Here is a 55,888-nt window from a genome sequence, read left to right on the forward strand (position 1 = left end):
CCCCCACACGACAACTACTCAATGACCACACTCGACCGCACCGCTCAAGATAGTTGACGCTGACCGCTCAGAATAGTTGACGCCAGGCACAGGACTGCTCTTCGAGTGAGCGGGCAATGGGGGCGTTCAGGGACATTGCATGTGTCGATACCGGCGAAGCCGAGGGGACGGTGTGCCTTGTCCCGGCTCCGGTGTGGAAACACGGGGTGAAGAGAGTGATCGCTGCGTTTGCCATACCCGACGAGCTTAGGCTCGGGAGATACACACGCTGACACGAGACAACTTGCGTTGGCCCAGGCAATATCGAACCAGGCGGCTCCGGTCAAGTTCGGCGGCGGCGAGCGGCCCAAGTCAAACGACGCGAGAGGCCAGGTCAGAGATGCAGGTGCTGAATCAACCTGCCTCCAGTTCGTCAATGGCAAGTTAGGGAGCCGAACAGCATCAAGGTTCTGAGCGTGAGGTTCAACGTGTCTTGCGCTTTGCCTGCCGGTGTCCGCCCGATGAACCAGAACCGGCCGGGTGGTTGCGATTCGAGCATCAGTTCGAGGAGACGCTTCACCACGTCGTCACTCCAGCCGAAGTAGGCAATGTGGCCTCGACCACGCCGGTCTCACTAGTTGAGGTTGGAGGATGGGCGGGCTGCACGTTCTTCACGGGCCGCACGCGGCTGTCGCCCGAGTCGAGCAGGCGCACATAAACGTAGTCCCTCGGCTTCAACCCGGCCGCCTGCGCCACCTCGCAGGGCAGGCGAAGGCCAATGGAGTGGCCCCAGCGCGTGATTTTTATCATTTCGGCTCCTTTCATGCAATGGCTAGCCATTGCGTAGCGCCGAAATTGGCAAACGTCTCGATGGTGATCGCGCACCTCGCACACTCGACCGGCGTCCCCGTGGTCTTCGCTAGGCCGGTCTTCGGCATGTTCAGGGCCACACACAGGTGCGGTCGCAAGTTCAGTGTTGGTATAACGCGCGTTGATCTCTCCGATTGATGCCTATGACAAGCAACCCGCCGGATCACGTCAACTTAACCGCATCCATGACCGTGGATGCAATGGTTCGGTCCATCGGGGTTACACCGAGGAGGGAAAGCGGGCCGCGCGGGCCGTGGCCATCGACCTGCTCGGGTCGCTGCACGCGGCCGTGGGTGATCTGAACAATGTCAGCGCATCGTCAAGGTCGTGAGTCTAGTGAACTCGGTGGGGACCTTCACCGAACAGCACCTCGTGACCAACGGCGCAAGCGAACTCTTCGCCGAAGTGTTCGGACCCGAAAAGGGTGCGCATGCGCGCAGCGCATTCGGCGTGGCGCAGATCCCTCTGGGCGCCTGCGTCGAGATTGAACTGATCGCGGAAGTCGCCTAAGTCGGTCGTGCGCGACTTAAGTCTCAATGGTGATGTACCGCAGCACGAAGCGTGTGCGACGTTCGAGCAAGAATCTTGAGATAGAGTCGCCGTTTGCCGGTCAATTGATCTGCCAGCTGTCTCTGCAAAGAACGGAAATACTGGCGAGCGGAAACTTCGGTTTGGTTTGGTGCCGTTCCAAATTATTTAGGATTTGGCTATCTGTCAGCATCGACTCTCCTTTTTTGCCGCTGGAACGCATGCGCGCCATCGACGTAACTCTGCACTGAGAACTCGCGCGCACGTTCAAGCCGTTCTAGGTTTTGCCGTGCTGTCGTCAGGGACGGTAGCCATAGAGCGACGCATGCGACTCGATGTACTTGCAATGCATCGCTGCACGGCCGTTGGCCGACTGCACGACGATCTGCATGTCGAATGCCTTCAGATCATGCTTCGGCATTTTGCCCAGGTCGGCGAACTCGGGCTCGGTGCCTTGCGCGATCTAGGTGATGGTGGCTCGATGTTCAACTCCAGAGTTGGAATGCAGAAATCGGGCCTCGCTCGGGAGAAGTCCAGGCTTGATTTGCTGTTGTTTCGGCACGGCGAAAAGGTTCACCTCCGAGAAGCTCGAATTGGACGTGGCCCGGAACTGTTCGATGAACGTGCCGCCGCGATCGGCAAAGCCACGCGCCGCGTCCTGCAGGACATCTATGTTGAAGATGCTCCCGACACTGCGAAAGTTGCACCGGTTCGCGTCCAACTTCGCTTCGGCGACGACACATCCGAGCCGCCTGAACGAATCGCTTTCTCGCGCGAGGATCGATTGGCGTTTAACAACTCCACGGTGGCCGTGGGTGAAAAAATCTCGATTGACGAGTCAAGAGTCATTCCCTGCGGAAAGAGCGGAGCCATGCCGTTCAGCTAACGCGGCCTCAGTCTCCAGCAAAAGTTCACCAGCTGAGCGGCCGAGCGCATGTGCGATGCGCAAAATCATAGCGAGGGTTGGCATGTGCTCACCGCGTTCAATCTTTCCCATGTGCGATCGTTCTACACCGGCAGTGTGAGCCAAGGCCTCTTGGCCAATCCCATCAGCGGTACGGAGTGATCGAACTACCGCCCCAAATGCAATGGCAGGCGCGAGCTCAAACGTTCTCGCTCCAAGCGGTCTGCCTCTCCGTGAAACTTGCTTCTGCATAGACAGAAGGCTCGAACCAAGGGACAATAAAAACCACGTTATATTTAACTCATTTCATCGCGGATCATTCGCAACATCGGAAAATTTGATGACCACGAAACTTGAAGTGACCCGCGGGCGAGTCGCATCGCCCTTGCCAGTAGCCCGTCCTCTTCGTTTGTCCATCTCCTCCACAAAGGGTGGGGCGCCGCGAGCTGAATTTGCAGCTCCCAGTTCGCGAGTGGCGCGTATAGGCGCACAGGTGAGGACGCTGCGTATGGCCGCAGGCACATCGGCGTACAGGTTGGCGAAGCTAGCGGGCATATCGCCGTCATTGCTCTCGCGCGTCGAGCGCGGCCTAGTCTCGCCGTCGGTGGATACCTTGGATCGAATCGCTGAAAGCTTGCATGTACCGGTTTCGCGTTTGCTTGGCGACGGACAAGGCCCTTCCAACTTTTGCCATGTGCAAGCAGGTCGAGGCTTAATTGTCGACCGGGGTGGAGCAGCGTCAGATCATCGGCATGAGTTGCTTGGTCACCTGCTCTACGGCAACCTGTTCGCGGAGCCCTACCTAGTCATGCTCTTGCCCGATGCGGAACCTTACGCCACCGTTCAGCACGCCGGGTTGAAGTTTCTGTACTTCCTGTCTGGTAAGGTGATGTACCGCTACGGTGACAAGACGGCTTCGGTCAGCGCAGGGGACTCGTTGCTGTTTGATGCCACTGCGCTGCATGGGATCGAGGCGATTGACAGCGGTCCGGTGTCGTATCTCTCTGTGGCGTTAGCGCTGCGCAACTGATACTTGGCGCCCCGCAACTTAGCCCCGAACGCCTAGCAGTTGCAAGCAGTCTCGCTGACCGACGAGCTTGGGGACGAGCGGTCAGTTGTTGGTATCTACATACTGATCCGTCCCATTGCTAAACAGAGCGCCGCGTCGATCAGGCGTGCGACCTCGGGGTCGTAAGGTCGGTGCGCCGATAGAAAGTCGGCAATGCCTACTCGGTGGTACCGAGCGAGGTTGCATGCCGTCACAGTGACTCCGGCGCGAACGACGCTCGCCAAATTCGGTTCCGAATCGGCTTCTTCGAAACAGAATGCTTCCGTGGCTGCGCAGTCTTCATACTGTGTTTAGAAGTTCGGCATGCCGAACTGGCCACATGCAAGCGACGGCCAGACCCCAAAAAGCCTTCTAACAACGGCGGAGGCGCCCTGGTGTTCGAGAATCGCTTGCAGACGATCCCCCTCACGTCCCTCTGCGCGCGCTCAGAGCCTTCTCAATCTTGCGATCCGTTTTGTACTGACTCAGCGCATACACCGCCCAGATCGCAGCCGGAAGCCAGCCGATCAGGGTGATCTGCAAGATCAAACAGATGATGCCAGCGATCGGGCGGCCGATCGTGAAGAAGGCGACGAAGGGGAGAAGAATGGCGAGGATGAGACGCAAGGTGTTTTCTCCGTGGTTGGTCTATCCAAGATCCTGCCAAAGGGCCGGCCGGCCGACCATAGCTTCTCCTCACAATCTCTCCGCCCAACGGGTTGCCAGCGGTCGGTATCTCCGGCGTGGATGGTGAGAGGGCACGGCTGGGATGCGGGGCCCGCAGGTTCAAGGCAGTCGCAAGCTGAAAAGCCGCATGAGGCGGGCCATAGCATCACACCAAAGTCGGACGCCAGCGTGGCTTGACTGCTTAGCGCTCATGTTCCCCGATGACCACCTAGATCGTCGATTCGACGATCCCACCCGTCCAAGCCTCTCGGACGAGCGAGCCTCATGCCGATTTCCGCCGCCGTTCACCTCAGCTCAGCGCGGTCCTCTGCTCAGCCGACAGCCAGTCAAGCCTGCTCCGAAAATCTGGCCTGACCGACCCTCGAAGGCTTTCTGCGGTTTGACTCAGCCCGAGCCGTGCATCACGCCTCCCTCGGTACTCAGACCCGCGAGGGCGCGGCGGGCATCCTGCCATCGACGTCCGTGAACCCGTACGCTTGTGCCAGTTCCGCAACCAGATGCAGCCGACCGCTCTTTTTCATCAGCGCTGGATCCGCCGCCAAGCCAACCACAGCCCGCCCCGCGAACTCGGAGGACTCCCCGCTTTCCATGATCCGCTTGGCGAGTGGTGCTGGGACCCGGTCCGGCTGAGCGAGGAACTTCTCGCTCTTGACAAAGCCTGGCCAGATCACGACCGCGGCCACGTTGAAGGGCTTGAGGTCGTGAGCCATGTCCTTGGCCATCTTGTCGACGCCGGCCTTCTGGACACCAAAGGGCACGTTGAAGGTGTAGCGCACAGCGCCGCCCGATGAGGTATTGACGATCAGTCCCTTGCGGCGGGCAACCATCTTCGGCGCCGCGTAGCGGCTGGCGATGTAGTGCGAGCGCAGCCCCATGCGCAGCAGGTCTTCCCAAAGACCGTCTTCGAGCTCCCAGAAGGGCACGTTGACCGGCATGTGGGACGGGGCCGCAAACACGTTGTTCACCAGGATGTCGATCGCTGCGTTCTGCTCATCGTGCACACGCTCGAAGACGCGCTGCACACTGGCGTCGTCGCCATGGTCGCAGACGACCGGGATGCATCGGCCGCCACGCTGGGCGATTTCATCGGCGGTTTCCTGAAGGGACCCCGGCCAGCTCGACGCGCCGGCCTCGAGCGTGCGCCCGGTCGCATAGGCCAACGCCCCGGGTTCGCCGAGCGCCAGCGCGACGCCCTTACCGACGCCTCGCGTTGCGCCCGTCACCACGGCCACCTGACCCTCAAGCGGCCTGTTGCGCCCAGCGAGATTTGGCTGGGTAAGAGAACTCCGGGAGTTTGGAGGCGAGTCCTGTTCCGCAACTCATATCCGATTCCATCCAGTTCGCGCGGTATGGTGGATCGCCGCAAGGTGAGCCAGACCCGATATCCAACTTGTCTATCATCGCGCCCGGTGGCGCAAGTCCTACGTTGCCACCGCCGCGGATTGCTATCTTGCGCCACTTCGCTCATGGCACGGCTCGCGGCTCGCGGCCCTCGACGCGCCGCGGCCGAACTGGTGCCGCTAGCCCGAAGAACCGCATGCGCCCGAGAAGATGCGCAAGAGCCATCTGAGCCACGTCCGGTTGCGGCCGCAACCCGTCGTCGCTTCGGGCTCCGCGTACGAGCGAATCTAGCGCTGTCCCCCGACGTTCGAAGCCGCGAGCGCTCCGTTCGAGGCAGGTATCGGATTTAGCAGTCGAGACTCGCCACGACTCCGCCGACTTTTTCCAAAGCCCGCTTCAGGTCGGCATGCGACACCGAGCCCAGCGCCAGCCGGATGGCGTGCGGCGGGGGAGAGCCCACGGCATACGGCGCGGCGGTGGAGACCAACACGTTGTCCTCTTTCAACCTCATGGCGACCGCATCCGACCGCACTCCGGCAGGCAAGGGCAGCCAGACGAAGTACGACGCCGGATGGCGAACCATCTCGAACCGCGGCAGCACCGTGGACACGATGCGCTGGCGCGCGACGGCATCGCGTCGCTTCTCCTGCTCGAGCCGCGCGACCGTGCCGTCCTGCAGCCAGCCGCAGCACAGGGAAGTCACCAGGGTCGGCGTGTTCCAGACCGTGGCGCGGATCGCACGATGGATCTTGGGAACGAGAGCGGCGGGCGAGCATGCAAAGCCGAAGCGCAGGCCGGCCGCCACGCTCTTCGAGAGGCTGGAGACGTAGACGGTGATGTCGGGCGCGAGCGCCGCCAGCGGCGCGGGCGCCCTCTTCTCGAGGAAGGCGTAGGTGCCATCCTCCAGCAGCAGCAGGCCACGGCGGCGCGCCACCGCGATCAGGGCCTCGCGCTGCGCCAGCGGCATCACCCAGCCGAGCGGGTTGTGCAGCGTGGGCATGCAGTAGACGGCACGGATCTTTCGCCGGCGGCACAGGGCGTCGAGGGCGTCCGGATCGAGCCCCGGGCCGGACGCCGGCAGCGCCACCAGTTCCAGCCCGCTGAGCTCGGCCACCACCTGGATGCCCGGATAGCTCAGTCCGTCAACGGCCACCGCATCGCCGGGCCGCAGCAAGGACATCGCTGAGCAAGCTAGCCCATGGATCGCGCCGCTGGTGATCAGCACTTCGTCGGTAGCAACCGACAGGCCCCGGCTCTTCAGGTGCGCCGCCACGATGGCTTTCTCGTGCGGACGGCCGCCATGCGGCTGGTAGCGCAGCACGGACTCGAGCTCGCCCGCCGAGGCCAGTTGCCGGAGAGCAGTGCGCAGCAGGTCCGTCTGCATCGGCAGCGCCGGATGGTTGAAGCTCAGGTCCAGCAGGTCGCCGCTGGCCACATGCATCTCCACGCCGTCGCCGAAGGGGATGGGCTCGCGCACGAAGGTGCCGCGGCCGACCTCGCCGGAGACCAGCCCCATGGCCTGCAGCTCCGCGTAGGTGCGCGTGGCCGTGGCCAGCGAGATGCCCTCGCGCGTGGCCAGCCGGCGATGCGTGGGTAGCGCCGTTCCGGGTTTCAGGCGGCCCTGGCGGATGTCCTCCGAGAGCCGGTCGACCAACTGTTTGTAGCGAGCCTGGGGCATTGCGCGATTGTATTCATGACAATAGTTTGATTGTCTTGCATCTGGGAACTACGATCCGGGCCTTCCACCGACCCACCCGCTTCCGCCGCATGGAACTGACGCTCACGACCATCCTCGTCACCTTCGCCGGTGTGTTCCTGATCTGCTTCATGAAGGGCGCCTTCGGCGGCGGCTTCGCGATCATCGGCATTCCGCTGCTGTCGCTGGTGATGGACCCGGTGACGGCCGGCGGCCTGCTCGCGCCGCTGTTCATCGCGATGGACCTGTTCAGCCTGCGCTACTGGAAGCCCTCTACGTGGTCCAGGCCCGACCTGCTACTGCTGGTGCCCGGGCTCGTGGTCGGCATCGGCGCGGGCTATGTGCTGTTCCGCGTGCTCGACCACCGTGCGATCGCCATCGTGATGGCGGCGATCACGCTGGTCTTCGTCGGGCTGTGGTTCGTGCGCGGTGGCGAGGTGGTGGTGCGGCCGCGCTCGTCGCCCAAGGCGATCGCCGCCGGCCTGACATCGGGCATCACCACGATGGTGGCGCACTCGGGCGGACCGCCGCTGGCCATGTACCTGCTGCCGCTCGGCCTCAGCAAGCAGGTCTACGCCGGAACCACGAGCATGTTCTTCACGGTCGGCAACATCCTCAAGGCCGTACCGTGGCTGGCCCTGGCCAGGCCTGAGGGCAGCGTGTGGACGCTGATGGCCATCTGTCTTTTCGCCATTCCCTCGGGCGTCTGGCTGGGCTGGCGCCTGCATGCCCGGCTCGACCAGCGGCAGATGTACCGGGTCTGCTATGGCCTGCTCGTGATCACGGCCATCAAGCTGCTATGGGACGGCGTGTCGGGCTACATGCACTGAATCACCGAAGCGCCGGCGAACGAAAGCCCGCGGCGGCGAACTGCACCAACTGCTCGATCAGCTTGTTGGAGTCCTGTGGCGTGGTGTTGCCATGGAATATTCACTTGAAGCTGCGTCCGTGCGGCCGCGTGGCGGTCAGGATCGCCCCCATTGGGAAGAAGAGCCGCCAAACCAGCTGCGGGACGCCAGTGAACCTTAGTGCCAAATACGCGGTGGCCATTCTCACCCCGGATGACAGGTTATGGCCGACGTATCCGGGCGCACAGCGGTCGCCAAAGCGTCCCAAGCAGTCACTCGTCGGCCGAGTACCCCACGACACGACCGTCCCGCAAGAGCGCCCAACCGTAAAAGCCCGAGGCCTCACCTTGGCCTCTTCTCTGTAGTCAAATTCCCAGAGTTCATCTCCTGGCAGCATACGGGTTCGCATGCCGTGAAGCAGATTTCGCGTACGCTTTCCAGAGCCAAGGAACGTCTTAGCCCCACTTTTCCATCGAACGCTGACCCGCTTCTGCGCACCGATGCGCAGAACCACAGGCGTGCGCGTTGGAATACAGGCGGTTCAAGCGTCAGCGAAAATGTGGGTCCACGCGTCGATGGCCGCACCGATGCCGCTAGATGCGCTGGTCACCAGTGCGCGCTTGCCGATGCGGGCGGTTGTGTATGAACTCAAGGTCGATCTCCTGGTCATGCAGAGCGGGTACAGAGCGCCAAGGCCACCGGAGGCGTGCGCGTCGGCCGTGCGATGGCCTGAGTCGGCGGGGCAAGGGCCTGACCAAAGACGCTAGCGCAGGCAGGCGGCAGCTACACCACTTGCACCACGACCTTGCCCTTGGCGCGCCCACTGTCGACGTAGGCCAGTGCTTTGTGTGTGTCCTGAAATGGGAACACTTTGTCGACGACCGGGCGGATGGCGCCTGACTCGATGAGGGCGGTGATCTCTCGCAACTGCGCCCCATCGGCCCGCATGAAGACGAAGGTGTAGTGGCCCCCGTTCTTCTTTGCCTTGTTCCTGATGCCGAAACTCAACAGGCGCAGCACTTGCCTGAGCGGCCAAGCCAGTCCTCGCGCGATGGCGAACGCCGGGGTGGGCGGCCCCGAGATGGAGATGAGATGCCCGCCCGGCTTGAGAACCTGGAGGGATTTGTTCAGCTCGCCGTTGCCGAGGCTGTTCAACACCACGTCGTAGTCGCGGAGCACCGTGGCGAAATCCTGCTGCTTGTAATCGATGACGACGTCCGCGCCCAAGGCCTTCACCCAGGCGACGTTGGCCGTGCTGGTGGTCGTGGCCACGAATGCCCCGAGATGCTTGGCAAGCTGGATGGCAATGGTGCCGACGCCGCCGGAGCCGGCATGGATCAGAACCTTCTGTCCTTTTTTCAGCTTGGCGGTTTCGACCAGCACCTGCCAGGCGGTCAGGGCCACCAGAGGAACGGATGCGGCCTCGACCATGCTGAGATTCTTGGGCTTCAGCGCCAACGACGATTCCTTGACGGCGATGAACTCGGCGAAGGTGCCGATGCGATCGTCGTCGGGGCGCGCATAGACCTCGTCGCCAGGTTTGAAGCTGCGAACGCGAGCGCCGACCCGCTTAACCGTACCGGCCAGGTCGTTGCCCATGATCAGGGGAAAGTGGTAGGGAAGAATCAATTTGAATTCGCCGTTCTTGATCTTCGAGTCCAGGGCATTGATGCTCGCCGCGTGGATCTGGATCAGGACGTCATCGTCCCGCACCTCGGGTTCGGGCGTTTCGCCGATGCGGCCAACCTCATTCTTTCCGTAACGATCAATGATGAACGCTTTCATGGGCGACTTTTTTCCAGAGTGTTTGGTTGAATTCGCTTCGGGCAGCCCCGCCCCACAGGGGGCGGTCGGGAAAGTCGGCCTGAAGCCGGTTGCAAAAGATGCCGTCGTTCAGTCATTGAGAAAGGCCAGCGCCTTGGGCACGAATTCGCCGTGGTACTGGAAAATCCCGCCATGCCCAGCGTCTTTGTAGATGACCAGTTGCGAGCCTGGGATGCGACGCGCCATGTCATGGCTGTTCACAGTGGGCACCATGATGTCGTTGTCGCCATTCGCAATCAGCACAGGGATGCGGATGCCGCCCAGATCCTGGGGCACCTGCCGGCCCCAGGCCTTGATGGCCTTCAGCTGTCGCAGGAAGGTAGGGGGCGTCGACCCCTTGTCCCGATCCGCCTTGCGCTCCTTCAGTCGCTCCAGGAAGGCTTTCGCGGCTCGACGACCGTTGGCCGTGGAGGTGAAGAACAGAAAGGTCTTCGGATCCCGCAGCGTCAGCAAGCCTTTGACTATCAGCGGCCAGGAGACCGCTCCGACCCGTTCGATGCCTGTGCCGCCTGCCGGCCCTGTGCCGGTCAGGATGAGTCGGCGCACCAGGCCGGGGGCTTTCAGCACGATGTCCTGCGCCACGAATCCTCCGAGGGAGAAGCCAAGCAGATCAATCTTCTCGAAGCCCAGTGCGTGGACCAGCGCGATCGCATCCCGCGCCATCGCATCGATGGTCACAGGCGCTGTTCCGCCTGAAGCGCCGATCCCTCGGTAGTCGAGGGCGATGATGCGATGCCTGCGGGCAAGTCCATCGACGATCCGCGGGTCGAAATTGTCGAGGACCGCGCCCCAGTGGTTGAGCAGGACCAGAGGCACGCCATCGCGCGGCCCCAGGTCGCGGTACGCGAATGCAGTCCCGTCGACATCGATCGAGAGGTTGGGAGCATCGATGTAGGGCATGCGCGATCCGGTCAGGCGTTCACATCCACGATGGTGCGCCCCTGGACCTTCCCTGCGAGTACCTGGCTGGCAACGTCAGGAACCTCTGCCAATCCGATCACCTTGGTGGTCCGTGCCAGCTTGTCCAGGTCCAGGTCGCTGGCCAGACGCGACCACGCCTGCAGCCGCGCAGGCTGCGGCGCATTGACCGAGTCGATACCGGCGAGGGTGATGTTGCGCAGGATGAAGGGCAGGACAGATGCCGGCAGGTCCGCGCCCTGTGCGAGCCCGAAGGCCGCGACCACGCCGCGATAGCGGGTCTGCGCCAGGACGTTTGCCAAGGTATGGCTGCCGACCGAATCGATGGCCCCGGCCCATCGCTCCTTGGCGATCGGTGCGCCCGCTTCGGACAGGGTGTGACGGTCGATGATGTCCGCCGCGCCCAGCGCACGCAGGTATTCGGATTCCTCGAGACGCCCGGTCGACGCGATCACGCGATAGCCCAGGCTCGACAGCAGCGCGATCGCCACGGAGCCGGCGCCGCCATTGGCGCCCGTCACCAGGATGTCGCCGTGCTCGGGCGTCAGGCCACCATGCTCGAGCGCGAGCACCGACAGCATGGCGGTGTACCCGGCGGTGCCGATGGCCATGGCATCCCGGGTCGAAAACACCTCGGGAACCTTGACCAGCCAATCACCACTCACCCGCGCCTTCTGCGCAAAGCCGCCGTGGTGCGTCTGGCTCAGTCCCCAGCCGTTGGCCAGCACACGGTCGCCTGCTGCGATGCCGGGATAAGTCGATGCCTCGACGACGCCGGCAAAGTCGATGCCCGGAATCAGCGGAAACTGGCGAATGACCGGTGACCGGCCACTGAGCGCCATCGCGTCCTTGTAGTTCACCGTCGAGTACTCGACCGCGACGGTGACGTCGCCCGGCATCAGGTCCTGTTCCTTGAAGTCGACCAGGCTGCTTGATATGGTGTCGCCGGTCTTGCTGGCGAGCAGTGCCTTGAATGTCATGTGATGTTCCTTCCGTGCTGGCGCTTCTTTCCGTATCAGGCGGCGTTTCGATAGCGCTCTGCCACATGCGCCTGCCGGATGTCCGCGACCAGGGCCTGACGTGCCGTGTTCAGCGTTTCCCAGCGCGCGGCATCGTGCAACGGCGGGATGGTCACGAGTTCACGGCGGTCGAATCCGGCCAGCGCGGCATCCACCAGCTCTTCTACTCCCATCAGGTCAGGCATCGCACGGCTATCGATGCCCGCGCGCTCCCAGATCTCGGTACGGGTTCCGGCCGGCAACACCGCCTGCACGTAGATACCCTGGGGCGCGAGCTCCAGGTTCAGCCCCTGGGACAGGAACAGAACGAAGGCCTTGGTCGCGCCGTAGACCGACATGCCGAACTCGGGCGCCAGGCCGACCACCGAGCCGATGTTGACGATCGCACCTTTGCCGGCCTGCACCAGGCGCGGGGCGATGGCACTGGCCAGCCTGACCAGCGCGGTGGTGTTGAGGCTGACCAGGCGAGCGATGTCGTCTGTCGGTTGATCGATGAATTGGCCGGACAGCGCGGCCCCGGCGTTGTTGATCAGGGTTTCGATCCTGGCGTCCTCGCGCAGGCGCGCCTCGATTGCGGCCAGATCGCCGGGTTGGGTCAGGTCGGCCGCAAGGATATCGACGGCAGCGCCGGTTTCCTCACGCAAGCGCGCCGCGAGCTCTTCCAGCCGCGCCTTGTCGCGCGCCACCAGCACGAGGTCGTGGCCGCGGCGTGCGAAGCGGTCGGCATAGATGGCGCCAATGCCGGTCGAGGCGCCCGTGATGAGAACAGTGGAATGAGAGGTCATGTGTTTTGCTGGTGATCGAAAGGGTGAGTCCATGCCGCGATATGCAGCGTGGAAAAACGACTACCGGACGCTGGAATCAGCGAGGGTCGGATAGTCGATGTAGCCTTTGGCGCCACCGCCATACAGCGTGGTGGGGTCCAGCGCGGCGAGGGGTGCGCCGATCTCCAGCCTTTCGACCAGATCGGGGTTGCTGATGAAGGGGCGGCCGAAGACGAACAGGTCGGCCTTGTCCTCGATCAGGCGGGCGTTGGCCAGTTCGAGGTCATACCCGTTGTTGGCCAGGTAGGTGTTCTTGAAGCGAGTGCGCAGGGCGTCGAAATCGAACGGTGCGGCATCGCGCGGCCCCCCGGTGGCGCCTTCGACCACATGCAGGTAGACGATGCCCATCGCATTGAGTTGCTCGGCGATGTAGTCGTACTGCGACTGCGGATCGCTGGACGAAATGGCGCCGGCCGACGACACCGGCGAGAGGCGCACACCGGTGCGTTCGGCACCGATTTCCTTCGCCACGGCGGCCGTGACTTCGAGCAACAGGCGCGCGCGGTTCTCGATGGAGCCGCCGTACGCGTCCGTCCGGGTGTTGGCACCGTCCTTGATGAACTGCTCCAGCAGGTAGCCGTTGGCACCGTGGACCTCGACGCCGTCGAACCCCGCAGTGATCGCATGGGCCGCAGCCTGGCGGAAATCCTCGACGATGCCTGGAATCTCATCCAGGGTCAGGGCACGTGGCTCGGAGACGTCATGAAAACCGTTGTTGACGAAGGTCTTGGTCGCGGCGCGGATGGGGGAGGGGGCCACCGGCGCGGTGCCACCAGGGCGCAGGTCGACGTGGGAGATACGGCCCACGTGCCACAACTGCACGAAGATCCGCCCGCCCTTGGCGTGAACGGCGTCGGTCACCTTGCGCCAGCCGTCGATCTGCTGCGGCGTGTACAGGCCCGGGGTGTCCTGGTAGCCCTGGGCATCGGCCGAGATCTGGGTGGCCTCGGTGATGATCAGGCCCGCCGAGGCGCGCTGACCGTAGTAGGTGGCGGCGTACTCGCTGGGCACCAGACCAGCGCCTGCCCGATTGCGCGTCAGCGGCGCCATCACGATGCGGTTGGACAGTTGGAGTGAGCCAAGTGTGTAGGGCTCGAAGAGCGTCTTGTCAGTCATGCTTGTTTGCTGTGTCGTCGTTGATCGGGCGGGGACGGGATGCGCTACGGCATCACTCCTCGAGGAACTGGATCGCGTGTTGCAGGAAGCGCTCGGGATACTGGAACTGCGCGCCGTGTCCGGCGTCGGGATAGATCAACAGCTGCGCGTTGGGAATGTTCTGCGACAGATGCCAGGAGTTGACCGTGGGAATCATGATGTCGTCGACGCCGTTGAGCACCAGGGTCGGCTGCGTGACGGCGTTCAGGAAGGCATAGGGGTTCGCACCCGGCAACGGCTGCAGGTAGGCGGCGTGCGCCTCGGCTTGGGCTTGAGCGACGGCCATCGAGCTGGGTGGGTCCTGGTCGGCGCGCTGGTGGCGGCGCTCCCAGAAGGCCAGACCCGCCTGCTTGGCAGCTTCCGAGCGGCCGAAGAACAGGTAGAGAAAGTCATCCGCGGTCGGCACGGGGTTCGGCGCGACCTCCAGCACCCTGGGCTCCATCTTCGGATCGCCGCCGCGCAGTCCGGTGCCGAGCAGGACGAGCTTTCGAACCAGTTGCGGGTGACGCAGCACGACCTCCTGCACCTGGAAGCCCCCGATCGAGAAACCAAGTAGATCGACCTGGGACAGACCCAGCGCCCGGATCACCAGGGCGATGTCGTCCGCCATGTCTTCGATCCGGTTGCGGGGCGTGCCGGTCGAGGAGGCAATGCCGCGACCGTTGTAAAGGATGACCTCGCGGCCTGCGGCCAGACCATCGGTCAACAGGGGATCCCAGTGGTCCAGGCCGCCGCGGAAATGTTGGACGAAGAACAGAGGGGGCTGTCCGCTGGAGGTGTTGCCCCAGCGGCGATAGGCGAATTTGTCGCTATCCACTTCGACGAAGCGGGTGGGTGCGGTCAGGTGGGTATCGCACATTTTCGGGAGCCTTCCAAGGTAAGTTGGCTTAATGATGTCGATCATCATCTTTGATGTCAAGGACTTTGATGATGATCGACATCAATGTATATTCATGGCTTCACCGATGGCACATCTAGAGAGGTCCTGGACATGAAGGTCACCAAGGCGCAGGCACAGGCGAACCGGGCGCACATCGTCGAGACGGCCTCCACGCTGTTTCGCGAGCGTGGTTACGACGGGGTGGGGATTGCGGACTTGATGGCGTTCGCAGGCTTTACCCACGGCGGGTTCTATAAGCACTTCGAATCCAAAGCCGACCTGATGGCGCAAGCCGCGACTTGTGGTTTTGCGCAGACGGCCGCCAAGGCCGAAGGCGTCGATGCGATGGCATTTGTCCATCACTATCTGTCCCGTGAACACCGAGATGCACCGGGTGACGGTTGCACGATGGCCGCCCTGTGCGCAGATGCTGCGCGCCAACCGGAGTCGATCAAGACGGCGTTTGCGACCGGCATTGAAAACCTGCTGGTGACCCTGGGAAACCAGTTCGACGCGCCAGAGGAGGACGATCAGGGCGGCGACGCACGCGCCAGGCGGATCGACCTCATTGCGCAGGCAGTCGGTGCCATCGTGCTGTCGCGGGCGTGTCCTGACGACTCGCCACTGGCCGATGAAATTCTGGATGTCTGCCGCAGCGCCGTCCTGTCGAGGCTTTCGTCGACGGCACCTGGCTCTTCCGATTTCCCGATCAGCTAGTCGCACAACTTCCGCGACAGCCCATGACAGAGGTCGGCGGCATCTCATTGATGCAGACGCTGCGGGTCCCCTGAGGTCGCATCCTGCACAGCGCGAAACGCGCTTATAAAGAGCTCGCCCCACCACTGATTCTTGAGCGAGTGCGTATGAAGTCTGCAGGCTTGAAGGGAACCGTGTCCATTGAACTGGTGCACGAGGCGATCCACGCCGCGGCGCTGAGGAACATGGACATCAGCAGCGTCCTCGAAAGCGCCAAGATTGCTCGCGAGTTGTTGAACGCGCCGCGTGCGCGCATCTCGGCGGCGGCGTATTCGCAGATGTGGGTGGCGCTGGCCGACCTGATGGACGACGAGTTCTTCGGCCTCGACAGCCACGGGCTTCGCCGCGGCAGCTATGCGCTGATGACGCGCGCCGCCGTCAACGCCGACAACCTGGCTCATGCGCTGCGCCGCATCTTGCGGTTCCTCCACGCCACGTTGGACGACTTCCGCGGCGAGCTGGTCTGCGACGGCGACGAGGCGCGCGTGATCCTGCATGACGGCGGCGTGCTGCGCCGGTTGTTTGGCTACGGCACCTGGTTCATCTTGGTCCATGGCCTGGCCTGCTGGCTCGTGCACCGGCGCATTCCCCTGCGCGAGATGCAGTTCCGGTGCCCGCCGCCCGGTGACGACAGCCACTACCGCACGCGCTTTTGCGACAGCGTGAAATTCAATGGCGAGACCACGCACATCAGTTTCGCCAGTGATCTGCTGGACCTGAAGATTGCGGAGTCGCCCGAAACGGTCGACAACTTCCTGAGGGAAGCGCCGGCCAACCTGCTGGTCAAGTACCGCAACGACGCCAGCACCAGCGCCCAGGTGCGCAACAGGTTGCGAAGCCAAATGCCCGAGGCGTGGCCCGAACTCGAAAAGCTCGCACAGGAACTCTGCGTTTCCGGCACCACGCTGCAACGCCGCTTGCAGCAGGAGGGCGTGAGCTACCAGCGCGTGAAGGACGACCTGCGGCGGGACATCGCCATCGACCTCTTGTCGAGCGCGTCGCTGACGGTGGCCGACGTCGCCGCGCGCACCGGCTTCCAGGAAACCAGCGCCTTCCATCGCGCCTTCAAGAAATGGACAGGCGTCAGCCCGGGCGCTTATCGCTCGTCCGCGCCCGCGCCGGAATAAGCCGAACCTTCGGCGCTCGCCGGGGACGCCGACATGTCCGAACGCCCCATCCAGATCGAGACGCGCGGGCATGGAAGCGCGCCGCCTGCAGAACTAACCTCCCGTCGACATCGCATCCCGCGACAGATCAAACGACAGGAGACAAAAACATGCAGCAGGCCGGCAAGCAGGTCGATATTCACGCGTTGGCGGGGCACTCCCGGTTCAACGGCTTTCACGGGCTCGTGCTCTGGTGGTGCGTGTTGATCCTGGTCATCGACGGCTATGACCTGGCGGTCGTGGGCGCCGCGCTGCCATCGATCATGAAAGACATGGGCGTCGACGCCACGAGCGCCGGCGTCATGGCCGGGTCGGCGTTGTTCGGAACCATGCTGGGCGCGATCTTCCTGGGCACCCTGGCCGACCGCATCGGCCGCCCTCGCATGATCGCGGTGTGCGTGGCGCTCTTCAGTGTCTTCACGGCGCTGACTGGGCTGGCCACCGAACCCATCGGCTTCAGCGTCGCCCGCTTCATCGCGGGCCTCGGCATCGGCGGGGTGTTGCCCATCGTGACCGCGCAGATGGGCGAGTTCGCACCGGCAAAGCTGCGTACGCGCCTGGTGACGATGGTTTTCGCGGGCTACTCCGTTGGCGGCATTCTGGTCGCGCTCACCGCCAAGCAGCTCATCGAGAGCCATGGATGGCAATGGGTGTTCTATGTGGCCGGCTTGCCCGTGCTGCTGATTCCACTCATTCTGAAAACGATGCCCGAATCGCTGTCGTTTCTCCTCAAGAAGGGTGACCAGCGGCAGCTCGGCGAGATCGCGGCCAAGCTCGCGCCGGAGCAGCCGAACGCAGCCGGCACCGTGTATGTAGGCGCGTCCAGCGACCGCCTGCACGACGCGCCGGTGCGCACCCTGTTCGACGCCGGGCGCGCGTTCAGCACCGTGATGATCTGGGTGGCCTTCATGACGGGGCTGTTCATGGTCTACGCGCTGAACTCCTGGCTGACCAAGCTCATGGCCATGGCGGGATACAGCCTGGGCTCGGCCCTGAACTTCGTGATCGTCTTCAACGTCGGTGCGATCGTGGGCGCAATCGGCGGCGGCCTGCTGAGCGACAAGTTCAACATTAAACATGTACTGGTGGCGTTCTACGTGGTCGGGGCTGCGTCGCTGGCCGCGCTCGCATACACGAAATCGACCGAGCTGCTGTTCGTTGCTGTGTTCGTGGTGGGTGCGTCCACGCTCGGAACGCAACTGCTGGCCTATGCCTACGCCGGCGATTTCTATCCTCCGGCCGTGCGTTCGACGGGTGTTGGCTTTGCCTCGGGTGTCGGCCGCATCGGCGCCATTGCCGCGCCGATCCTGATCGGCTGGCTCGTGTCGCTGAGCCTGCCCATCGAGCAGAACTTCATGGCGATCGCCCTGGCCGGCGTCATCGGCGCGGCAGCGGTGTCGTTCGTGAACCAGTCGCGCGCCGCGTCGACCCAGGCCAAGGCCGCGCGCGCGGCCCCCGGCGAAGTGGGCCGTGTGGGCGGGGCGATTCGCCCGGCTTCGAAATAGCAAGGAAACCTCAATGAACCGAATGATGGCGCCACCGCTGGAGGCACACGCGCTGCAAGGAGCGGTCGACTGGGCCATTGCCACCCGGCGCAGCGTCAGGGCGTTCTTGCCCCGGCCGGTGCCCCGGGAAGAGGTTGAGGCGATCCTCTCGACGGCGCGCTACAGCGCCTCCGGCATGAACATGCAGCCCTGGCATGTGCATGTGCTGACGGGGCCTGCCAAGGCCCGTCTGTCGGCAGCGATTGCCGCGCTCGACGACGATCCCGGCCGGTCGGGCGAGCTGCTCGAGCCCTACGACTACTACCCGCGCGAATGGTGTGCTCCCTACCTGGAACGGCGCCGCAAGGTCGGCTGGGACCTCTACGGATTGCTCGGCATCGCCAAGGGCGACAAGCAGCGCATGCACCTGCAGCACGGTCGCAACTACCGCTTCTTCGATGCGCCCGTGGGCCTGTTCTTCACGTTGGACCGCGAACTCGAGGAGGGCAGCCTGCTGGACTACGGCATGTTCCTGCAGAGCGTGATGGTGGCCGCGCGCGGCCGCAACCTCCACACCTGCCCGCAGGCCGCGTTCCTGAAATTCCATCGCCAGATCGCGGACCTGCTGGACATTCCCGCCGGCCAGATGCTGGTCTGCGGCATGAGCCTGGGCTACGCCGACACCTCGTCGGTCGAGAACTCGCTCGTTACCGAGCGCGAGCCAGTCTCCGCGTTTACGACCTTCCACGACACCTCCAAGGAGACCTCCGCATGAGCGCGCCATCCTATGCACGGGGCCTCGAACGCTGCGCGGCAAATCATGTGCCGCTCACGCCGCTGGGCTTTCTCGACCGCGCGGCGCTCGCGCATCCGAACCGCGTGGCGGTGGTGCACGGCGAGTTGAGGCGAACCTGGGCGCAGACGCGCGAGCGCAGCCATCGCCTGGCGTCCGCGCTGGCGATGCGAGGCATCGAACCGGGCGACACCGTCTCGGTGCTCGCGCCCAACACGCCGGCCATGCTGGAGGCCCACTTCGGCATTCCGCTGGCCGGCGCGGTGCTCAACGCAATCAACCATCGCCTGGATGCCGAAGGCATCGCGTTCATCCTGCGCCACGGCGAGTGCAAATTGCTGATGGTCGATCGCGAGTTCGCCGCCACGGTGGCCGCAGCGCTAAAGCTGCTCGACCGTGCGCCTGCGGTCATCGACATCAACGACCACCTCGCACCACCCGCCGAACCCATCGGCGAGACCGACTACGAATCGCTGCTGGCGAACGGAGACCCGGACTTTGCTGGTCGTTGGCCCAGCGACGAGTGGCAACCCATCGCCCTGAACTACACCTCCGGCACGACCGGAGACCCCAAGGGCGTGGTCGCCAGCCATCGCGGCACCTACCTCATGAGCCTGCTGCAGATCACGAACTGGGCAATGCCACGGGCGCCGAAGTACCTGTGGACCTTGCCCATGTTCCACGCGAACGGATGGTGCTTCACTTGGGCCGTGACTGCGGCGGCGGGCACCCATGTCTGCCTGCGCCGGGTGTCTGCCGACGTCGTGCTGGAGGCCATCGAGCGCCATCAGATCGATCACCTCTGCGCAGCGCCAGTCGTGATGGCAATGCTCGCGGACGCGGCGAAAGACACCCGGCTGCCGCGCCCCGTGCGCGTGCTCACGGCCGGCTCGCCACCGCCGCTCGCCGTGCTGAATGCGGTGCTGGCGATGGGCTTCGACGTGGAGCACGTCTTCGGCATCACGGAGGTTTCGGGTACGCCGGTGAGTTGCGTGTGGCAGGACGGCTGGGACGATCTGGCGCCCGCCGAGCAGGGTGCGCTGCGCGTGCGCCAGGGCGTGCGCGCCGCCATGTTCGAAGGCCTCATGGTCGGCGACGCCGACACCCTCAAGCCCGTCGTGCCCGACGGCATGTCGGCTGGGGAACTCATGCTGCGCGGCAACACCGTGATGATGGGCTACTTCAAGAACGAGGCGGCAACGCGCAAGGCGCTCGCCGATGGCTGGTTCCGCACCGGCGACGTCGCGGTCCTGCATGCCAACGGGTATGCGCAGATCACCGATCGGTCGAAGGACGTGATCATCTCGGGCGGCGAGAACATCTCGTCGGTCGAAATCGAAGACGTCATCCATGGACACCCGGCGGTGCTGCATGCCGCCGTGGTGGCGCAGCCCGACCCCAAGTGGGGCGAGGTGCCGTGCGTGTTCATCGAGCTGAAGGCCGGTGTCGCCGCGCCCACCGAGCAGGAGATCATTGCGTTCTGCCGCGAGCGGCTGGCGCACTTCAAGTGTCCGCGCCGCGTGATCTTCATCCCCTTGCCGAAGACGGCCACGGGAAAGATCCAGAAGTTCCGCTTGCGCCAGCAGGCCGGAAGCCAGGACGCCATCACCCGGCTCGCGAGCCATGGTTGAGTGCGAAGCGGCTGCGGCCCTGGGGCCTGTCGGGCCCGGCTATCGCTTCTCGCGACCCCACACCTTCGACGAAGCGCAAGTGCGTGCCTTCGCGCTGGCCGCGGGAGACGAGAACCCGCTGCACCACGATGCCGCGTTTGCACAGGGCACGCGCTTCGGCGGCTTGATCGCTAGTGCGACCCACACCACCTCGCTGCTGATGGGGCTGACCGCCAGTCACTTCGCCACGAGGGGCAAGGTGCTGGGCATGAACTTCTCGGTCGACCTGCTGCGTCCCGTACGGGCGAACGAGACGGTACTCATCGAGTGGCGCGTGACGTCGATGGCCGCGCATTCGAAGGGCGGCTGCGTTCTCGAATTGCAAGGTGCGATCAAGAGCGCAGACGACAGGACCAGCGTGCTCGCGCAGGGCACGGTGCTTTTCACGCCCGCCGCATGAGTGCCTTCCGCGCCAGCGTGCGCGTTCACGGGGGCATTGCCCCAACAAGGAGACAAAGAATGAAGATGGCCCCTCTCACATGCCGACGCGACACCCACCGGCGCATCACCTCGTGGTCCGTGGTGGCTGCTGCGGCGCTGCTTGCTTCCTGCGGCGGCAGCGGCAGCGGTGGTGGCAACTCGCCACCCGCGCTGTTCCCGTCCGGTGCCGGAAGCGCGCAGGCTGCGTGCAACAGCTTCCTGAGCCGGGCCTTCGAAGGCGCCACGATCACGCAGGCGACGCTGACGCCCCAGACAGACACCACGCCGGAGACCTGCACCGTGCGCGGCGAGATGCCGCCGGAACTCGATTTCGAAGTCAAGCTGCCCAGCAGCTGGAACCAGCGTGTCCTGTTTATCGGCGGCGGCGGCTTCGACGGCGCCATCTACCCCAGCGCGCACAGCCCTGGCGTCGCGGAAAGCGGCTACGCGACCATCGCGACGAACCATGGACACGATGCGGCCAAGCATCCCAATGGCTCCTTCGCTATGGACCCCCAGTTGCTTCAGGACTACGCAGACGGTGCCGTGCCCAAGGTGCTTGCATCGGCGAAGGCCGTGCTCCGCTCGCGCTATGGCGAATCGGTCGGCCGCTCGAAGTTTGTCTACGAGGGCTGTTCGGGCGGTGGGCGTCAGGCGTTGATCCAGGCGCAACGGCATCCCGATCTGTTCGACTGCGTGATCGCGCGCGCCCCGGCCAATGCCTACACGGGCAAGTTCCTCTGGTATCAAAAAATACTCAAGCAGCTGGCCCAGCCCGAGGCGGGCCTGAGCATCCCGAAGGTCAAGACCCTCGCGAACTTCATGCAGTCCCAATGCGATGCACTCGACGGCCTGAAGGACGGCATCATCAGCCACCCCGAGGCCTGCAAGCCCGATCTGGCCAAGCTCCGATGCACGGGCGCCGACGCAGACTCTTGCCTGACCGATGCGCAGCTGGCGTCCGCCAAGGTCCTGTACGAGCCCACCGACGTGGCGGGTGGTCGCTACACATGGCCAGCCTTTTCCTATGTCGGCGGCGAGACCGCCGACGACGCATCGTGGCAGGCCATCGGAGGCACCACGCTTCAGATTCTTGGCGGCGACTACATGAAGTACCTCGTGGCGCAAGACCCGTCCGCAGACCCGCTGAACGTCGACCCGCTGCAGTACACGAACCGACTCGACCACCTCGCCCGATTGATCGATGCAGTCAACCCCGACCTGAGCGGGTTCCGGGCCCGCAACGGCAAGATGCTGCTCATGCACGGCACCACCGACTGGCTGATCACGCACAACAACACCACGGACTACTACCGCAAGGTCGTCGCCGCAGCGGGCGGGCAGGCCGCGGCCGACCGGTTCGTCGAGTACTACGTGCTGGCAGGCAACGACCACTGCGCCGCCACGCCGGCAGGCGGCAAGGGCCCGGACAGCGTCGACCTCATCACCCCGATGTTCGACTGGATCGAAACCGGCACCCATCCCAGCGCCCACGAGATCGTGGCCACGCGCAGCGTCGAGCCGGGCAAGGGCATGCAGCGGCCGATGTGCAGGCACCCGCAGTTTCCAAAATACAACGGCACCGGCGATCCCGACGCGGCGTCCAGCTTCACCTGCACGTCACCTAGCTAGGCTTAGTGGCGCTGTGTACGCAGCAGTGTTGGCATAGGCTGATCTGTGAAGGCATTCACGAAGAGAACGCGCGTCGCCCGTTCTGGGTGGCGCGGGAAGGATTCGGCACGCGCTGTGCATTCAATGGATACGGTGTCCTCCTGCTGATTTCTCGCACCCTCTGGCCGCCGAAGTGCGCAACTTCGGCGGAAGGCATCACCTGCAGCATGAGCCGCGCGGGGCGAGGTCTGGGACAACTCGGCCATGGAGAGCTTCTTCAGTTCATTGAAGACCGAGCGCACAGCCAGAAAGGTGTCTCGGTCCAGGGAACAGGCCTGCGCCGATGTGTTCGACTACATCGAGCGGCTCTACAACCCGACGCGTCGTCACTCGACGCTCGGCTACGTCAGCCCGATACAGTTCGAGAAAGCTCAAAAAGCTTAGGTCGGTGTCTATGAGACCGGCAGCAGCCCATTCCATGTGCTATCGAGAAGCCATCCTGCGCCGGATCGTCCGGGCCCTTTGCATGGACTGCCACAGGTGAATCGATCCTTAAGGAACCGCATCGACTTTGCTGGCCTACCAGAGGGAGAGCACACTAGCCGTGGTTGGACGTTCGCAAGGTGGCTACATCCTCAGCATCTTGCCCGGGTTCATGATGCCGAGCGGATCGAGTGCGCGCTTGATGTCGCGCATGAGATCGATGGCTTCGCCATGCTCGATCTCGATTTGCCCGATGCGGTGCAGGCCGACGCCGTGCTCGCCGGTGCAGGTGCCGCCGAGGCGGATCGCGCGCAGCGCCACGTCCTCGGCCAGGGCCTCCGCCTTGCCCCGTGCCGCAGGATCGTTGTCGTCGTAGATGATGCCCAGATGGAAGTTGCCATCGCCCACGTGGCCGACGATGGGCGCGTACAGGCCGCTTTCACGGATGGCGGCCTCGGTTTCGGTGATGCATTCCACCAGCGCAGAGATGGGTACGCATGCGTCCGTACCCATGGAGCTCCAGCCGGGGTGCATCGCGAGGTTGGCGTGGTAGCAGGAGTGCCGCGCCTTCCACAGCCTGGAGCGGTCTTCGGGTCGGTGGGCGTAACGAAACCCGCTGCCGCCATTGTCGAGCGCAAGTGATTCCACTGTCGCGACCTGTTCCGCCACGGCGCTTTCGCTGCCGTGGAACTCGATAAACAGGGTGGGGCGGGGCTCGAATTCGTCGAGCTTCGAGTAGCGGATGCAGGCGTCCATCTGTACTTCGTTAAGAAGCTCGATGCGTGCGACCGGCACGCCCAACTGCAGCGTGGCGATCACTGTGTCCATGGCCGCGCGCAGGGTGTCGAACTGGCACACGGCCGCTGTGACGTGCTCCGGCAGGCCGAAAATGCGCAGCTGCACCTCGGTGATGATTCCCAGCAAGCCTTCGCTTCCGACGTACAGCCGTGTCAGGTCGAGGCCCGATGCCGACTTGCGCGCGCGCGTGCCGGTACGCACGATGCGTCCGTCGGGTGTGACTACCGTCAGGCCCATGACGGTTTCACGCATGGTGCCGTAGCGCACCGCGGCAGTGCCGGAGGCCCGCGTCGAGGCCATGCCGCCCAGCGATGCGTTGGCGCCGGGGTCCACCGCGAAGAAAAGTCCGCTGGCGCGCAGGTGCTCGTTGAGCTGCTCGCGCGTCACGCCCGCCTGCACGCGGCAGTCCATCGATTCGGTGGAGACTTCGAGCACGCGGTCCATGCGCGAGAAGTCGATGCAGACGCCGCCGTGGATCGCCGCGACATGACCCTCCATCGATGTGCCGCTGCCGAAAGCGATGACCGGGACCGCCTCACGGTGGCACAGCTTCAGGGCGGCCGCCACTTCCTCGTTGTTCAGGGGGAACAGGACCACGTCGGGCTGGCCGGGGTCCGGTAGGCCCTCACCATGGCTGTGGTGTGCGCGTACCGCCGCGGACGTGACAGCGCGATTTTCAAAGATCGCCCGGAACTCGGGCATGAGGGATTCGACCGCGGCAGCGGTCTGGGCAAGTGTCTGGTGGAAGGCCATGGTCTGTTATGGGTGGTCGCGTCAGGCCCCGAGGTAAGCGTCCCGCACATGGTCGTCGTGCAGCAGCTGCGCGGCGGAGCCTTCGAGTGCGATTCGCCCGCCTTCGAGCACATAGCCGTGGTCGGCAACGCTCAGCGCGGCGAAAGCGTTCTGCTCGACGATCACGACAGTGCGCCCGGCGCGCGCGATGCGGCGGATGTCGAGGAACATCTCGGTCGTGAGCTTGGGCGACAGGCCCATCGACGGTTCGTCCAGCAGCAGGATGCGGGGACCGGCCATCAGGCCGCGTGCGATCGCCAGCATCTGCTGTTCGCCGCCGGACAGCACGCCGCCCATTTCCCCAGCCTTGTGCTTGAGCACCGGGAAAAGCTCGTAGATCTCGTCCAGCGTGGCGCTGACCGCGCCCTTGTCGCGCCGACGCACATAAGCGCCGACCTCCAAGTTCTCCTTGACGCTCAGCGTCGAGAAGATCCGCCGCCGCTGGGGCACGCAGGCAATGCCCGATGCGACGATCTGCTCCACGGAAAGCGCGCCGATGTCACGGCCTCCAAACTCCACGCGCCCCGCGCCGGCCTTCAGCCGGCCCACGATCAGGTTCAGGGTGGTCGACTTGCCCGCGCCGTTCGCGCCGATGACCGCGACGATCTGGCCCGCATAGGCGCTGATCGACAGGTCGAACAGGATCTGCACCTTGCCGTAGAACACGTCGACGTGCGAGAGCTCGAGTTCGGGCCGCTCGGCGACCATGGCACGCGGCAGGTCTGCTTGCATCATGGGGTTCCTCGCTGCGCCGGGGCTCAGAACTTCACCGCCGAGCGAACGACCGGCTGACCGCCTTTGATCTCCACGATGTTGACCTGCCGGTTGCAGTCGCCGGCCTTGTCGCACTTGTAGTCCGCGAGCAGGCCGCTGTAGCTCACCCTGGAGAACGCCTCGCGGATCTTCTCCACGTCGGGGGACCGTGCTTCGTTGATGGCCCTGGCGGCGAGGATGGTCGCGTCGAAGTAGGTGGCGGACCACACGTCGGGCGCCATCCTGTACTTCGCCTCGTACTTCTTCACGAAGGCCTGTACGGCGGGGTTGGGATCCGTCGGCACGAAGTAGGAGGCGCTCATCGAGCCTTCCGCGGCACTGCCGGCCAGTTTGAGGAACGCTTCCTCGGACAGCACGGCGCCCGCGAACTTGAAGGGCAGGCCGAACTGCTTGGCCTGGCGCAGGATCAGCGCCGCATCCGTGTCGTGCGCCCACAGGATGACCAGCTCCGCACCGGCCTTCTGCAGCTTGGCGAGCTGCGCCGAGTAGTCCTTGTCGCTGGGGTTGTGGCTTTCCACGGCGACGGGCTTCAGCCCCAGCGAAGCCATCTGGGCGACCACGCGCGCCTGCCCCGACTTTCCGAAGTCGTCGTTGGCATAGAAGATGGCTGTCTTCTCCCCGGCCTTGAGTTCCTTCTGGGCATAGGCGATCAGCGCCTTGGCCTGCACGTCGTCGTCGGAGCGCGTGCGGATCACGTAGTTGCAGCCGCTGTGCGTGATGGCCACCGAGGTACCGCCGGTGAGCGACACCACCTTGCCGTTGCAGTAGGTCTTCTGCGTGGCCATCTGGGTGACCGAGTAGTGCGGGCCGATCATCACCGGCACCTTGCTGACCTGCATCAGCTTGTTCACCGCGTTGATCGCGCCGTTCGGGTTGTCGCCCTGGTCATCCTCGAACACGACCTCCAGCGGCTTGCCCAGCACGCCGCCCGCGGCGTTGATCTCCGCGACCGCGAGCTCCACGCCCTGTTTGAAATTGCGTCCGACGAGCGCTTTGGGGCCCGTCTGCGGCAGCGAGACGCCGATGAGCGCATCGGCCATCGCGGGCAGCGAGAGCGCGAGCGACGCTGCGGCGATCCATGCGCGGCGTGACGAGGGAACGGAAGTCTTCTTCATGCTTTTTTCTCCAGTGGATGGCGCGGTGCGCATTGATCTAAGAGGGAACGAAAACGGGGAGGGCGCATAGCCGGCGGCTCAGCCCGCCACCGGCTGGGCGGTGAGCGGGGGCGCGGCCTCTTCGGGCACGCGTTCGCCCAGGTAGGCCTCGATCACCGCCGGCGTGTTCATGACCTCGGCCGGCGCGCCATCCGCGATCTTGTGGCCCAGGTTGAGCACCACGACGCGATCGCACATGTTCATGACCAGCTTGATGCGGTGCTCCACCACGAGGATCGACATGCCCTGCGCGCGCAGGTGCTGCAGGATCTGCGCGAGTTCCAGGATCAGCCCGCCGCGCAGTCCCGCCGCAGGCTCGTCGAGCAGCAGCAGGCGGGGCCTGTTGACGATCGCGCGCGCCATCTCCACCAGCCGGCTCTGGCCGAAGGACAGGTCGCCGCCGCGCCGGTATGCGAGGTGCGCGACGCCCATGCTGTTCAGGGCCTCGAGCGCCGCCGTGCGGCAGAGCGCTTCGCGTTGGCCGGACGCGCCCTCCGGCGGCCGCCACGCGACCATGACGTTCTCCAGCACCGTCATCGATTCCCAGAGCCGCACGTTCTGAAAGATGCGGGCCACGCCCTTCGCGTGGATCGACCATGGCGCATGGTTGTCGATGCGCTCGCCTGCCAGTTCGATGCCACCTTCGACGCCCACGGTGCCCGAGCAGGCGTTGATCATGGTCGACTTGCCCGATCCGTTCGGGCCGATCAGCCCGAGGATCTCGCCGCGGCGCACGTCGAACGCGACGTCGTCGAGGGCTTTGACGCCGCCGAAGCTGCGCGACACGCGGCGCACTTGGAGCAGGGGCTCGCCGCTCACGGGAACCGGCGTGCGGCCGGCCAAGGCTGCGCTCGCGGCGCAGGCGGCCGCACCGAGGTTCAGCGGCGCGGCGGGTGCTTCGCCCACCGGATCGCGCCGGCCCGTCAGGAACGCGCCGAGCAGCCAGTCGCCGACCACGCCGAGGCCGCGCGGCGCAAGCAGCAGGATCGCCACCACGCCGATGCCGAACGCGGCCAGGTAATAGGTCTGGAGGCCGCGCAGTGCCTCGGGCAGCACGGTGATCACCACCGCGCCAAGGAAGGTGCCGGCGATCGAGCCCAGGCCGCCGAGCACCACCATCAACATCATCTTGATGCTCTCGAAGACCGTGAAGTTGTTTGGTGCCGCGAACCCGACCAGCAGGACGTAGAGGCCGCCAGCCAGCGAGGCCCAGACGCTGCACACCGCGAAGCCGATGGTCTTCACGCGGCGCGAATCGACGCCCATGGCCTCGGCGGCGATCTCGTCGTCGCGCACCGCACGCATGTCGCGGCCGATGCGCGAGCGCTGGAGCCAGACCATCGCGGCGTAGGCCGCCAGGCTCAGCACGAGCAGCGGAAAGTAGAGCTGCTTGTCGATGTGATCGCCCAGCGCGGGGATGTTCAACGTCGGGATGTCGCGCATGCCCATCGGCCCGCCGGTGAGGGCTTCTTCGTTGAGCGCGACCATGCGGAAGATCTCGTTGAGCGCGAGCGTCACGATGGCGAGGTAATGGCCCTTGATGCGCGTGCTCACCGCGCCCAGCAACACGCCCACGGCGGCGCTCAGCAGCATGGCGGCGGGAAGCGCCACGAACCAGGGCAGCGACACGCGCATCATGAGCAGCGCCGTGGCATACGCGCCGAAGCCCACGAGCGCGGCCTGCCCGAGCACGATCTGCCCGGTGATGCCGGTTGCCACTTGCAGGCCCAGCGCGGCGATCGCGAAGATCCACGCCAGGTTGAGCACGTGCAGGTAGTAGATGTTGAGATCGAGTGCGATCGGCAGCGCCAACGCGGCGAGCACGGCGACCCACGCCAGGGAGCGCATCCAGGTGTTGTTGTGCATGATGGACTCCTCAGGCGCGGTCGGCGTTGCGTTCCGGAAGGATCCCCTGCGGGCGCAGCAGCAGGAAGATCAGCAGCACGCCGAACGCGATCGCGTCCTTGTAGGTGGAGGAGATGGTGAACGCGCCGACGTTCTCGATCACCCCGAGCAGGACGCCGCCGAGGATGGCACCCGGCACGCTGCCGAAGCCGCCGATGATCATCGCGACGAATCCCTTCAGCCCCACGAGCGTGCCCATCTCGGTCGTCACGTAGAACAGCGGCGCAAGCAGGATGCCCGCGAGCGCGGCCAGCACCGAGGAGAACGCGAACGTGCCGGCCAGCACGCGGTTGACTGGAATGCCCATGAGCTGGGCGGTCTCGCGATCCAGCGCGGTGGCGCGCATGACCTTGCCGATGGTGGTGTAGCGCAGGGCCAGGTACTGCAGCACCATCACCAGCACCACGACGACCATGATCACGAGCTGCTGCACCGGAATGCGCAGGCCGCCCACGTCGATCACGCCATCGCCAAACGGGCTGGCGTACAGCAGCGGCTCGGGCCCGTAGATGATGCGGGCCATCTCCTTGATAAAGATGCCGAAGCCCACGGTCGCGATGATGGCCACCAGCGCCTTCTGGCGCTGCAGCCGGGCGAACACGAGCCGCGAGAACAGTGCCCCCAGCAACGCCATCACCGCGGCGGTCAGCAGCGCGGCGAGCCAGAAGGGCAGGTGCATGCTCGTCGTGAAGGTGGCGACGAAGACGAACGCGGAAAAGGTCAGGAACTCGCCGGCTGCGAAGTTCACGATCGCCATCGTGTTCCAGACGTAGGCGTAGCCGAGCGCGATCAGCGCGTAGATGCAACCCATGGCAAGGCCGCTGACGATCACTTGTCCGAGCATTTCGTTCTGTCTCCGTGTTCGTTTTTCTTTGGTGAGGGGCGCGGGTGGGCGCCGTCAGAGCGTGTCGACCATGCGCTGCAGCGCAACCATGCCGGGGTCGTCCAGGCCGATGGTCTTGTCCGCGAACATGCGGGCACGGCCCATGCGGTTGGGCTTGTCGCGGAATGCATCGAGCGATTCGCGCACCGCCGCGCCGGCGAGCGCGAGGGCGGGAGCGTCGGCCGCGGCACCGGACAGGGCGCGCTGGATCGCATCCAGCCCGTCGAGCACGGTCTTGTCGCCGAGGGCGGCGCCGCCGCGCGCGGACAGCGTCGCGATCACTTCGGACAGCAGCGCCGCGACGTCCTGCGTCGAGAGCGACTCTCTGCCGGCACAGTACTTGCCGGCCGTCATGAGCGCGACGGTCAGCAGCGTGCCGAAGCTCGAGCCGGAGGCCTTCGCCGAGGCCTGCGCGCAGCGCTTGAAGATGCCTTCGAGCGAGTCGGGCAGCCCGGGCAGCGCCTGCTCCATCAGCGTGGCGCACTTGTCGAGCGTGGCGCCCAGGTCGGCGTCGCCGAGGCGGCCGTCGAGGGCGTTGAGTTCCGGTGCGGCGGCATGCATGGCGGCGCACCAGCGCGGCACCGCGCGGGCCAGGACGATGGCATCGAGCATCAGCGCACGCTCCAGAACGGGCAGGTTGCGGGCGCCGCCAGCAGCGCCTCGAGGTCGCGGTCCAGCTTCATCACGCTGAGGGAGGCACCGGCCATTTCCATCGACGTGGCGTAGCGGCCGACAAGCGAGAAGGCGATGTCGACGCCGCGCCCGGCGAGCACGGTCGCGATGCGGCGATAGAGGATGTAGAGCTCCTCGGACGGCGTGGCGCCCAGGCTGTTGACCAGCAGTGCCAGATGATCGCCGCGCGAGACCGCCAGTTCGGGCAGCACCCGCGCGAGCATCTCGTCGGCCAGGGCGTCGGCGGTCTTGAGCGGACCGCGCCAGATGCCCGGCTCGCCGTGGATGCCCATGCCGAACTCCACTTCGTCGTCGGCGATCTCGAACGAGGGCTTGCCGGACTCCGGCACCACGCAAGGCGTGAGCGCGACGCCGATCGTGCGGCAGGCGGCGTCGGCCTTGCGCGCCGTGGCGGCCACCTCCTCGAGCGTCGCGCCCGCGGCCGCCCTGGCGCCGGCGGCCTTGTAGACCAGCACGAGGCCTGCCACCCCGCGGCGCTTCTCGCGCTGCTCGGGCGGTGCGCTCGCGACGTCGTCTGACACGCGCACCGAGGCCGTCTTCATGCCCTCAAGTTCGAGCATCTCGGCGGCCATCTCGAAGTTCATGCGGTCGCCGCCATAGTTCCCGTACAGCTGCAGCACGCCGGCACCGCCGTCGGCCGCGCGCATCGCCTCGATGCAGTCGTCCATGCGTGGTCCGGCGAACACATTGCCGACGGCGCAGCTGTCCAGCAGGCCTTCGCCCACGTAGCCGAGGAAGACGGGCAGGTGGCCCGAACCGCCGCCGGTGACGATGCCGACCTTGCCAGCGACGGCGCCGCCACGCCTGACCACCACGCGGCCGCCTTCGCCGCGTCGTGCCAGCTCCGGATGCGCCAGACAAAGTCCGTCGAGCATTTCGTCGACGTAGGCCTGAGGGTCGTTGAGGATCTTCTTCACGTTGCTGTCTGCCTTGCTCTGTGGAGCGCCCCTGCGTGCGGGCGCGTCCGTGCGCCGGTGGCGGCCGGGCCGCACCGTGCGAATGGATGAATCTGCGAGGGCTTCCGGCGCATTGGCGGGCACCCGGCCCGCGATGCGCAGGGAGCGCGGTCTTCAGTCGACCTTGAGGCGGCCGTCCCGCGTGGCCTGCGTGGCCAGCGCGTATTCGGCGTCGAGGATCCGCGCGAATTCCTGCGGCGTGCTCGAGAGCGCGACGCTGCCGAGTTCGCGTGCGCTCGCCACGGTCTGCGGGTCCTTCACGGCCTGCGCGAGCGCCGCGGCCAGCTTGTCCTGGATGTCCTTCGGTGTTCCCGCTGGTGCGAGCACGCCCACGTAAGTGGTGCCGTCGATGTCGCCGAACCCGAGCTCCGCGACCGTCTGGACCCCGGGAAGGGAAGGGTCCTGCACCGGACCCAGGACCGCCAACGCCTGCAGCGCGCCGCCCTTGATGTGCTGCAGCGAGCTGGTGACCTGGTCGAAATGCACGTCGACCTGGCCACCGATGACGTCCACCAGCGCGGGTCCGGAGCCCTTGTAGCTGACCGTCGTGAACTTCGCCTTCAGCAGGCTCTCGAGTTGGAGCAGCGCCAGGTGGTTGGGCGTGCCGGGCCCGGAGTGCGCCGCCGTGACCTTGCCGTCGCCGGAGCGCGCATAGGCGGCGAACTCCTTGAAGTTCTTGAAGCGGGTCTCGTTTTTGCGCGCCAGCAGCACCATGGAACTCTTGTTGACCAGCCCCAGCGGCGCGAAGCTTGCACGGCTGTAGCTGGTCTTGACCATCTCCGGCACCGTGACGATGACGCCGGCCCCGCACAGCAGCAGCGTGTAGCCGTCGGCCGGCGAGCGCGAGACCTGCATCGCGCCGATCGAGCCGCCGGCGCCTGCGCGGTTGTCCACGATCACCGATTGGCCCAGCACCTTGCCAAGGGCGACGGCGACGGTGCGCGCCACGATGTCCGTGTTGCCGCCCGGCGCGAAGGGCACCACGAGCGTGATCGGCTTGGCCGGAAAGCCCTGTGCCCACGCGGCCGGCAGTAGCGTGGTTCCCAAGGCTGCAGCGGCGCCCATGCCGAGGATCTGCCGACGCTGGATTCTCATGTTCATGTCTCCTGTCTTTCTTGTTTGCGGGGCCCGCTTCAGGCGTCGAAGCGCAGGACGTCTTCCATCGCGGCCTCGATCTTCCTGCGCTGCTCCTCGCCGGTGGCCGGCATCGGCGCGCGCGGCAGGCCGGCTTCGCAGCCCTGCAGCGTGATCGAGGTCTTGATGTTGGCAGGCAGGTTGTCGCCGACCAGCGCGTTCCAGAATGCCAGCATCGACTTGTGCATTTCCAGCGCCTTGACGTGGTCGCCGGCCTGGACCGTGTTCCACAGGTTCACGCAGACGCCGGGCAGGGCCGCGGGTGTGGCGGCGATGGTGCCGTGGGCGCCGAGCGCGAACGACGAGTACAGCAGGGCATCGACGGCGGAGAACACCTTGCAGCCGCCGGGAACGCCGAGCAGCAGGTCGGCCATGAGCTTGAGGTCGCCCTGGCTTTGCTTGATGCCCTGCACGCCCGGCAGCTCCTTCATCAGGCGGATCATCTGGGCCGGGTTCAGGTAGTTCCAAGGCACCACGTTGTAGATCACCACCGGCGTGTCGACCGCCTCAGTCAGGGCCTTGAAGTGGTTGTGGGTGGCCTGCTCGTCCGGTTTGAAGAGATAGTGCACGGGCGTGACCTGCAGGGCGGCGACCGGCAGATGCGCGATCGCCTTGGCGCGGTTGATCGCGTCGCGGGTGCTGTTGGAGATGATGCCGGCCACGATCGGCACCTGGCCTGCCACTTCGGCGGCGGTGATTTCCATGACGCGCTTGAACTCGTCGACGGTGAAGGTGTGGCCTTCGCCGGTGCTGCCGCCGGGGCATACGCCGTGGACCTTCTTGTCGAGATTGAAGCGGATGACCTTGCGGTAGGCCGCCTCGTCGATGCTGCCGTCGGCGGTGAAAGGAGTGACGAGAGGAGGGATGACGCCGGTGAGATCGAGACCCATGGAACTGCTCCGTTCGGAATGCTGTGATTGAAGACGCGACCGCTGTCGCGCTGGTATCGAACTATACGCTGACTAACATGTTAGAGAAATGTCAGTGTTAACCCTAGATCGTTGACAATGTGCTCGACGGCATGCAAGCCGCTTACGATGACCCCATGAACATTCCCGCCGCAGCCTCGTCCGAGCCCACCACGAAGCCCTCGCCCCCAGGTGGCGAGGGCGAGCCGGTGAATCAGCGCAGCCGCGCCTACGAGGGGTTCCGCCAGCAGATCATCGATGCGCGGATCCGGCCCGGGCAGTTCGTTTCCCAGCGCGAGCTGATGGAGCTGTTGGAGATGCCGCTGGCGGCCGTTCGCGAGCTGGTGCCGCGGCTGGAGGCTGCCGGTCTGATCAAGACGGTGCCCAAGCGCGGATTGCAGATCGCCTCGGTCGACATGAAGCTGATCCGCAACGCATGGCAGGTGCGCGCCATGGTCGAGCGCGAGGCGGTGATCAACTTCGCCCGCGTGGCCAGCCCCAAAACGCTGGCCAAGCTGATCGAGAGCCATGAAGCCATCCTCGAGCGCGCCTTGCAGCCCCAGCCCGACGCGACGCTGGAGCGCGACGCGCAGGCCGTCGACTGGGGCCTGCACGATCTCATGGTCGACACGATCGGCAACGAGATCCTCTCGGAGATCTACCGCGTCAACAGCCTGCACGTCCGGCTGATCCGTTACGACGCTGATTCGATGAGGCCCGTTCAGGTCGTGCCCGCAATGCGCGAGCACCTGGAGTTCCTGCATGCGCTTGCGTCGCGGGACCTCGACGCAGCGCTCGCCCACATGATTTCGCACATCGAACAGTCCAAGCACAGGGTGCTCGCGGGCATGCTGCTCGCAGGGCAGGAGCCGTCGTACCGTTTCCAGACCTCGGGGGCGAACGGCCTGCGTCCTTAAGTCGCCGGTGCCCATGCATCGGCATGCAAGACAGTTTGGACAAATGCCGACGGCGCCAGGGGGTGGATGAAAACTTGGACTGGTTTATGCCGCAAGTCCAAGACTCACCCGGAATTCGATGGGGCTGACAGAGCCAAGAGCGATCTTGATCCGCTTCTCGTTGTACCAGCGGACGTACGAGTCGAGCGCCTCAATGAATTGCTCAATGGTGGCGTTCTTCCGGTCTTGAGGATAGAACAGCTCGTTCCTGAGCCGACCGAAGAAGCCTTCGGAAGCTGCGTTGTCAGGGGAGCATGCCTTGCGAAACATCGAGCGGGAGAACTTCGCGTCGCTCATTCTTGATAGCCAGCCCGGCTAGCGGTAGTGGTCTCCTCGGCTGGAGTGGACCACGGGCCGATCGGCTGTGTCCGCTACCGTCTCGATGGCCGCATCCAGCATCGTGTCGACCAACTCGGCATCCGGACTGGTCCAAAGGGTCCAGCTGACGATCATTCCATCGAAGCAGTCGATGGTGGGCGAGAGCTGCAAGTCCCGCCCAGCGTCCCCCTCCCTAGCGCACGCCGATGTCGATGCGCTCGGCGAGGAAATCGATGGTCCGCGTGTTGGTGTCCAGCAGCAGATCCATCGCCGGATACCGGCCCTGGAACCGATCGATGCGCGGCAGCAGCCACTTCGCTGGGAATGCCGAACTGACCGTCACGGTGAGCGTGAGATTCGGCGACGCGTCTTTCAGTTGCGCAATGCCCAGGCCCAGGCGGTCGAGCCCTCGCGAATGTCGGGCAGCGCGCGCGGGGCTGCATCGGTGAGCACCAGGCGGGCGGTGCCGCTGGCCGCCCTGATGAAGAGCGGCGCACCCGGCCACGACTCGAGGCTGCGTACTAACTGGCCGACCGCCGCCGGCGTGACGCTGAGCTCTTCGGCGGCCGCCGAAAAGCTCTGGTGGGGCGCCGCGGCCTCGAAGGCCTTGAGTGCGTTCAGATAGCCAGCCGTTAACCCAGGGCGCGGGATGCGGCCCCTTCGCCCGGGAGCACCATCCATCCTTCGGCGCCGGCGAGAGCGTGTGGCAGCCATCGATCTTCAGGGAGAAAGCCGGGTGGCGGCGGCCAACTTCTTCCACGGAAGATCGGCCGGATCGATGGGAAACATGCCCGGTGCGATCGCGAAAAGAATGTCTTCTTCGGGGCTCTCCACGACACACTCGAAATCCGCGCGGAAGTGGTGCGAGCTCTTGACGACGATGATCTTCATGGTCTCCGGATCGATACCAACCATCCGGAACAGCTCGCGATCCTGAGCGCCGATCCTGGCACTGGCGACGACGACCAGGACGCCATCGACCTCGAGGCATGCGGTGGGACCGAGACGGGTCTGAAAGCCCGTCATCTTCGGGCCCTTGAAGGTGGTGATGCCGTCGGACAGGGCAAGAACCTTGAAGTCGCCGACGACAGGCGGTTCGCTGGGACCCGTGGGCGTTTGCACCGACTCGCCGAGGGTGGATCGGATGGTTTTCCCGACACCCGCGCGGTGCGCGGATGCCGCGGCCTTTGGGTCATAGAGCACGCCCAGCGCCACCCGTTCGGGAAAAGCGCGCCCCGCGCTAGCTTGAAGCAAGGCGTGCAGCACGCCAGTCGTGGAACTCGTTCCACCGACGCCGGGGTTGTCTTGCGTGTCCGCGATGACGATGGCCCGCTGGCTCGACGTCGCCCGGGTCAATGCCGTGTCCACCGTCTCGCGCGCCGATCTGGCGGACAGCCGCCACTGCGAAGGTTCGGCGATCGAATCGACGAGGAGTGAGACGGCCTCCCGCGCGCGCGCTCCATGAGACCACACGACCGGTCCGCATTCCTCGAAGTCCGAGGCCGGAAATCCCATGCAGAAACTGGAGACCGTGCCAAGACGCGCATCGACTTCTTCGATCAGCCTGTAGCACCCCCTGGCCGGCTCGCTTGCCGTGCCCTGAACGTTGATCGAGATGAGGAACGGTAGGCGGCTCGAAGCCTGTGGCTCCCTTCCTCCACCCTGCAGCAATCGGTCGAGCAGCACCGCGGCGCGTTCGCCGGTCTTGACGTAGTCGATATGCGGATAGGTCCGAAAGGCGACCAACCCATCCGCATGGGCCAGCATGGCGCGCGTGACGTTGGCATGGAGATCGAGGCTCGCGACGATCGGCATCGACGGTCCGACGATCGTGCGCAGCCGCGCGAGCAGTTCGCCTTCCGCGTCGTCGCAGCTCTCGGACATGGCCGCCCCGTGCAGTTCGAGATAGATCGCATCGAAATCGAGCTTGCGCGCATCGGCGGTGATGGCTTCGCAGATCTTCTCGAAGGCGTCGTCCGTCACATACGACGACGGAACCGCCCCGCACCACAGGCTTGGAACGAGTTCCCACCCTTTCTTTCTGGCGTAGCTCGCGAAACCGGTGGCGGACACGTCCACCGAGGAAATCATGTCCAGCATCGCCTTGCCCCGAACGGCCTTCGGGAAGGCGTCACCGCGCTCGAACGCCGGCCAATCGGCGCGGTGAGAGGCGAAGCTGTTGGTTTCGTGCTTGAACCCTGCTGACAGTACGCGCATGGCTTTCTTTCAAGTTCCCGATGAGGACGGATGGACCGGGTGGTCCGAAGAGAGGATGAATCCGAGGCCCATGAGGGTCCTTATCGCTGGCCCAGATGGCGATAGAGCTCGGTGTGGTCCGCGGTCGGCCCCAGGCTCCGGGCCGCGGCCCGGGTGATCTCGTCGACCTGTTCCGCCAGGCGCATCGGCATCTCCAGCCGGCGCCCGAGCGATGCCGCAATGGCCACGTCCTTGGCCTGCAAGGCCAGCGAGAACCCCGAGTCGAAGGCACCGTTCAGCATGAACTGGCGCGCCTTGTTCTGCGTGGTGTTGTTCCTGCCTGTCGATGCGTCGAGGACTTCGACCAGGACTTCGCGATCGATGCCGAATGCGGCGGCGACATGGATGGCCTCCGCGGTGGCAATGAGCGCGGCGGCCGACACGTAGTTGTTCAGCGCCTTGGCGGCATGTCCGGCGCCGATCGGGCCCACGTGCGTGATGGCTTCGCCCATCGCCTTCAGCAAGGGCTTCACGCGCGCCAGCACATCGGCTGCTCCTCCGACCATGATCGCGAGCTTGCCGACCGCGGCCTTCTTCACGCCTCCGGAAACCGGTGCGTCGAGCAGATCGACGTGCGCGTCTTTCAGCCTTTCGCCGAGAAGCCGTGTTCGGGCTGGATCGGCGGAACTCATGTCGACCACCGTCGACCCCGGTGCGAGGTGTGGCAGCAACGCCAGGACGACCCGATCGACGATGTCCGAGTCGGGGAGCATCGTGAAGATGCAGGAACATCCGGAGAAATCGCCCGGACTGTCCGCGCGTCGAACGGCGGGGTGCGGCGCGAGCAAGGCCTCTTCCCGTGCAGGGTTCGCATCCTGGATCGTCAGCGAGCAGCCGGCGGCGAGCAGCCGCTGGGCCATCGGTGTGCCCATCATGCCGAGGCCGATGAATCCGACGCGCGTCATGGCTGCTGCCCCGAGCTTTCCATCTCCTTGAAGACATCGGCGGCGACGCGGAAGGAATCGATCGCGGCCGGAACGCCGCAATAGATGGCCGCTTGCAGGAAGACTTCTTTGATCTCGTTCCTGCTCAAGCCGTTGTTGATCGCGCCTCGCACATGGAGTCGCAGCTCGTGCGGTCTGTTGAGCGCCGTGATCATCGCGAGGTTGAGAAGCGAACGCGTGCGGCGGTCCAGCCCGGGCCGGTTCCAGACATCGCCCCAGCAGTATTGGGTGACCAGCTCCTGCATGTCGATGTTGAAGTCGGTGGCGTTCTGGAGGGCCGTGTCGACATAGTCGGCCCCGAGGACGGCGCGGCGCGTGGCAAGCCCTTGGTCGAAGAGTTCGGGATTTCTGGGTGCGTAGGGACGGGTCATGGTTGGGTCTCGAGTCGAGGTGAAGATGTGGGGCGGTAGCGTGGGCTTGTCAGCGCATGCCGATTCGGGCGCCCCGGAAGAGGGCCTTGTAGCGCGATGGCTGGGAGCGCCAGTACTGGGGCGGTGCGTCGACCTGGGCACCGAGGACGGCCGCCGCGTGCCACGGCCAGTGCGGGTCGTAGAGCACGCCGCGGCCTAGTGCCACCGCATCGGCCTGTCCCTGGGCCACGATGGCCTCGGCCTGTTCGGGCTCGGTGATCAGCCCGACGGCAATGGTCGGCAAGCCCGACTCGGCCCGGATCTTCTCGGCGAACTCGACCTGGTAGCCCGGGGCGGGCGCGATCTTCTGCAAGGGCGACACGCCGCCCGTGGAGACATGAATGGCGGCGCTACCGCGTGCCTTCAGGGCCTGGGCGAATCGAATCGTGGATTCGATGTTCCAGCCGCCATCGACCCAGTCCGTGGCCGAAACGCGGACCCAGACCGGCCGCTGCTCGGGGAACCCAGCGCGCACGGCATCGAAGACTTCGAGCGGGAAGCGCATCCGATTCTCCAGGCTGCCTCCGTACGCATCGGTGCGCTGGTTCGCCAGCGGGGACAGGTACTCATGCAGCAGGTAGCCATGCGCCGCGTGAATCTCGATGCCATCGATGCCGAGACGAGCCGCGCGCCGGGCCGCCGCGACGAAGCCGTCGATCACACGGGCCATGCCCTGGCTGTCCAGCTCGATCGGAGCTTCTTCTTCAGGCCCGTGCGGCAAGGGCGAGGGCGCCACGCCGCGCCAGCCTTCCGGCTGGTTCGACCGAATCTGTTGACCGCCCTGCCAGGGCACCTGGCTCGACGCCTTGCGCCCGCCATGTCCCAGCTGGATGGCAACCTTGACCGGCGAATAGGCGCGCGCCATCTTGAGCACGCGGCCCAGCGCCTCTTCGTTGTCGTCGCAATACAGGCCAAGGTCCGCCGGGGTGACGCGGCCCTCCGGCAGCACCGCGGTGGCCTCCAGTATCAGGAGGCCCGCGCCCGCCAGCGCGAGCCGGCCCAGATGCAGGGCATGCCAGTCGCCAGCGCTGCCGTCCCTGGCCGCGTACTGGGCCATGGGCGCGATGACGACCCGGTTGTCCAGATCGAGTTGTCCGATCTGCCAAGGAGAAAAAAGATGACTCACGAGAGGGTTCCGTAGGGAAGGGGGGACAAGGGAAAAGAAGGCGAGGCACCCGCCTGTCGCGGCGAGAGGACGCTAGAGCGCGGCGATCCAGTCGGTGATTGCGGCGTTCAAGGCGTCCGGGCGGTCCTGCATGATCCAGTGGCCGACCTCTGGCCAGGTCTCGACCCTGGACCTGGGGTTCGAGAACCACGTGCTCATGCGCGATCCCTGCTCGGGGTCCCGGCACAGGTGAAAGAAAGGCTGGCGGATACCGCGCAGAAAGATTTCGCTCGCATCGCCCGCGCCGACCTGGCCCGCGCCGAAGAAGAGCGGCGCGAACGACTCCCGGATGACATGCGCGGCCATTCCTTGCACGCGTCTGGCGTGCCATCGTCTGAAAGCGGGCGCGGTCGACGGGTGGTAGGCTGTTTCGAATAGCGCAGGCACGACAGTCGCGGGATCTCCAGCCTCCAGTGCTTCGGCGGTCTTCAGGAAGAAGGACGCCGCTTCCGGCGAGAAACCGAGCGCGCCATCGACGGACACCACGGCGGTGACCAGGTCGGGTCTCTTCGCGGCAAGCCGCGCTGCGATCTGCGCGCCCATCGAGTGGCCGATCACCACGAACATCTGGCCGGCATGGCGCGTGGCGAGCAAGGATTCCAGGTCGCTCAGGTAGTGGTCGGGACTGTAGCCGCCGGAGGCCGGTACGTCGGACCGGCCGTGTCCCCGCAGGTCCACGGCGACGACCCGATGCCGGGCTTCGAGCGCTGGCAACTGCCAGCTCCAGTCGTGGGAGTCGCAAGTCCATCCGTGCAGGAGCAGGATATTCGAGCCTGTGCCGGACTCGGTGCAGAAGAGCCGGGCCACGCCGTGCCGCGCGGGATCGGATTCAACGGTTGTCATTCGGCCTCCTTGCCGGTGTGTTCCAACGCGAAGCGCGCGATCTCGTCATGCCGGGCGAACCACACGCCGCCGGGAAGTGTCCTGGCATGCTTGATGATCTCTTCCACGATCCAGAGCCGGGAACGGTTGGTGATCACGTGCGGGTGCATGGTGAGTTCGAAGAGGCCGCCTTCGGCGTGCGCTCCCTCGAGTTCACGCCTGAAGATGTCGAAGACATCCGAGGGCGGGGTGTACGGACGCAGGCCCTGGAAGCGGTGCATCAGAAAGTAGACCGCGTCGTCGCGCACCCAATCGAACGGCAGCTCGACCAGGCCGGTCGGTTCGCCGTCCATCATGAGTTCGTAGCAATCGTCGTCCGCGGCCATCGACGAGTCGTAGGCGAACCCGAGCTCGCGCAGCAACTGCAGCGTGTTCGGGGAGAAGTCTCCCGACGGCGAGCGGTAGCCCGTGGGTCGAACGCCCGTGATGCCCTCGAGGGCATCGAGCGAGCGCCGAATCAGATCGCGCTCGTCCGGCAAGGCAAGGCCGGAATTGAGTTCGTGAATCCAGCCGTGCACACCGATTTCGTGTCCCGCTTTCACGATGGTTCGCTGCTCGTCCGGATAGAGGAGCGCGCTGACGGCCGGCACATAGAAGCTCGCGGGAACGCCATGCCGTTCGAGCATCGACAGGATGCGCGGCACGCCGACACGATTGCCATACTGGCCCCACGCCAGGCGGTTGACCGACTTGGCGCCGTCGCGCAGTTCGTTGGTCTCGTGATCGGAATCGAACGCCAGCGCCACGGCGAACCTGGCACCGTCCTTCCATGCGCGGGGGCGAAGGCGCCGGCCGGCGCGCACGCGATAAACGCGGCGGCGCCATTCCTCTTCCGGCCATTGCCATGGCTGTATCTTTTCCTGATCGATTGGCATGTCTGCTTCCTTTGCGTGTGACGCTGCTGGGGGTACACGGAAGGTAGCCAGTCGCACTGGCGATGCTTGGCCATTTGAGGCGGCAAATGTGCGCTTTGGGGCGTGGCGCTTTTTCTTCGCCAACAACGAGCCGATCTCGCTGGCGATGGCGGCGGATGCGGCGTGCGATCGCACGGCGCCGCGGATCGAAGGTTCCCCGAACATGCCCCATTCAGCAAAATCGACGCCCCAAAAGGTCAATCCAAAGCTGGCAAAGCGAGCAATCTCGCTGCTGTCGATCGGCCGATCCGCCGCTTCGATGTCGAGACAAGAGACGGCGACCGCCTTGCGAGAGGCGCTCGTCCCGACCCACCACAAGCATGACCAGATTCAATCTGGCGGAAAGACAAGATGTCCACTCCCCCCTTCATTGCAGTTGCCGCGCCAGGGCATTCGCTTCCCGCGAAAGGGCCCCGCTCCAGGCTGGCGAGGTTCAGAGCAGTGGCCGCGCCGCTGATGGGAAACGTTCTCGAGTGGTATGACTTCGCCGTCTACGCTTTCATCGCGGCATACATCGCCAAGAACTTCTTTCCGACCTCGGCGCCCGCAACGGCGCTGTTGAGTTCGTTCGCGGTGTTTGGCGTCGGCTTTCTGGCACGTCCCCTGGGCAGCCTCGTGATCGGCCGCATCGGCGATGTGCGTGGCCGAAGGAGCGCCTTGCTGCTCACGATGTACCTGATGACGGGAGGCACGCTGCTGCTTGCAATCCTGCCAACCTACGCGACGGCGGGGGTCATCGCCCCGGCCCTGCTCGTGGTCGCGCGCCTGCTGCAAGGCTTCTCGGCCGGCGGAGAGTGGGGTGGATCGGTCAGTTACATCGTCGAATGGTCGCCAGAGCGCCGGCGGGGGCTGTTCGGCAGCCTGCATGTGTTCGGCGTGATCGGCGGGTTCCTGCTGGGGTCGGGCGTGGCTGCGCTCGTCAACTCGGTGCTGAGCGCGCAGGAGATGGCGGATTGGGGCTGGCGAGTGCCTTTCGTCATCGGTTGCCTGATCGGCCCCGTCGCCCTGTGGATGCGGCGCGCGGTGGCCGAAACACCGGCGTTCGAGAAAGCCGTGGCCGAACGCGTGGCGCCCATTCCCATGCTCTTGGACAAGGAGGGCTGCAAGCTGGCGATCAAGGCCGGGGGTGTCTCCGTGCTCTCCAACATCAGCTTCTATGTGATGTTGCTGTACATGCCGACATGGGTCACGACGAACCTGAAGCTGTCCATGGCCGATGCGCTGTGGGCGAACACCGTCGGCCTCGTCTGCGTTTTCGTGCTCACGCCCTGCTTCGGTCTTCTCTCAGACCTGATCGGCAGGAAGAAGGTGCTACTGTTCTCGTGCGCGGCCGTTCTCCTGGTGGCCTACCCGGCCTTCGGCCATCTTCTCGCACTCGAATCGGCGACCTTGAAGGACGTCGTCCTGGTCCAGTGCATTTTTGCGATCATCCTCGCGTCGATCTATGGAGTGCAGCCCACGACCATCGTGGAGATGTTTCCCACGCGCAACCGGACGACCTGGATGAGCATAGGCTACGGGTTGACCGCTTCGGTGTTCGGCGGCTTCGCGCCATTCATCGCGGTGTGGTTGATCCAGACGTTCCAGAACCCGATCGCACCGGTCTACTACCTGATCTTCGGCGCGATACTTTCGGCCCTCTTCACGTTCGCGATCAGGGAAACCGCATTCGAGACGCTGAAGTAGGCACGCACGAGCCTTCTGCCCATGTCCATTGGAGATCGCAGCCCATGAGAGGGAAGCCAGCACCCAGATCGATCCGGAGCGCGACGCTCATCGGTTACTTCGAGGCGGCTCGCGCGGCGGGGCTCGATCCCGAACGGATGCTGTGCCGCGTGGGGTTGGACCCTTCCTGCATGGACGATCTCGAGACGCAGATCTCGCTGGATTCCTTCTGGCGCCTGCTGTCCGAGTCGGCTCGACTGGGGAACTGTCCCGACTTCGGCATGCGCGCCGCCATCGAGCGTGGCGTGCCCAACCTGGGGGCGGTCAGCCTGCTGATGCGCGAGGCGGAAACGGTGGAAGAGGCCATCCATTTCTACACCACGCACCTTGCCTTGCATGCCGATGGAACGCTGATCCAGCTGGACCAGCGATTCCAGTCGCCGCTGATCGTCACGGAGCTCCAGGCCCGGACCAGGGAGGAGTCCTTCCAGGCCACCCAGTTCTGCCTGGTGGGAATCACCATGCAGATTCGATGGCTGATCGGGGAGGCCTTTCAGCCGGACCTGGTGTCCTTTTCGTTCGCCAAGCCTCAAAGAATGCCGACGGTCGAGCGCTTCTTCAAATGCCCGGTCCAGTTCAGGCAGCTCATATCCGGATTGGTGCTTAACCGAAGCGTGTTGCAACGGCGGCCCGTCACATCGGCGCCCTTCCTGCGAAAGCTCGCGCGGCAGCAGCTCGAGCCTCTGATCAAGCGCTCGCCGGGCGGATTCTCGACGCGGGTCGAGCGCCTGCTGCGGACCCTGCTCGACGATGGGAACTACGATTCGCAGTCCGTGGCGGACTACTTCCAGATCGATCGCCGGACCTTGAGCCGCAGGCTGGCGAACGATGGGGAGACGTTCTCCGGCATCCTGCAACGCATCCGGATGGAAGTCGCCTGCCGCGCCCTGGCCGGCTCCGATTCACCGCTGTCGATGATCGCGGACGAGACCGGCTTCGAGAGCCTCAGCACTTTCAGCCGCTGGTTCCAGCAGTCCTTCGGCTGTACCGCATCCCGGTGGCGGGCGTGCAACGCCGCGGGCGATGCCTAGGAGTCTGCGGGGCAGGAGCCGCATCGGCTGCAACGCGCGCGAAAATGGTCCATCGCGGCGCTCGGCCGTCGGCAGCAGGGCGCCGTCGGCGCTGCCCATGAATTCGAAGAGCGAGAAACTGCGCAGGTTCACCAGCAGCACGCCGAACAGCGCAAAGCCACGCAGGGCCTCGATGAGTTCGAGCCGATGAGTGGCGGCGGGGATCAACCTTGCCTTGGGCGCGATCGACCATGTTTGCGATGGTGAGAGAGGTGGCATGACAAGTCCGGGGGGTATCGATGGGTGGCGGAGTCTGCGAAGCGACGGAGAGGACCACAGCCGCTTGGCCTTTACGCAGGTGCATCCCGACGAGACCGAGTTCAGCGCCGAAGCATTCCTGCGGGCCGCGGTGGGCTACTTCGCAAGCATGGGTGTGCAGATCCAGCGGGTGTTGACCGACAACGGCATGTCGTTTCGCTCTGGGCTGTTCGCCGAAGCGTGCCTCGAGCTGGGCATCGGGCAGAAGTTCACCAGGGCGTATCGCCCGCAGACCAACGGCAAGGCCGAGCGCTTCATCCAGTCGGCTCTGCGCGAGTGGGCCTACGGGCACGCCTACGCGAACTCAGACCAGCGCTGCGAGGCCCTGCCTGTGTGGAACCACTTCTATAACTGGCACCGGCCGCACCACGGCATCAACCTCGCCGTGCCCGTCTCACGTCTCTCGATGTCTCGAAAGAACCTCTTGACACTTCACAGCTAGTGAAGGCAGATCTTCTGGAGATGTTGGTTCTGGTCAACCTACAGAAGCCGGTTGAGCGCGGCGCGCGACCGGGCGTTGTTGTTGATCGGTGTTGCAGGCGCGTTGCGATGACCTCCAGACGCCGCATCTTCATCCTGACCCTCGCCCCGACGGGCGCTGCCGCCTGCGCCTCCGATGCGTTCGCGCAGGCCCAGCTCAACGAGAAAGAGCCGCAAGCCGTGGCGCTCGGCTATGTCGCAGATTCGGCCAGGGCCGATACGAAGAAATCCCGAAGCACGACAACGCCCAGCTGTGCAACGGCTGCGCACTGTGGCAATCGGAGCCGACCGACTCGCAGGGTAACTGCGCGCTGTTCTCCGGCAAGCAGGTCAACGCCAGGGGGTGGTGCAGCGCCTGGGCGAAGAAGGCCTGAGTGCCGGGCCGCCGGCAGCCCGGCATTCAAAGACCCAGTGCGACCCCGTCACCGCGAGGGTCGTGCGCGCCCGCCAGGCTACCGTCGGCTTCGAAGCGGATCACGCCGGGCAGCCCTGCCAGTGGGCTGTGCGCGGCGATGGGCGCGACCTCGTGGCCGCGCGCGATCAACGATGCCATCACCTCGGGCCCCACGTCCTGCTCCAGCTTCAGGCTGTCGCGGCTGTCGGAGAAGGTCCGTCCGAGCAAAAAGCGCGGCCTTGCCAGTGCCTGCGCGGGGTCCAGGCCGAAGTCGATCAGCCGGGTGAGCAGCGCCACCAGGGTCTGCGGCTGCCCGTCCGCGCCCTGCGTGCCCAGCAGCAGCTCGGGCCGACCGTCGCGCATGAAGGCGACGGGGTTCAGCGTATGGAAGGGCCGCTTGCCGCCGCGCAGCCCGTTGGGATGGCTCGCATCGTGGTGGAAGGCCGCGCCGCGGTTGTGCCACAGCACACCGGTGTCGCCGGCCACGACACCGCTGCCCCAGTCGTAGTAGATGCTCTGGAGCACGCCCGCACCGCGGCCGGAGGCGTCCGCGGCCGCGAAGAACACGGTGTCGCCGTGGCGGAATCGCTGGGGCCAGGGCATCGCCCGTGCGCCCTCTTGCGCCCGCGCAGCCTGCTGTTGGATGTAGGCGGCGTCGAGCAGCCGCTGCACGGGCACCTCGGTGAAATCGGGGTCGGCCAGGAAGCGGTCGCGGTCGACGAAGGCCAGCTTGATCGCCTCGACCATCCGGTGGAAGTGCTCGGCGCTGCCTTCGGCGATACCGGAGAAATCCTGCTCGCCGAGGATGCCCATGGCTTCCAGCGTGGCGAAGCCCTGCGTCGGCGGCGGCAGGCTCAGCAGCGTGCCGCCGCGGTAGGGCACGGCCAGCGGCGTCACTTCCCGGGCACGGGTGCTGCGCATGTCGTCCAGCGTGAGCGGCGAACCCGCAGCCTGCAGGCCGGCCGCGAGGCGGTGCGCGACTTCGCCTTCGTAGAACTCGCGCGGGCCCTGCGCCGCGAGCCGCGACAGCGTGTGCGCCAGCCCGGGCTGGCGCTGGTGCTGGTGCGAAGGCCCGACGGGAAACGCCGCGTCGAAGCCGTGCCAGTGCCGCGCCTCTGCGGCCCGCATCTCGTGCCAGAAGCGCTGCGAGGCCGACACGGCAAAGCCCTCCTGCGCATGTTCGATCGCGCGAGACAGCAGCGACGCCCAGCGATGGCGGCCCTGCCAGTTGCGCGCCGAGATGTCGAAGGCCCGGGCCCAGCTGTCCACCGCCGCGGCCGTGGTCAATGCCGACGCGCCGCCGCGCAGCGGGACTGGCCCCGACAGCGGCGGGAGCGCTGCGGCGGCCTGCCCGACGCCGGAGATGCCGCGCACGGGCGCACCGGGCTGCGTGATGAGCCAGAAACCGTCGCCTCCGAGCCCGGTGAAGTGCGGGCACACGACGCACAGCACGGCCGCCATGGCGATGGCGGCCTCGATGGCATTGCCGCCATCGGCCAGCACCTCCAGGCCCGCCGCACTGGCCAGCGGATGGGGGCTCGTCACCAGGCCTCGCCGGGAGGTGGCCGAAGCGGGTGCGGCGGGCTGGTGTCTGGGCTCAGCGGACATGGAAGCAGTCATGCGGAAGTTCGTTCATGGCGCCTGCGTCAGGAAGGCCGCCACCATGTGGCGGGTCATCTTCTGGTGCGCCTTCTGCCAGGCCGCGGCCTGCAGGTCCTTGTTGAAGATGCGTGACAGCGTGAACGCATGGGCGCGGCCGTAGTACGACAGGCTCACCATCGCCACGTACAGGTGCAGCGCATCGATGCCGCTGCGCACGACCCCTGCCGCCACCCCGCGCACCAGCAGGCGGCGGATCAGCGCGATCACCGGCGATGACATCTCCGGGATCCGATTCGAGCGCGCGAGATGCCGCGCCTCGTTGAGGTTCTCGAAGGCCAGCAGCTTGCGCAGCCGCGGGTGCGTCGCGAAGTGGTGGTCCACGAAATCGGCGATGTGCAGCAGGCCGGTCAGCGGCTCCTCGGCCTCCGGGTCCAGCCGAAGTTCTTCGTGCCGCAGGTCGGCCATCACCGCCTCGAGCACGGCGACGTACAGGTCGTCCTTGCTCCCGAAGTAGTGGTACAGCATGCGGATGTTCGTGCCGGCGAGCCGTGCGATGCGTTCGGTGCGCGCGCCGCTGTAGCCCTCGTTCGAGAACTCGTCGATCGCCGCTTCCAGGAGCTTCGCGCGCGTGAGTGTGGCGTCGCGCCGCGCGATCGTCTCCTGGGCCGGCGCCTGCCGTGGGGAAAGTTTGCTCATCGTGTGGATGGGAATGCAGGCGCTAGTGTCGCGGCAAGTTCAAGCAGCCGTTCGTCATTGCCCCTGGCCGAGATGAAGGATGCGCAAGGCGGCAGGCCCTCGGCAGCCGGCAGCGGAAACACCACCTGCGGCAGGCCCGCATGGCCGGCCACCGCGCCGAGCGCCAGTGCGCGCTCGTAGAAGGCGCCGCGCTGAGCCGCATCGGCCCGGCGCGTCAGCGCGAAGCAGGGTGCGGCGGGAATCAGCCACGCCTCGTCGGGGCCCATCCTCTGCGCCAGCCGCGCGGCGGCCTGCGCGCGCCAGTCGCTCCAGCGCGTTCCCTGTGCGGCATCGAGCGCCAGCGCCGCCTCGAAGCGCGGTGCGATGGCGGCGCCGAAGCGCGGCCGCTGTCGCCGGATCCACGGGCCGACGTGGGCCTGGATCTCCAGGCCCTGGAGCAGGGCATAGGCTTCGAACCAGTCTCGCCAGTCGCTGCCTCCATAGGCGCTGCGCTCGCTGTCGATGCGCATCAGGCGGGCCCACGCGGCCAGCGGCTCGCGCACCGCGGGCTCCGCCAGCGCCAACGCGTCCGTGGCCACGCACAGGCGCAGGGGCGGCGCGGGCCGGTCGCTGCCGATGCGGGCTTCGGTGCCGAGCAGCGCATGCCCGGCGCGGCGCAGCAGGTCGGCATCGCGCGCGAACCACCCCACCGTGTCGTAGCTCGGTGCGAAGGGCAGGACCCCGTCGAGCGGGATCCGGCCGTGCGTGGGCCGCATCGCGGCGAGCCCGCAGAACGCCGCCGGTACGCGCACCGAGCCGCCCGTGTCGGTGCCCAGCGTCAGGTCGACCTCCGCCCATGCGACCGCGGCGGCGCTGCCGCTGGACGACCCACCGGGCAGCCGATCGGGGTCGCGCGGATGGCGCGGCGCGCCGTAGTGGGCGTTCTCGCCCTCCAGGCTGAAGGCGAGTTCGTCGCTGATCGTCTTGCCGACGATCCGCGCGCCGGCGCCACGCAGCGCGGCCACGCAGGGCGCGTCGTGTACGGCCGGCGCGTGGCTGGCGGCCCAGTCCGGGTTACCGCCGCCGGTGACGGCGCCTGCGATGTCGATGAGGTCCTTCACGCCCAGGCGCACCCCATTCAGCGCGCCAACGCCGGTGGCGGGCCGCTCGCAGCGGGGGCCGGGCATCCAGCCGCCCGATCCGTGCGCTGTCTCCGTGTGCATCAGGCGGGCAGCGCCGCGAGCACGGCGGCCGAGTCGGTCACGAAGCCGAAGCATTTCTTGACGTTCCAGATCGTCGCCTCGGTGCAGAAGTCCGGCGAGCTCGTGGCGCAGCAGTCGCTCAGCATCACGCAGCCGTAGCCCAGGAAGTTGGCGTCGGTGAGCGTGTGCAGCACGCACTGGTCGGTGTTGCATCCCGCGAAGAGGATGCTGCGCACCCCGAGGTTGCGCAGGATGCTGTCCAGCGGCGTGTCCCAGAAGCCGCTGATGCGGTGCTTGTCGACCAGAAAGTCGCCTTCGTGCGGAGCGAGCTCGTCCACGATGGCTGCGGCCCACGAGTCCTTCTGCAGCACGTGGCCCTTGCCGCCGGGCAGCGGGTCGCCCAGGCCGACGCCCGTGCCGCTGTTCTTGTACAGATGGATCTGGTTGGGCGGCATGTTGGCCAGGTCCGGGCGGTTGCCCCAGTTGACCCAGACGACCGGCACGCCGGCGCGGCGCAGCCCGGGCAGCAGCTTCTGCAGCGGGGCGATCGGCGTGCGGTCCGCCGCATAGTTGCCGCCGATGTGGTCAACCCATCCGCCCTCGGTGCAGAAGTCGTTTTGCAGGTCGATGATGACGATGGCCGTGCGGCGCAGGTCGAGCACCACGTTCTGCGGCTGCGCCTGCACTCGGGCGCGCAGCGGCGCGGGCGGCTCCACGGACATGTCGACCTCGCGCTCGCTGGCGACCCAGTAGTACTGCTGGCCCAGGCCCAGGGCGCCGTCGGGCCGGGCATCGGGAAGATAGGGATGGCGTTTCATCAAAGGCTCCGGTGGTGTGCGGGCGAAGGGCGCATCGCCGCAGGCTGGTGCATTCGTTGCGGCGGCCGCACCGATATGCGGCAAAAAGTCGGCGAATTCACTGGCACTGTTATTGCGATGCGTTGTCGGTAAGTAATTGATTAGTTACTTAACTCCAACTAGCGAAAGGCATGCCATGCAGATTCCGTCTCCCTCCCGCCGCGCCGCCGTCCTCGCAGGCGTCAGCGCCTTCACCGCCCTCGTGCTGAGCCTGCCGGCCTCGGCCGCCGATCCGATCGCGGTCGGCATCCTCATTCCCGGGTCCAAGTCGGACAAGGGATGGATGGAGTCCGGCTACGACGGGCTCGTGGCCGCACAGAAGGAGTACGGCGCCAGGATCAAGGTGCAGATGATCGAGAACATCAACTACGCCGACATGGAGCAGGCGCTGACCAACCTGGCCAGCAAGAACGCGCTCGTGATCGGCGTCGGCGGCCAGACCCAGGCCGCCGTGCTCAAGGTGGCCAAGCGCTTCCCCAAGACGCACTTCTCGATCGTCGGCGGCAACAAGGCCGAGGAGACGGCCAACGTGGCCGGCTACGACGTGAAGCAGGCCGAGATCGCCTTCGTCGCGGGCGCCGCCGCCGCGATGCTCTCGAAGAACGGGGCCGTGAGTTACGTGGGCGGCATGGAGATCCCTTCCATCGTCAACGCCGGCAAGGAGTTCGGCAATGGCGCCAGGTACATCAAGCCCGGCATCAAGTACTTCGAGAACTACACCGGCGACTTCGACAACGTGGCCAAGGCCAAGGAAGCCACGCTGGCGGCCATCGCGCAGGGCGCCGACATGCACTATCACATCCTGAACCTCGGCCTGCGCGGCATGGAGCAGGCGGCCAAGGAGAAGGGCACGAAGATCATCGGCAGCTACACCAGCCGCTGCGGCACCGATCCGCTTTATCCCGCCTACAGCATCACCGGCGTCGGCTATCAGGTGCAGTACGCCATCAAGGAGGCCGTCGGCGGTACCTGGAAGGCCGGCTACAAGCCCTTCGGACTGGCCATGGGGCCGAACGCATCGGACATGGTCATCTGCGGGGCGACTGACGAACAGAAGGCCAAGCTCGAGCAGATCAAGAAGGACATCCTGTCGGGCAAGATCAAGGTGCTGGAGGGCTGATGCGCGAGCGCCACGCCATCGGCCTGGGTGACGGCATCAGCGACGGCGGCCCGGGGTTCGCCGCAACGCCGGCCGCCGCGCCGCTGCTGAAGCTGGAGGGGCTGTCCAAGCGCTTCGGCGCGCTGCAGGCGCTGCAGGACGTCTCGCTGGCGCTCCATCCCGGCGAAGTCCACTGTTTGCTGGGCGAGAACGGCGCCGGCAAGTCCACGCTGTGCAATCTCGTCTTCGGCGTGCACGCCGCGGACGCGGGCCAGATGACGCTGGCCGGTGGGGCGTTTCGCCCGCGCTCGCCGGCGGATGCCCTTTCGCACGGCATCGCGATGGTCCACCAGCACTTCAGCCTCGTGCCCGACATGACGGTGCTCGACAACCTGCTGCTCGGCCAGGTGCGCGGCGTGCTCGACCGCAAGGCCGGCGCGGCGCGTATCGCCGCGATGCGGGAGCGCTACGGGCTCGCGCTCGATCCGCATGCGAAGGTGCAGGACCTGTCGGTGGGCGAGCGCCAGCGCGTGGAAATCGTGAAGTGCCTGGTGCGCAAGCCGCGCCTGCTGGTGCTCGACGAACCGACCGCCGTGTTGCTGCCGCAGGAGATCGAGGCATTGCTCTCGGTGTGTACGCGCGTGGCGCAGCAGGGCTGCGGCGTCGTGCTGGTCACCCACAAGCTGGCCGAGATCCAGCGCGTTGCGCGGCGTGCGACCGTCCTGCGCGGCGGCCGCGTGGTGGCGCGCTCGGACGCGCCCGCACAGGACATCGACGCGCTGGTGCGCGCGATGATCCAGCGCGACCTGCAGGCGCCTGCCGCCGCGCCGGTACGGGCGTCTCGTGCGTCCCGGCCGGCACCGGGCAGCCCGGCGCGCGAGGCGGCGCTGCTGGCCGACGGCCTCTCCGTGCGCGACGTCGATGGCGTGGTGCGCCTGGACAACTTTACCCTGCTGGTGGAGCCGGGCGAGATCGTGGCCATCGCCGGCGTCGAGGGCAATGGCCAGGGCGAGCTGGGCGCGGTGCTTTCGGGAATGCTGCGTCCCACCGAGGGGCGCTATTTCGTCTGCGGCGAGGACATGACGCGCGCCACGCCGCGCCAGCTCAGCGCTGCGGGCTGCGGCGTGGTGCCCGAAGACCGGCATGCGCTGGCCTGCGTGACAGGCATGAACGTCGCAGAGAACATCATGCTCGACCGCCTGGACCGGTTCCGGCGCTTCGGCCTCCTCGACCGCGCGGCCATGCGCCGCGAGGCGCTCGACCTCATGCAGCGCTACGACGTGCGCGCTGCCAGCCCCGACGTGCCGTTCGGAGGCCTTTCGGGCGGCAACCAGCAGAAGGCGGTGCTCGCGCGCGAGCTCACGCTCGAGGGCCTGCGCTTTCTGCTGGCGGCGCAGCCCACGCGCGGACTGGATGTCGGCGCGGTCGAGGCCATCTACGGCCACATCCGGGCCGCCGCGGACCGCGGGGTCGGCGTGCTGCTCATCTCGTCGGAGCTCGACGAACTGCTGAGCGTCGCCGACCGCGTGCTGGTGCTCTACCGGGGCCGGGTGATGGGCACATGCCCTACGGCGGGCGCGGACCGCGCGCGCATCGGTGCCTGGATGGCCGGGCACCGTGACAAGAAAGATGTTGCAGAGGAGGTCGCCCCATGAGCGGTCCTGTACTTGCTTGGTCGCGGCTCAGGCCGACCCCTGCGCTGCAGGTCTCGGCAGCCGCCGTGCTGCTGGCCTTTGGCGTCGGTGCCTTGCTGATCGCCGCGCTCGGCGTGCCAGTGGGCGATGCGGTCGCCGCGTTCGCGGACGGCGCCTGGGGCTCGTCCTATGCGCTGGCTGCCTCGATCAACCGTGCGCTGGTGCTCATGCTGGTCGGCCTGGGTTTCATCCTGGCCGAGCGCGCAAACCTCACGAACGTAGGCGGAGAAGGGCAGATTGCCGTAGGCGGCATCACGGCCACGGCGCTCGCGCTGTGGCCACCAGTGGTGCAGCTGCCGTGGGGGCTGGCCTTCATCGTTCCGACGCTCGGCGCCTGCGCGGCGGGCGCGTTCTGGGGCGGCATCGCCGGCGTCCTGCGCGTCAAGATGGGCACCAACGAGGTCATCGCGACCTTGCTGCTTTCCTTCATCGCCATCTGGATGGTGTACGGCAGCGTGCAGTCCGAGCACCTGCTGCGCCGGCCGATGACGAGCAGCGCGACGCTGCCCGAGTCGCTGGAGATTCCGGTGGCGACCCAGCTGCCGCTACTCACCGGCGATGCGGGTACGCCGCTGCACGTCGGCCTGCTGATCGGGGTGGTGCTGGCGGTGGGGGTGGCGCTGCTGCTCAACCGCACGGTGACGGGACTGCAGCTGCGCGCGACCGGCCTGAACCCGCGCGCGGCTCGCCGCGCCGGCATGCCCATCGACCGCCTCGCCATCGGCGCGCTCTGCGCAGCCGGCGCCTTCGGCGGACTTGCCGGCGCCTTCATGCTGCAGGGCGAGCAGTACACGCTCAAGGCCGGTTTCTCGTCGGGCTACGGCTTCGACGGCCTGGTGGTGGGCCTGCTCGCACGCGGCAGCGCGACCGGCGTGGTTGCGGGCTCGCTGCTCTTCGGCTTCCTGCGTTCGGGCGGGATCAACATGGAAATGGTGGCGCAAGTGCCCACCGCCCTGGTCGTGGTGATCCAGGGTCTCATCATCGTGACGCTCGCCGGGGCAGCCATCGGCATCCAGCGCATGGAGGCGCGACGCAAATGATCGATCCCGAACTGGCCGCCGTCTTCGTCGGCTCGAGCATCCGGCTCGCCGCGCCGCTGCTGCTCGCCGCCACCGGCGAGCTCGTGAGCGAACGGGCCGGCGTGCTCAACATGAGCGTGGAGGGCCTCATGCTGGCCGGCGCCTTCGCAGGCGCCACCGCCTCGTGGGCCACCGGCTCGCCGTTGCTCGGCCTGCTCTGCGGCGTGCTGTGCGTGCTGCCCATCGCGTGGCTGCAGGCCTTTCTGAGCATCACGCTGCGCGCCAACCAGATCGTCACCGGCATCGGCATCAATATCCTGGTGCTCGGCGCGACCACCCTGGGTTACCGGGCGATCTTCGGCAGCCGCTCGCGCGCCGAGATCCCGGGCCTGGACAAGTGGACGCCACCCGGCCTGTCGGAGATCCCGCACCTGGGCGAGCAGGTCTTCCGCCAGGCATGGCTGCTCTATGCCGCCATCGTGCTGATCGTGTTGGTGGGCTGGGTGATGCGCGCCACTGCGCTCGGCCTGGCGATCCATGCCGCGGGAACGTCGCCGCAGGCGGCGAGCCATTCGGGGTTGAAGGTGAGCCGCATCCGCTATGGCGCCGTGCTGTTCACCGGCTTCATGTCCGCGCTGGCGGGCTGCTTCCTGTCGATCGGTGACATCCACACCTTCACGGAAGGCATGACCGGCGGCGCCGGCTACCTGGCGATCGCGGCGGTGATCTTCGGCAACTGGCGCCTCGGCCGGACCGTGATGGCCTGCTGTCTCTTCGGAGCCGCCACTGCGCTGCAGTTCCAGCTTCCTGCGATGGGCATCGAGGTGCCCAGCGCCTTGCTGATCGCCTTGCCCTACGTGCTCGCGCTGCTGGCGGTGGGCGGGCTGGTCGGTCGACAGGTCGCGCCCGCAGCGCTCACGAAGCCGTTGCCCGCGCAGGGCTGAAGCGCAGGTGCCGAGGAGGCGGCCCTGCACGCGAGGCCGCCGGCCTCAGTCGCGATCCTCGTAGTAGCGGCGGTACTGCTCGCGCTCCCAAAGGCGGCGGCGCCATTCGCGACGCTCGGAACGGCGCTCTTCCCAGCGTTCGGCGCGACGTTCCTCCCAGCGCGCGGCCGGGTCGTAGTAGACGGGCGGCGGAACGGAGTAGACCGGCCGCGGAGCCTGGTAGTAGGTCGGCGCCGGATAGGTGTAGACGGGGGCCGGCTCGCTCACGACCACGCCGGGGACGTTGATGCCGACGGACCAGCTGGTGCCGGCGTTGGCCGTTGCGGCGACTGTCAGGGCGCCGGCGGCAACGAGGCCTGCGGCGGCAAGCTTCAAGACGGTTCGCGAGAGAATCATTTTTTCAACTCCAGAGGCGGGAATCGCCCCGATGCGCTTCCAACGGACGGCGACCCGATACTGCGCACATCGCGACGGTGAAGAACGTTCCCAAATGTCACTGTGCCGCGCGGCCTGCTGCGGCGTTGGCGATCCTTCGCGCATGTCGGGCAACCATTGCCGTTCACCTCCGATCCACTTGTGAGCAAATGCGAAGGATTCACGGACGGAAGAACATGCAGTCGTGGTCGCTGGCGCGGGGCCGACGGGCCTGGCGCTCGCCGGCGAACTGGCACTGGCAGGCGTCGACGTCTCCATCGTCGAGCGCCGCCCGGACCAGGCGCTTGCCGGCTCGCGCGCCGGCGGCCTGGGCTCGCGCACGCTAGAGGTCCTGGACCAGCGCGGCATCGTCGAGCGGTTCCTCGCGCAGGGGCAGAAGGCCCAGGTCACGGGGTTCGCGGTCACACGACTGGACATCAGCGACTTTCCGACCCGGCACGATTACAGGCTGGGGCTGCGGCAGAAGCACATCGAGCACATCCTTGCCCGCATGGATCGACGAGCTCGCGGTGCCGATCTACAGGGGGCGCGACCTGGCGGGCTTCGTGCAGGACGAGGCGGGCGTCACCATCGAGATTTCCGGGGGGTAGCGTTGCGCGCCGCGTATCTCGTCTGCTGCGACGGCGGCCGCAGCCTCGTGCGCAAGACGGCCGCCATCGCGTTTCCGGAATGGGAGGCGACGACCAGGAGCATCGTCGCCGAGGCGGAGATGACCGAGGAGCCGCCGCTTGGCGTGCATCGCACGGCCCGCGGCATCCATGCTTTCAGCGGGGAGCAGTACGGGATCCGCGACGGCAAGATGCAGTCGACCGCTCTTTTCCATGATCGCCGGATCGGCCGCCAAGCCAAGCCCAGCCCGCCCCGCGAACTCGGAGCACTCCCCGCTCTCCATGATCCGCTTGGCCAGTGGTGCAGGGACCCGGTCCGGCTGAGCGAGGAACTTCTCGCTCTTGATAAAACCCGGCCAAATCACGACCGCGGCCACATTGAAGGGCTTGAGGTCGTGAGCCATGTCCTTGGCCATCTTGTCGACGCCGGCCTTCTGCACTCCGAAGGGCACGTTGAAGGTGTAGCGCACAGCGCCGCCCGAGGAGGTATTGACGATCAGTCCCTTGCGGCGGGCACCCATCCTCGGCGCCGCGCAGCGGCTGGCGATGTAGTGCGAGCGCAGCCCCACGTGCAGCCGGTCTTCCCAAAGGCCGTCTTCGAGCTCCCAGAAGGGCACGTGGACCGGCATGTGAGACGGGCCGCAAAGACGTTGTTCACCAGTATGTCGATCGCTGCATCCTGTTCATCGTTCACACGCTCGAACACGCGCTTCACGATGGCGTCGTCGCCATGGTCGCAGACGACCGGGATGCATTGGCCGCCGCCCCGCAATGGATTTGCCGTCCAATGCTCAGGTGCGCGCCTTTCAACGACCGCCATCCGCACGGCTTGGCAGGCGATCGAATGTCAAATACCCCCCTGAGGGCGTGGGGTCGAAACGAAGGGCATCTATAGTGCGTGACTTTCGTCACGGTCTGCAGATGGTCCTAACGCACTTCGAGATGGAGCAACGGCTTCGAAACGCCGGCGTAGCCGTGCGCCCGTATCCCACGCTCAACAAGTTTCTTTGCGATGTAAACCCGGAAGCTGCAGACAAGATGCTGGTGCAGGCGGGGACGGCTTGGGAAAACGAAGTGGAG

At 66.0% G+C, this 55,888-nt stretch carries 50 protein-coding genes and 7 pseudogenes (1 of these 57 cut by a window edge); 23 read left to right on the forward strand and 34 right to left on the reverse strand.

Features of this window, described 5'->3' with window-relative positions; translation table 11 throughout:
• Positions 1-555 precede the first annotated feature (555 nt).
• Positions 556-804 carry an AbrB/MazE/SpoVT family DNA-binding domain-containing protein gene (locus ACODT0_RS33570; protein WP_489043233.1) on the reverse strand — a complete coding sequence of 83 codons (249 nt, stop codon included), beginning with the start codon at positions 802-804 and terminating at the stop codon, positions 556-558.
• 268 nt (positions 805-1,072) lie between these two features.
• Between ACODT0_RS33570 and ACODT0_RS33575 the strand changes: the two are divergent.
• Positions 1,073-1,359 (forward strand): annotated as a pseudogene (locus tag ACODT0_RS33575) (RidA family protein); the annotation flags it as partial.
• Positions 1,360-1,702: 343 nt separating this feature from the next.
• Positions 1,703-2,263 (forward strand): hypothetical protein, encoded by a 561-nt coding sequence (locus tag ACODT0_RS33580; RefSeq protein WP_489043234.1) that lies wholly within the window; start codon positions 1,703-1,705, stop codon positions 2,261-2,263.
• Here ACODT0_RS33580 and ACODT0_RS33585 read toward each other — a convergent pair.
• Positions 2,216-2,533, reverse strand: coding sequence for a helix-turn-helix domain-containing protein (locus ACODT0_RS33585; RefSeq protein WP_413765000.1), 318 nt, complete (start codon positions 2,531-2,533; stop codon positions 2,216-2,218). The genes ACODT0_RS33580 and ACODT0_RS33585 overlap by 48 nt on opposite strands.
• 220 nt (positions 2,534-2,753) lie before the next feature.
• On the opposite strand from ACODT0_RS33585, the gene ACODT0_RS33590 reads away from it, so the two are divergent.
• Positions 2,754-3,311, forward strand: a complete 558-nt coding sequence (locus tag ACODT0_RS33590) for a helix-turn-helix domain-containing protein (protein ID WP_413765712.1) — start codon at positions 2,754-2,756, stop codon at positions 3,309-3,311.
• Between the two features lie 444 nt (positions 3,312-3,755).
• Here the strand turns inward: ACODT0_RS33590 and ACODT0_RS33595 are convergent, their stop codons facing one another.
• The 3 genes from ACODT0_RS33595 to ACODT0_RS33605 all read right to left on the reverse strand — a co-directional run bounded on the left by ACODT0_RS33595 (position 3,756) and on the right by ACODT0_RS33605 (position 7,035).
• A complete protein-coding gene (locus ACODT0_RS33595; protein WP_209546784.1) occupies positions 3,756-3,956 on the reverse strand; it encodes a YqaE/Pmp3 family membrane protein in 201 nt (66 codons plus the stop codon).
• Between the two features lie 479 nt (positions 3,957-4,435).
• Positions 4,436-5,248, reverse strand: a complete 813-nt coding sequence (locus ACODT0_RS33600) for an SDR family NAD(P)-dependent oxidoreductase (RefSeq protein WP_489043235.1) — start codon at positions 5,246-5,248, stop codon at positions 4,436-4,438.
• A 455-nt stretch (positions 5,249-5,703) separates the two neighbouring features.
• On the reverse strand, positions 5,704-7,035 hold the full coding sequence (locus tag ACODT0_RS33605) for an aminotransferase-like domain-containing protein (protein WP_489043236.1): 1,332 nt from the start codon (positions 7,033-7,035) through the stop codon (positions 5,704-5,706).
• An 89-nt stretch (positions 7,036-7,124) separates the two neighbouring features.
• On the opposite strand from ACODT0_RS33605, the gene ACODT0_RS33610 reads away from it, so the two are divergent.
• Positions 7,125-7,883: a sulfite exporter TauE/SafE family protein gene (locus ACODT0_RS33610; protein ID WP_489043237.1), complete on the forward strand. Its 759-nt coding sequence runs from the start codon at positions 7,125-7,127 to the stop codon at positions 7,881-7,883.
• Positions 7,884-8,684: 801 nt separating this feature from the next.
• On the opposite strand, the gene ACODT0_RS33615 is transcribed toward ACODT0_RS33610, so the two are convergent.
• The 6 genes from ACODT0_RS33615 to ACODT0_RS33640 all read right to left on the reverse strand — a co-directional run bounded on the left by ACODT0_RS33615 (position 8,685) and on the right by ACODT0_RS33640 (position 14,500).
• Complete coding sequence (locus ACODT0_RS33615; RefSeq protein WP_489043238.1) at positions 8,685-9,686, reverse strand: NADP-dependent oxidoreductase; 1,002 nt, start codon at positions 9,684-9,686, stop codon at positions 8,685-8,687.
• 108 nt (positions 9,687-9,794) lie between these two features.
• On the reverse strand, positions 9,795-10,625 hold the full coding sequence (locus tag ACODT0_RS33620) for an alpha/beta fold hydrolase (RefSeq protein WP_489043239.1): 831 nt from the start codon (positions 10,623-10,625) through the stop codon (positions 9,795-9,797).
• 11 nt (positions 10,626-10,636) lie between these two features.
• Entirely contained in the window at positions 10,637-11,623 is a 987-nt protein-coding gene (gene acuI / locus ACODT0_RS33625; protein ID WP_489043240.1) for an acrylyl-CoA reductase (NADPH), read from the reverse strand.
• A gap of 35 nt (positions 11,624-11,658) precedes the next feature.
• Positions 11,659-12,447 (reverse strand): SDR family NAD(P)-dependent oxidoreductase, encoded by a 789-nt coding sequence (locus tag ACODT0_RS33630; RefSeq protein WP_413765008.1) that lies wholly within the window; start codon positions 12,445-12,447, stop codon positions 11,659-11,661.
• 60 nt (positions 12,448-12,507) lie between these two features.
• Positions 12,508-13,602, reverse strand: coding sequence for an alkene reductase (locus ACODT0_RS33635; RefSeq protein ID WP_139701796.1), 1,095 nt, complete (start codon positions 13,600-13,602; stop codon positions 12,508-12,510).
• Positions 13,603-13,654: 52 nt separating this feature from the next.
• Complete coding sequence (locus ACODT0_RS33640; protein ID WP_489043271.1) at positions 13,655-14,500, reverse strand: alpha/beta fold hydrolase; 846 nt, start codon at positions 14,498-14,500, stop codon at positions 13,655-13,657.
• Between the two features lie 132 nt (positions 14,501-14,632).
• Here ACODT0_RS33640 and ACODT0_RS33645 point away from each other — a divergent pair, with 132 nt between their 5' ends.
• From ACODT0_RS33645 to ACODT0_RS33680, 8 genes and pseudogenes are all read left to right on the forward strand, one after another.
• Positions 14,633-15,238 carry a TetR/AcrR family transcriptional regulator gene (locus ACODT0_RS33645; protein ID WP_413765011.1) on the forward strand — a complete coding sequence of 202 codons (606 nt, stop codon included), beginning with the start codon at positions 14,633-14,635 and terminating at the stop codon, positions 15,236-15,238.
• Between the two features lie 146 nt (positions 15,239-15,384).
• Positions 15,385-16,404: an AraC family transcriptional regulator gene (locus ACODT0_RS33650; protein ID WP_489043241.1), complete on the forward strand. Its 1,020-nt coding sequence runs from the start codon at positions 15,385-15,387 to the stop codon at positions 16,402-16,404.
• Between the two features lie 149 nt (positions 16,405-16,553).
• On the forward strand, positions 16,554-17,948 hold the full coding sequence (locus ACODT0_RS33655; protein WP_431513374.1) for an MFS transporter: 1,395 nt from the start codon (positions 16,554-16,556) through the stop codon (positions 17,946-17,948).
• A 13-nt stretch (positions 17,949-17,961) separates the two neighbouring features.
• On the forward strand, positions 17,962-18,702 hold the full coding sequence (locus tag ACODT0_RS33660) for a nitroreductase (protein WP_489043242.1): 741 nt from the start codon (positions 17,962-17,964) through the stop codon (positions 18,700-18,702).
• On the forward strand, positions 18,699-20,351 hold the full coding sequence (locus ACODT0_RS33665) for an AMP-binding protein (protein ID WP_489043243.1): 1,653 nt from the start codon (positions 18,699-18,701) through the stop codon (positions 20,349-20,351). The genes ACODT0_RS33660 and ACODT0_RS33665 overlap by 4 nt, the downstream gene beginning before the upstream one ends.
• The gene (locus tag ACODT0_RS33670) at positions 20,344-20,790 is read left to right on the forward strand and encodes a MaoC family dehydratase (protein WP_431513377.1); all 447 of its coding nucleotides are present in this window, start codon (positions 20,344-20,346) and stop codon (positions 20,788-20,790) included. The genes ACODT0_RS33665 and ACODT0_RS33670 overlap by 8 nt, the downstream gene beginning before the upstream one ends.
• Before the next feature lie 59 nt (positions 20,791-20,849).
• A complete protein-coding gene (locus ACODT0_RS33675; protein ID WP_489043244.1) occupies positions 20,850-22,442 on the forward strand; it encodes a tannase/feruloyl esterase family alpha/beta hydrolase in 1,593 nt (530 codons plus the stop codon).
• Positions 22,443-22,633: 191 nt separating this feature from the next.
• A pseudogene (locus ACODT0_RS33680) lies at positions 22,634-22,865 on the forward strand (integrase core domain-containing protein); the annotation flags it as partial.
• 183 nt (positions 22,866-23,048) lie between these two features.
• Here the strand turns inward: ACODT0_RS33680 and ACODT0_RS33685 are convergent.
• From ACODT0_RS33685 to ACODT0_RS33725, 9 genes are all read right to left on the reverse strand, one after another.
• A complete protein-coding gene (locus tag ACODT0_RS33685) occupies positions 23,049-24,455 on the reverse strand; it encodes an FAD-binding oxidoreductase (RefSeq protein WP_489043245.1) in 1,407 nt (468 codons plus the stop codon).
• 21 nt (positions 24,456-24,476) lie between these two features.
• Positions 24,477-25,202, reverse strand: a complete 726-nt coding sequence (locus tag ACODT0_RS33690) for an ABC transporter ATP-binding protein (protein WP_489043246.1) — start codon at positions 25,200-25,202, stop codon at positions 24,477-24,479.
• Positions 25,203-25,252: 50 nt separating this feature from the next.
• The gene (locus ACODT0_RS33695; protein ID WP_489043247.1) at positions 25,253-26,383 is read right to left on the reverse strand and encodes an ABC transporter substrate-binding protein; all 1,131 of its coding nucleotides are present in this window, start codon (positions 26,381-26,383) and stop codon (positions 25,253-25,255) included.
• Positions 26,384-26,461: 78 nt separating this feature from the next.
• Complete coding sequence (locus ACODT0_RS33700) at positions 26,462-28,288, reverse strand: branched-chain amino acid ABC transporter ATP-binding protein/permease (RefSeq protein ID WP_489043248.1); 1,827 nt, start codon at positions 28,286-28,288, stop codon at positions 26,462-26,464.
• Between the two features lie 10 nt (positions 28,289-28,298).
• Positions 28,299-29,171 (reverse strand): branched-chain amino acid ABC transporter permease, encoded by an 873-nt coding sequence (locus tag ACODT0_RS33705; protein ID WP_489043249.1) that lies wholly within the window; start codon positions 29,169-29,171, stop codon positions 28,299-28,301.
• Positions 29,172-29,225: 54 nt separating this feature from the next.
• Positions 29,226-29,822 (reverse strand): DAK2 domain-containing protein, encoded by a 597-nt coding sequence (locus ACODT0_RS33710; RefSeq protein ID WP_489043250.1) that lies wholly within the window; start codon positions 29,820-29,822, stop codon positions 29,226-29,228.
• Positions 29,822-30,820, reverse strand: a complete 999-nt coding sequence (locus tag ACODT0_RS33715) for a dihydroxyacetone kinase subunit DhaK (RefSeq protein ID WP_296739087.1) — start codon at positions 30,818-30,820, stop codon at positions 29,822-29,824. The genes ACODT0_RS33710 and ACODT0_RS33715 overlap by 1 nt, the downstream gene beginning before the upstream one ends.
• A 153-nt stretch (positions 30,821-30,973) precedes the next feature.
• The gene (locus ACODT0_RS33720) at positions 30,974-31,954 is read right to left on the reverse strand and encodes a Bug family tripartite tricarboxylate transporter substrate binding protein (protein ID WP_413765022.1); all 981 of its coding nucleotides are present in this window, start codon (positions 31,952-31,954) and stop codon (positions 30,974-30,976) included.
• Between the two features lie 38 nt (positions 31,955-31,992).
• On the reverse strand, positions 31,993-32,883 hold the full coding sequence (locus ACODT0_RS33725; RefSeq protein ID WP_413765023.1) for a dihydrodipicolinate synthase family protein: 891 nt from the start codon (positions 32,881-32,883) through the stop codon (positions 31,993-31,995).
• Between the two features lie 155 nt (positions 32,884-33,038).
• On the opposite strand from ACODT0_RS33725, the gene ACODT0_RS33730 reads away from it, so the two are divergent.
• A complete protein-coding gene (locus ACODT0_RS33730) occupies positions 33,039-33,818 on the forward strand; it encodes a GntR family transcriptional regulator (protein ID WP_413765024.1) in 780 nt (259 codons plus the stop codon).
• Positions 33,819-33,902: 84 nt separating this feature from the next.
• Here the strand turns inward: ACODT0_RS33730 and ACODT0_RS33735 are convergent.
• The 8 genes and pseudogenes from ACODT0_RS33735 to ACODT0_RS33770 all read right to left on the reverse strand — a co-directional run.
• Positions 33,903-34,340, reverse strand: a pseudogene (locus ACODT0_RS33735) (transposase); the annotation flags it as partial.
• 31 nt (positions 34,341-34,371) lie between these two features.
• Positions 34,372-34,856 (reverse strand): annotated as a pseudogene (locus ACODT0_RS33740) (LysR family transcriptional regulator); the annotation flags it as partial.
• Positions 34,857-34,895: 39 nt separating this feature from the next.
• A complete protein-coding gene (locus ACODT0_RS33745) occupies positions 34,896-36,392 on the reverse strand; it encodes a M81 family metallopeptidase (RefSeq protein ID WP_489043251.1) in 1,497 nt (498 codons plus the stop codon).
• A gap of 80 nt (positions 36,393-36,472) precedes the next feature.
• Positions 36,473-37,336 carry an NAD(P)-dependent oxidoreductase gene (locus tag ACODT0_RS33750; RefSeq protein ID WP_489043252.1) on the reverse strand — a complete coding sequence of 288 codons (864 nt, stop codon included), beginning with the start codon at positions 37,334-37,336 and terminating at the stop codon, positions 36,473-36,475.
• A complete protein-coding gene (gene pcaC, locus ACODT0_RS33755) occupies positions 37,333-37,746 on the reverse strand; it encodes a 4-carboxymuconolactone decarboxylase (RefSeq protein WP_489043253.1) in 414 nt (137 codons plus the stop codon). The genes ACODT0_RS33750 and pcaC overlap by 4 nt, the downstream gene beginning before the upstream one ends.
• Before the next feature lie 49 nt (positions 37,747-37,795).
• On the reverse strand, positions 37,796-38,911 hold the full coding sequence (locus tag ACODT0_RS33760) for an NADH:flavin oxidoreductase/NADH oxidase (protein WP_489043254.1): 1,116 nt from the start codon (positions 38,909-38,911) through the stop codon (positions 37,796-37,798).
• A gap of 72 nt (positions 38,912-38,983) precedes the next feature.
• Positions 38,984-39,793, reverse strand: coding sequence for an alpha/beta fold hydrolase (locus ACODT0_RS33765; protein ID WP_489043255.1), 810 nt, complete (start codon positions 39,791-39,793; stop codon positions 38,984-38,986).
• Positions 39,790-41,064: a polysaccharide deacetylase family protein gene (locus ACODT0_RS33770; protein ID WP_489043256.1), complete on the reverse strand. Its 1,275-nt coding sequence runs from the start codon at positions 41,062-41,064 to the stop codon at positions 39,790-39,792. The genes ACODT0_RS33765 and ACODT0_RS33770 overlap by 4 nt, the downstream gene beginning before the upstream one ends.
• A gap of 123 nt (positions 41,065-41,187) precedes the next feature.
• On the opposite strand from ACODT0_RS33770, the gene ACODT0_RS33775 reads away from it, so the two are divergent.
• From ACODT0_RS33775 to ACODT0_RS33790, 4 genes and pseudogenes are all read left to right on the forward strand, one after another.
• Positions 41,188-42,432: an MFS transporter gene (locus ACODT0_RS33775; protein ID WP_489043257.1), complete on the forward strand. Its 1,245-nt coding sequence runs from the start codon at positions 41,188-41,190 to the stop codon at positions 42,430-42,432.
• Positions 42,433-42,476: 44 nt separating this feature from the next.
• Positions 42,477-43,502: an AraC family transcriptional regulator gene (locus ACODT0_RS33780; RefSeq protein ID WP_261211695.1), complete on the forward strand. Its 1,026-nt coding sequence runs from the start codon at positions 42,477-42,479 to the stop codon at positions 43,500-43,502.
• A gap of 280 nt (positions 43,503-43,782) precedes the next feature.
• A pseudogene (locus tag ACODT0_RS33785) lies at positions 43,783-44,241 on the forward strand (integrase core domain-containing protein); the annotation flags it as partial.
• An 88-nt stretch (positions 44,242-44,329) separates the two neighbouring features.
• On the forward strand, positions 44,330-44,653 hold the full coding sequence (locus tag ACODT0_RS33790) for a high-potential iron-sulfur protein (RefSeq protein WP_489043258.1): 324 nt from the start codon (positions 44,330-44,332) through the stop codon (positions 44,651-44,653).
• A gap of 26 nt (positions 44,654-44,679) precedes the next feature.
• Here the strand turns inward: ACODT0_RS33790 and ACODT0_RS33795 are convergent, their stop codons facing one another.
• From ACODT0_RS33795 to ACODT0_RS33810, 4 genes are all read right to left on the reverse strand, one after another.
• Positions 44,680-46,218, reverse strand: coding sequence for a gamma-glutamyltransferase family protein (locus ACODT0_RS33795; RefSeq protein ID WP_489043259.1), 1,539 nt, complete (start codon positions 46,216-46,218; stop codon positions 44,680-44,682).
• Between the two features lie 87 nt (positions 46,219-46,305).
• On the reverse strand, positions 46,306-46,971 hold the full coding sequence (locus ACODT0_RS33800; RefSeq protein ID WP_489043260.1) for a TetR family transcriptional regulator: 666 nt from the start codon (positions 46,969-46,971) through the stop codon (positions 46,306-46,308).
• The gene (locus ACODT0_RS33805; protein WP_489043261.1) at positions 46,968-48,173 is read right to left on the reverse strand and encodes an amidase; all 1,206 of its coding nucleotides are present in this window, start codon (positions 48,171-48,173) and stop codon (positions 46,968-46,970) included. Before ACODT0_RS33805 ends, ACODT0_RS33800 begins: the two co-directional genes overlap by 4 nt.
• Positions 48,173-48,970, reverse strand: coding sequence for a cysteine hydrolase family protein (locus tag ACODT0_RS33810; protein ID WP_019657322.1), 798 nt, complete (start codon positions 48,968-48,970; stop codon positions 48,173-48,175). Before ACODT0_RS33810 ends, ACODT0_RS33805 begins: the two co-directional genes overlap by 1 nt.
• A 175-nt stretch (positions 48,971-49,145) precedes the next feature.
• Here ACODT0_RS33810 and ACODT0_RS33815 point away from each other — a divergent pair, with 175 nt between their 5' ends.
• Genes ACODT0_RS33815 through ACODT0_RS33830 form a run of 4 tightly spaced genes read left to right on the forward strand, consistent with a single transcriptional unit; the run spans position 49,146 to position 53,765 of the window.
• A complete protein-coding gene (locus ACODT0_RS33815; protein WP_489043262.1) occupies positions 49,146-50,129 on the forward strand; it encodes a BMP family protein in 984 nt (327 codons plus the stop codon).
• Positions 50,129-51,763 (forward strand): ABC transporter ATP-binding protein, encoded by a 1,635-nt coding sequence (locus tag ACODT0_RS33820; RefSeq protein ID WP_489043263.1) that lies wholly within the window; start codon positions 50,129-50,131, stop codon positions 51,761-51,763. The genes ACODT0_RS33815 and ACODT0_RS33820 overlap by 1 nt, the downstream gene beginning before the upstream one ends.
• The gene (locus ACODT0_RS33825; protein WP_489043264.1) at positions 51,760-52,842 is read left to right on the forward strand and encodes an ABC transporter permease; all 1,083 of its coding nucleotides are present in this window, start codon (positions 51,760-51,762) and stop codon (positions 52,840-52,842) included. The genes ACODT0_RS33820 and ACODT0_RS33825 overlap by 4 nt, the downstream gene beginning before the upstream one ends.
• Positions 52,839-53,765, forward strand: a complete 927-nt coding sequence (locus ACODT0_RS33830; protein WP_489043265.1) for an ABC transporter permease — start codon at positions 52,839-52,841, stop codon at positions 53,763-53,765. Before ACODT0_RS33825 ends, ACODT0_RS33830 begins: the two co-directional genes overlap by 4 nt.
• Before the next feature lie 45 nt (positions 53,766-53,810).
• On the opposite strand, the gene ACODT0_RS33835 is transcribed toward ACODT0_RS33830, so the two are convergent.
• Positions 53,811-54,161 carry a hypothetical protein gene (locus ACODT0_RS33835; RefSeq protein ID WP_489043266.1) on the reverse strand — a complete coding sequence of 117 codons (351 nt, stop codon included), beginning with the start codon at positions 54,159-54,161 and terminating at the stop codon, positions 53,811-53,813.
• A gap of 223 nt (positions 54,162-54,384) precedes the next feature.
• Between ACODT0_RS33835 and ACODT0_RS33840 the strand changes: the two are divergent.
• Positions 54,385-54,858: pseudogene (locus tag ACODT0_RS33840) on the forward strand (FAD-dependent monooxygenase); the annotation flags it as partial.
• Positions 54,859-55,200: 342 nt separating this feature from the next.
• On the opposite strand, the pseudogene ACODT0_RS33845 reads toward ACODT0_RS33840, so the two are convergent.
• Positions 55,201-55,437, reverse strand: a pseudogene (locus ACODT0_RS33845) (SDR family NAD(P)-dependent oxidoreductase); the annotation flags it as partial.
• Between the two features lie 313 nt (positions 55,438-55,750).
• Here ACODT0_RS33845 and ACODT0_RS33850 point away from each other — a divergent pair.
• On the forward strand, positions 55,751-55,888 hold the start of the coding sequence (locus ACODT0_RS33850; protein ID WP_489043267.1) for a hypothetical protein. Its footprint extends 510 nt past the window's final position; 138 of the gene's 648 nt are visible here — the first part of the coding sequence; the start codon lies at positions 55,751-55,753; its stop codon lies beyond the right edge, outside the window.

The sequence above is a fragment of the Variovorax sp. FG153 genome, assembly GCF_057809595.1.

What these genes read in the sequence shown, in the direction of transcription:
- ACODT0_RS33750 (WP_489043252.1), bottom strand. Translation starts at nt 37,336, where the DNA reads ATGACGCGCGTCGGATTCATCGGCCTCGGCATGATGGGCACACCGATG.
- ACODT0_RS33670 (WP_431513377.1), top strand. Translation starts at nt 20,344, where the DNA reads ATGGTTGAGTGCGAAGCGGCTGCGGCCCTGGGGCCTGTCGGGCCCGGC.
- ACODT0_RS33645 (WP_413765011.1), top strand. Translation starts at nt 14,633, where the DNA reads ATGAAGGTCACCAAGGCGCAGGCACAGGCGAACCGGGCGCACATCGTC.
- ACODT0_RS33825 (WP_489043264.1), top strand. Translation starts at nt 51,760, where the DNA reads ATGAGCGGTCCTGTACTTGCTTGGTCGCGGCTCAGGCCGACCCCTGCG.
- ACODT0_RS33605 (WP_489043236.1), bottom strand. Translation starts at nt 7,035, where the DNA reads ATGCCCCAGGCTCGCTACAAACAGTTGGTCGACCGGCTCTCGGAGGAC.
- ACODT0_RS33635 (WP_139701796.1), bottom strand. Translation starts at nt 13,602, where the DNA reads ATGACTGACAAGACGCTCTTCGAGCCCTACACACTTGGCTCACTCCAA.
- ACODT0_RS33800 (WP_489043260.1), bottom strand. Translation starts at nt 46,971, where the DNA reads ATGAGCAAACTTTCCCCACGGCAGGCGCCGGCCCAGGAGACGATCGCG.
- ACODT0_RS33765 (WP_489043255.1), bottom strand. Translation starts at nt 39,793, where the DNA reads ATGACAACCGTTGAATCCGATCCCGCGCGGCACGGCGTGGCCCGGCTC.
- ACODT0_RS33685 (WP_489043245.1), bottom strand. Translation starts at nt 24,455, where the DNA reads ATGGCCTTCCACCAGACACTTGCCCAGACCGCTGCCGCGGTCGAATCC.
- ACODT0_RS33610 (WP_489043237.1), top strand. Translation starts at nt 7,125, where the DNA reads ATGGAACTGACGCTCACGACCATCCTCGTCACCTTCGCCGGTGTGTTC.
- ACODT0_RS33580 (WP_489043234.1), top strand. Translation starts at nt 1,703, where the DNA reads ATGCGACTCGATGTACTTGCAATGCATCGCTGCACGGCCGTTGGCCGA.
- ACODT0_RS33830 (WP_489043265.1), top strand. Translation starts at nt 52,839, where the DNA reads ATGATCGATCCCGAACTGGCCGCCGTCTTCGTCGGCTCGAGCATCCGG.
- ACODT0_RS33730 (WP_413765024.1), top strand. Translation starts at nt 33,039, where the DNA reads ATGAACATTCCCGCCGCAGCCTCGTCCGAGCCCACCACGAAGCCCTCG.
- ACODT0_RS33780 (WP_261211695.1), top strand. Translation starts at nt 42,477, where the DNA reads ATGAGAGGGAAGCCAGCACCCAGATCGATCCGGAGCGCGACGCTCATC.
- ACODT0_RS33720 (WP_413765022.1), bottom strand. Translation starts at nt 31,954, where the DNA reads ATGAGAATCCAGCGTCGGCAGATCCTCGGCATGGGCGCCGCTGCAGCC.
- ACODT0_RS33745 (WP_489043251.1), bottom strand. Translation starts at nt 36,392, where the DNA reads ATGCGCGTACTGTCAGCAGGGTTCAAGCACGAAACCAACAGCTTCGCC.
- ACODT0_RS33675 (WP_489043244.1), top strand. Translation starts at nt 20,850, where the DNA reads ATGAAGATGGCCCCTCTCACATGCCGACGCGACACCCACCGGCGCATC.
- ACODT0_RS33620 (WP_489043239.1), bottom strand. Translation starts at nt 10,625, where the DNA reads ATGCCCTACATCGATGCTCCCAACCTCTCGATCGATGTCGACGGGACT.
- ACODT0_RS33815 (WP_489043262.1), top strand. Translation starts at nt 49,146, where the DNA reads ATGCAGATTCCGTCTCCCTCCCGCCGCGCCGCCGTCCTCGCAGGCGTC.
- ACODT0_RS33700 (WP_489043248.1), bottom strand. Translation starts at nt 28,288, where the DNA reads ATGCACAACAACACCTGGATGCGCTCCCTGGCGTGGGTCGCCGTGCTC.
- ACODT0_RS33570 (WP_489043233.1), bottom strand. Translation starts at nt 804, where the DNA reads ATGAAAGGAGCCGAAATGATAAAAATCACGCGCTGGGGCCACTCCATT.
- ACODT0_RS33585 (WP_413765000.1), bottom strand. Translation starts at nt 2,533, where the DNA reads ATGCAGAAGCAAGTTTCACGGAGAGGCAGACCGCTTGGAGCGAGAACG.
- ACODT0_RS33650 (WP_489043241.1), top strand. Translation starts at nt 15,385, where the DNA reads ATGAAGTCTGCAGGCTTGAAGGGAACCGTGTCCATTGAACTGGTGCAC.
- ACODT0_RS33660 (WP_489043242.1), top strand. Translation starts at nt 17,962, where the DNA reads ATGAACCGAATGATGGCGCCACCGCTGGAGGCACACGCGCTGCAAGGA.
- ACODT0_RS33810 (WP_019657322.1), bottom strand. Translation starts at nt 48,970, where the DNA reads ATGAAACGCCATCCCTATCTTCCCGATGCCCGGCCCGACGGCGCCCTG.
- ACODT0_RS33690 (WP_489043246.1), bottom strand. Translation starts at nt 25,202, where the DNA reads ATGGTCGCCGAGCGGCCCGAACTCGAGCTCTCGCACGTCGACGTGTTC.
- ACODT0_RS33665 (WP_489043243.1), top strand. Translation starts at nt 18,699, where the DNA reads ATGAGCGCGCCATCCTATGCACGGGGCCTCGAACGCTGCGCGGCAAAT.
- ACODT0_RS33805 (WP_489043261.1), bottom strand. Translation starts at nt 48,173, where the DNA reads ATGCACACGGAGACAGCGCACGGATCGGGCGGCTGGATGCCCGGCCCC.
- pcaC (WP_489043253.1), bottom strand. Translation starts at nt 37,746, where the DNA reads ATGACCCGTCCCTACGCACCCAGAAATCCCGAACTCTTCGACCAAGGG.
- ACODT0_RS33820 (WP_489043263.1), top strand. Translation starts at nt 50,129, where the DNA reads ATGCGCGAGCGCCACGCCATCGGCCTGGGTGACGGCATCAGCGACGGC.
- ACODT0_RS33615 (WP_489043238.1), bottom strand. Translation starts at nt 9,686, where the DNA reads ATGAAAGCGTTCATCATTGATCGTTACGGAAAGAATGAGGTTGGCCGC.
- acuI (WP_489043240.1), bottom strand. Translation starts at nt 11,623, where the DNA reads ATGACATTCAAGGCACTGCTCGCCAGCAAGACCGGCGACACCATATCA.
- ACODT0_RS33835 (WP_489043266.1), bottom strand. Translation starts at nt 54,161, where the DNA reads ATGATTCTCTCGCGAACCGTCTTGAAGCTTGCCGCCGCAGGCCTCGTT.
- ACODT0_RS33695 (WP_489043247.1), bottom strand. Translation starts at nt 26,383, where the DNA reads ATGAAGAAGACTTCCGTTCCCTCGTCACGCCGCGCATGGATCGCCGCA.
- ACODT0_RS33705 (WP_489043249.1), bottom strand. Translation starts at nt 29,171, where the DNA reads ATGCTCGGACAAGTGATCGTCAGCGGCCTTGCCATGGGTTGCATCTAC.
- ACODT0_RS33640 (WP_489043271.1), bottom strand. Translation starts at nt 14,500, where the DNA reads ATGTGCGATACCCACCTGACCGCACCCACCCGCTTCGTCGAAGTGGAT.
- ACODT0_RS33710 (WP_489043250.1), bottom strand. Translation starts at nt 29,822, where the DNA reads ATGCTCGATGCCATCGTCCTGGCCCGCGCGGTGCCGCGCTGGTGCGCC.
- ACODT0_RS33725 (WP_413765023.1), bottom strand. Translation starts at nt 32,883, where the DNA reads ATGGGTCTCGATCTCACCGGCGTCATCCCTCCTCTCGTCACTCCTTTC.
- ACODT0_RS33630 (WP_413765008.1), bottom strand. Translation starts at nt 12,447, where the DNA reads ATGACCTCTCATTCCACTGTTCTCATCACGGGCGCCTCGACCGGCATT.
- ACODT0_RS33655 (WP_431513374.1), top strand. Translation starts at nt 16,554, where the DNA reads ATGCAGCAGGCCGGCAAGCAGGTCGATATTCACGCGTTGGCGGGGCAC.